Consider the following 56,838-nt stretch of genomic DNA (forward strand, 5'->3'; position numbering starts at 1 on the left):
ACAGATGGTTACGACTGCTATCAAAATGCTCTTGCAGAGCGGATAAATGGTATTCTGAAAAACGAATACTTGCTTACAAAACCTCGTAATTTAGAGGAGGCGAGAAAGATGGTTGTCGAATCCGTAGCAATATACAATGGCAGGCGGCCACATATGGCTCTAAAATACAAAACGCCCGATGAAATACATCGGGCGTTTTAACCGAAATAAGTGTCAACTTATTCCAGGACAAGTCAAAGCGCTATGAGAGGTAGCAAGGAGACTTATTTTAAGTGTTTAACTAAGCCTTGAACAACCTTAGCACTGCCGGCAACAATTTCACCTTTGTACAAGGGGTCGTTTCCGCCCTTAAAGTCGGTGACTAGGCCGCCAGCTTCGCGAACAATAAGTTCACCCGCTGCAATATCCCAGGTTTTAATACCGCGTTCCCAGTAACCGTCGTGGCGACCTGCCGCTACATAGGCGAGATCAAGCGCGGCGCTTCCAGCGCGGCGAATATCACCCACATCGTGGAATATTTTATTTAAGCTTAATGCGTATTCACCGAACTGTGCTTTATTTTTAAAAGGCATACCAGTGGCAATAATGGTTTCGCTAAGATCTCGAGGCTTTGATGCGCGGATCCTGTAACCGTTTAGCTGAGCACCTTGTCCTCGGCTGGCAGTAAACAGTTCACTACGAATGGGATCAAATACAACCGCTTGGTCTAAACGGCCTTTATGAAGAAGCGCGATAGATACCGCAAAGTGGGGAATGCCTTTTACAAAATTAGTGGTGCCATCGAGTGGATCGATAATCCACTGATAATCTGTATCTGTGCCAGCAGTTTCGCCAGATTCCTCACCCATAAAGCAATGATTAGGAAACGATTGCTGAATTTTAGCAATAATTGCTTGTTCCGCGTCTTTGTCTACTTGTGTAACGAAGTCATTTAAGCCTTTTGACTCTGTTGCTACTTCATTATGTTTTTCGAAACCGCGAACAATAACTGTTCCCGCCGCACGCGCAGCGCGCACTGCAATATTCAGCATAGGATGCATAGATTAACCACCAATTGTAAAAGATCAGGAAACTCAGCCCTATTAGATTATTATGCTGCTCATTGCCAAAAACTTAGCAACAATGCATAAACGCTAACGAGGGTTGGGTTGAAAACGCGCGAATTTTAACAGAATTGGGCATTGATGCAAATTAAATCAATGTTTCACTTTACGCCAAAAATGAAACCAGGAAGTAGACCCTATTCGCCAGATTGCATGAGCGTGCGCCTAAGGTGAACCGATAGCCCTCTATAGCGCTACTGTGCTACACTCTGCGGCATTATTACAACGCAGTTTACAGGTAACTTTGCATGCTCGACAATATTCGCATTATTTTGGTCAACACCTCTCATACAGGCAACATAGGTTCTACCGCGCGCGCCATGAAAACTATGGGCCTAAGCAGTTTGTATTTAGTTGACCCCATTAATGCGCCAGATGGTCAAGCCAGTGCATTAGCAGCAGGAGCAGGGGATGTACTTGCAAATGCACAAATTGTCGATAGTTTAGAAGAGGCAGTAAAAGACTGCGGGCTAGTGGTAGGCACTTCTGCGCGTTCTCGTACTCACTCCTGGCCTATGCTTGGGCCTCGCGACTGCGGGGAAAAGCTGGTACAAGAAGTGGCGAAATATCCCGTGGCGCTTGTGTTTGGTCGCGAAAATAGTGGCCTTAGCAATGAAGAATTACAACAGTGCCATTTTCATATGTGTATTCCGGCAAACCCTGAGTATAGCTCACTGAACCTCGCCGCTGCGGTACAAACCTTATGTTATGAAATTCGCATGGCGTATTTAAATAGAGAGTCGTACCCAGAGGTTGAAGACGAATACCCGCTTAATGAAGACCTAGAGCGGTTCTACGTTCACCTTGAATCTACCCTAGAAAAGACGAGTTTTATTCGTAAAAATCACCCTGGGGTGGTAATGACCAAGTTAAGACGTTTATTTAACCGCGCTCGCCCTGAATCTCAAGAGCTCAATATTCTTCGCGGCATATTAGCGTCTATCAATAAATCAGTGAAAGACGAGTAGGGAGCCGTTGTGTTTTCACGTATTAAAGACGATATACAAGGCGTATTTCATCGCGACCCGGCGGCGAGAAATACCTTTGAAGTGCTTACAAACTACCCGGGCCTACACGCGGTATGGTTGCATCGTGCCAGCCATGCGCTATGGAGGGCGAACTGGAAATGGTTAGCACGCACCTTGTCCACTTTTAGCCGTTGGTTAACGGGCATTGAAATACACCCAGGCGCAACACTCGGTCGACGGGTATTTATCGATCACGGCATGGGTGTGGTAATAGGTGAAACCGCAGATATTGGCGATGATGTTACCTTATACCATGGGGTTACGCTCGGAGGAACGAGTTGGAAGGCCGGGAAACGTCATCCTACGTTAAAGCAAGGTGCTGTTGTGGGCGCGGGCGCAAAGGTGTTAGGGCCAATAACTATTGGAGAAAATGCCAAGGTAGGGTCTAACTCAGTGGTCGTTAAGGACATTCCTGATGGCGCAACGGCAGTGGGTATACCAGGACGCATTATTATTAATAAGCAACAAAGCCAAGCAGAAGTTAATCCAAAGCGAGATAAAATTGCTCGAAAATATGGCTTCGATGCCTACGCTGTAGCGCCAGATAACCCAGACCCGGTAGCTAATGCTATGGGTATAATGCTTGAGCACATGCATCAAATGGATACGAAGGTGGAAGAAATGTGCAAGGTTATTCAAGCGCTTGGTGGCGATGTGTGTACCGACAACCTGCACAATCTTACCGCCGAAGATTTTGCCGATACCGGAATTGAATTGGCTGAAAAACAACAAAATGCGAAAGGCGACCATCAATCTTTTGATCCAAGCATCTAGTGTACGGACGAACGCCATTCTAACTATCCCCACGGGAGCATGAGCACCCGGCGAACACCTACTTCCATGTTTGCAAGTAGGTGTGTAATACATCATTAGAAACAAATCAGTGTCGCTTTTTACTACGCGATAGAGAAAAATACCTATAATATGAAACGCGACGGCAGTGCAAATTAACTGTATGTCTACTCTGCAGCCGATTGCCACGGGCAATGTCTGCAAAGGAATATTGTTATGCCTGAGCTAAACATAGCTCACGGCCCCCCATCATTAAAAGGAAAATAAAACGATGGATCAGAGTATTTTAAACCTCATTTTTTCATACCAAACCATGGTGCTTATATTAGTTATCGTGACATTAAAGGTATCGGTACGCTTTGTGCCTCAAAACCGTGCTTTTATTATCTCTCGGTTTGGGAAATACAATAGAACGCTAGAAGCCGGGCTAAATTTTATTCTGCCTTTTATCGATACGGTCGCGGCAGATCGCTCACTTAAAGAGCAAGCAGCAGATGTGCCAGAACAATCTGCCATTACCAAAGATAACATCACACTTAGCGTAGATGGCGTGCTGTATTTTCGCGTGGTTGACCCATATAAAGCCACGTATGGAGTGGAAGATTATGCTTTCGCGGTTAAGCAGCTAGCGCAAACCACCATGCGTTCTGAGTTGGGGAAAATGGAATTAGATAAAACCTTTGAAGAACGAGATGCCTTAAATACCAACATTGTAAGTGCGCTAAATGAAGCCGCTATGCCTTGGGGGGTTCAGGTATTACGTTATGAACTTAAAGATATCAACCCTCCAGAGTCGGTGTTAAGTGCAATGGAGCAACAGATGAAAGCTGAGCGTTTAAAGCGGGCGCAAATTCTCGAATCTGAAGGTGATAGACAGGCGGCAATAAACCGCGCAGAAGGTGAAAAGCAGGCGATTGTATTAGCTGCGCAAGCTGAGCGAGAAGAACAAATCTTAAAATCAGACGGTGAAGCTCAAGCGATTATTCGTGTGGCACAGGCAGACGCCGAAGCACTTGAAAAAGTGGGTAAGGCAGCAGCTACCGAAGAGGGCCAAAAAGCGGTTCAGTTAGACTTAGCAAAAGGTGCCATTAAAGCGAAAGAACAGATTGCGAAAGAAGGCTCAATTATTCTACTTCCTGACAGTGGTACCGATATTGGCAGTGTAGTGGCACAAGCCATGACTATCTCTAACACCATTGGCAAAAAGGTGAATTAATGGAAAGCTTACCTAATTACTTACTCGCGTTTGGTTTTGTACTCCTTATTGGGGAAGTATTGCTAGGGTTTTCCACTATTTTGTTACTGACGTTAGGCTTATCGACAATTATTGTCTCTGCAGCCATGTTTATGGGCTTGCTTGAAAGTGACCTATTTAGTGCATTTATCGCCACCGCTATTTTAGATGCGGTATTGATGGCATTGCTATGGGGGCCGATGAAAGGGCTTCAAAAAGACAAAGCTCCTACCAAGGTTAAAAGCGATCTCATTGGAAATACCTTTGACCTCGACATAGAAGTAGGCCCAGGCCAAGATGCCTCTATGAAGTATTCAGGAGTGCTGTGGAAAATAAAAAGCGCTGAACGCATACCTAAAGGCGAGCGGGTAGAAATAATCGATGCCGAAGTTGGATGTTTACATGTTAAGCAAGCGAATTAACGCCGCATTGCAAAAGTGAATACGGGCTAAGTCATTAGCCCGCCTTTCTTCGGGCAGCCAATTTAAGCCTTTCCGCTTTATGATAGAGGGGCGCATTGAAACCGTTGATAATGACTATCTACATGCCACGAGCAATTACGCCCATTTAAGCTAAACCTATCTCGCACTAATCGCTGGCTTGCCGCGCTATCGATAAAGTGTTTATCTGCATAAATTTTGAATATTGCAGTTGTTGCACAGTAAACTATTCGACCCCTGCTATATTCTTGGTATTCACTGCCAATAAGTTCCGGATATAATGGAAGAAAAATTGCGTTCTTCTCCCATTCAATATAGTGGCTATACGCGCAGTCATATAAGGACAAACTATCGGGTGACAATGCTTCTAGCGGCGTAGATTTAGCAATAACCCGTGAATTGTAAAGCCAAAAAATACCGATTTGGGGTTCTTTATTCTGCAAATTTTTATCTCCTTAGAATTAACTAGGGCCTACTAACTTTGCAGACATTTGCAACCCTTCTTTACTTGATAAAAAATACCTTTATCTCGGCGCCTCTAGAACGAAAAGAAATGCCTTTACCATTTATGCTCTGTGCATTTTTTTACGTGGTATTTATGTTCGCTTTTCGACTTTCTAGTATTTTTTGCAAATGCTGAGTTATGGAAGTAAATACTTGCTTTTTCCTTATCAGATTCAGCGCTCACTTCTTTATAAGGGCAAGTTTTTCTCGAGGATATTCCATAGTAGATGTGGTGATATTTTGTTTCTCTTTTGGGCTTGTGGAACGGCGTTTTTCCTGAAGTTTTCTTTACTTTACGACGCCCTCCGTTTTTGTAAAAACGGGGGACGTGACCACGTTCACTTTACCGAACATCTTTTCGATGCTTTTTTGGGGCTTATATTGCATCGAGCAGGTATACTCAGTCTTTTAAACTTAAAAAACGAACCGCATTGTTATAAAACATATCTCTTAAGTGATCGTCTCTAATGACGTTTTCACGCACAGCCCGCTCAAAATTTAAACTGGCAGAACAAAGGTAAGCATTTGCCCCCTCATCCTTGCTTATCATGTACCAGTCAGAGCCATAAGCGATTTTTTTCAAGATTCCCACGCCATAATCATTAATAAATGACGTCAGATCATTTTTTAGAACATCGTAGTTGTCGTAATCGTGGTAGCCGAAGTCTGCATGCACATTTTCATATTGGCTCATGAGAGATAAAAAGCCCTTACGCCACTCGCTTCCACCATTATCGCTTGGGTCGCCCATGTGGCCAAAATTTACTTTTAGGTCGGGTCGCTGACGTAAATGTGCAACCCAATATTTTGATGAAGCCAGCTTTTCCGAGCCCCTCTCAGCCGCCTTTGAATAGGTAGTGTGAGAAGTAATGTACGCCTTCCGATCATAGACAATGCTTATAAGTTTATCCATGCCTTCAGCTAGCATTTTTTCATTGATACCCTTGCCGTTACATTTTCGCTGCCTTACTCCATCGCGAATTTCACCTGACACAGAGTAGCCGATACTCGGATACAGTTTTACACCTTTATATATACCGTTTTTAAGTGTGTTGTCTACGAGAGTGGCATAATCATCATCGTGGTACATTTTCCAAGGATTGACGCCGAGCACGGGGAGTGCAAAACCTTTAGAATGATGAAAAATTTGTTCATGCACTTTAATTTGGTCTGCGATTGAAGAGCGGTACTGAGGGCAACCAAGAAAAAAGTCAAAGTCACAACTGATATTCATCACGTGTTTGACTCCATAGCCATTAACCGGGTGCAAGCTATATTTGTCATAGTAGGCTTGAACATTCGTACTTCGTCTGGCCAGCGCACGAGCTGCAAAAGCCAATATACGAAATACGGCATTGTTATCAGTGGGACAAACCGATGAGAACTCTGCCGCTCCTGTTTTCTCTTGCAATTGTGAAGGAACTGAAGCGGCTTTCGCAAGCGTGTCGGCTGTAAACACAATATCGGAAGGCGTGGTGTATTGCTCAGGATTGGTCTTATTCATTGATGTACTCAACTCTCGATCTGCTCTATTTAAAAGCGTCTCAAAGCGTAACTCTTCTAGAGAATTGTTGAGTGACATGCTTTTGGTACGTTCTCTTTCAGTGACATAGGTATAAAACTCTTGGGAAATGGTGTTGTATTCCTCAGAAACACTGCAGGCGTCGGTCGATTTTAACCAGCGGAGTTCATTTTCAGCACTGATATGCTGTTGGAATGTAGTAGCAAGCGCAATGATAGCGTTTGCAATTCTTTTCAAAAGCTCTCTGACGTGCTCAAAACGGTCTCCGAAAAAATCACTAAGTGCCGGTCCCGTTATGTACTCACCGACCATTAAATCTGTAGCGTTGAAAAAGTGGGCATGCATATCGATTACAGGTTTCGTTATATGGGCAAATTGGTAATGCTCGCAATTTGACGTTCTGCCTGAAAGAAGACAGCATGAAGGGAGAAAGGCACTGCCGACAAGCGTGGCCAAAACTTTTAACGTATGCCTACGGTTCAATTCGTCCATGGTTTTTCTTATCTGGTTTTGATTAAAAAATAACCATAGAACAAGATTGTTATTCTGCCAAACGTTTGATGAAAGAAACTATAGGTGTATTAAATAATGCTGCTATCGCTACACATGGCGGAATATTTATGGAAAATATGGAAGATTGTAATTATCGCTAATACCACCGCTTGCGGCACATAATACCTGTTCCAGTGCACGAAGTTGGCTTAGGGGGATTACGTTCAATCCCCTTCGCTTCTACTTGAAACACAGTTATTTTCCAGTCGTTTGTGTAGACACCACAGTCTTCTATTGTTGCTTCCTCTTCTAAATTTCAACAACGGATACTGACTTTGGCACTAACAGCGAGATCAATGAAAAAGATAACAATGCGTCTCTTGGGTATTGCTACTAGTGTCTTTTAAGGTTTCTTCGGCGCTTTCCTATAGTGCCTGTATGTTCAGGACTGAATATTCCACCTTCATTAGAAACTATTCCAGACTTGGAATGGAAACCACATAATACTTGACTAAAATACTAGGTTTTATACTTGACCATTTTAGTCAGGTATGTGAAAATTCTCGCATAAAAATCCAACGGCGGGGATGCTATGAAATTAACCTCAAAAGGGCGGTACGCAGTAACAGCAATGCTGGACGTGGCGTTACATTCAACGCAGGGGCCTGTCCCACTTGCTGATATTTCACAGCGCCAAGAAATCTCTCTTTCTTACCTTGAACAATTGTTTTCGCGTTTACGTAAAGAACAACTAGTGGACAGTGTACGCGGCCCCGGTGGCGGCTACTTGTTAGGGAGAGAGGCTAGCACTATCGCCATTGGTGAAGTTATTCGCGCGGTCGACGAATCGGTTGACGCCACTCGGTGCCAAGGTCAGGCCGACTGCCAAGGGGGCGATCGTTGCCTTACCCATAGCTTGTGGCAGGATTTAAGCGATCGCATTAGTACGTTTTTAAATTCTATTACGTTGGCAGAGCTGATGGCGAAGCGAGATGTGCAAGAAGTCGCTGGACGCCAAGATAAAAGCACGTCGTTACGTAATGTGGCTAACGATATTGAAGTAAGTATCCAGCTTTAACCAAGTAGCAGAGCCGGTTTTATGACACAAAGAACACCCATTTATTTAGACTACGCTGCCACCACCCCAGTGGACCCACGGGTTGCAGAAGTGATGGCAAAGTGTCTAACAATTGAAGGTAATTTCGGCAATCCCGCTTCACGTTCGTATCGCTTTGGCTGGATGGCAGAAGAGGCCGTAGATGTTGCCCGTAATCAGATAAGTGATGCGCTGAACTGCGACCCCCGTGAAATTGTATTTACTTCGGGGGCTACCGAGTCTGACAACCTTGCGATTAAAGGGGTGGCCTATGGGTATGCTGAAAAAGGCAAACATATTATTACCGCAAGTACTGAGCATAAAGCGGTACTAGATACCTGTGCTTATTTAGAAGGGCAGGGTTATGAAGTCACTTATTTAGATGTAGATGATAGTGGCTTGGTTAGTTTAAATGAGCTCAAGGCGGCTATCCGTAAAGACACCATTTTAGTATCTATCATGCACGTTAATAACGAGCTTGGTGTAATACAGGATATAGCGGAAATAGGCGCGCTTTGTCGAAGCCACGAGATACTTTTTCATGTAGACGCCGCGCAAAGTGTGGGCAAGGTAGCCATTGATTTACAAAGCTTGCCTATCGATTTGTTGTCTATTTCAGCACACAAAATCTACGGCCCTAAAGGTATAGGTGCTTTATATGTACGCCGTCGCCCTAAAATAAACTTAGTGGCGCAAATTCATGGCGGTGGGCATGAACGCGGTATGCGTTCAGGCACGTTACCTACGCATCAGATCGTGGGTATGGGGGAAGCGCTAGCCTTAGCACAGCAGCAGCTAGACCATGATAGACAGCGTATTGCCCAGTTACGCGACAAACTATGGCAAGGCATTAACCAATTAGATGAGGTGTACTTAAATGGGCACCCTAGTCAGCGTATCGCAGGTATCTTAAATGTGAGCTTTGCCAATGTAGATGGCGAAAGTTTAATGATGGCCCTAAATGATATCGCGGTTTCGTCAGGCTCCGCATGTACCTCAGCAAGTTTGGAGCCTTCTTATGTGCTTAAAGCCATAGGCAGAAGCAATGAATTGGCCCATGCAGGTATTCGTTTCAGTGTGGGACGATTTACTAATGAAAGCGATATTGAATATGTTATTAGCAAGGTTACCGATGTGGTGCAAAGGTTGAGAGACACTGTCTCATCGGCGTGTTAATAACCAAAGCAACGTGTGTCTTCAACACACTTTAGTCAGCGACGGGTGTAAATGCACCTCAGACTAACAGGAATGTAAGACAACAAGGCTGTTGAATATTTGAGTGAAATACTCGGGTATTATATAATACCCGCCCTAAATTTTAGACTGCTCGTGTATCGTGTGATTTTTGAACGATATGAGGTGAAAAACGTAAAAAGTACGTTTTTACGATTACCGGCAAGACCGTGAGGCCGGTAAATGAGGGCAGAAAACCCAGGCAAACAAGTGAGATCCCAACATGAGTGAACAGATCGAACAGGCATTAGAAAGAAAGTACGAGGCCGGTTTTTATTCGGAAATCGAATCTGAAACTTTTGAAAGTGGCCTGGACGAGTCAGTGATCCGCCGTATATCACAGATGAAAGGCGAACCAGAGTGGATGCTAGAATGGCGTCTTAAAGCGTACCGTTCGTGGCTTGAAATGGAAGAGCCAGACTGGGCTCATGTTGATTATCCAAAAGTCGATTATCAAGCCATTTCTTATTACTCTGCACCAAAGAGTATGAAAGATAAGCCACAGTCTCTTGATGAAGTTGATCCTGAGTTACTGCGTACCTATGAAAAGCTAGGTATTCCGCTGCACGAGCAAGAAATGCTTGCGGGCGTGGCGGTGGACGCTGTTTTTGACTCGGTGTCGGTAGTGACGACGTTTCGTGAGAAATTGGAAGATGCAGGGGTTATATTCTGTCCTATCTCCGAGGCGATCAAAAAATATCCAGACTTAGTGAAAAAGTATATTGGTTCGGTAGTTCCGCGTACCGATAACTACTTTGCAGCATTAAATAGCGCAGTATTCACCGATGGCTCGTTCGTCTACATTCCAAAGGGCACACGTTGCCCTATGGAACTATCAACCTATTTCCGTATTAATGAAATGAATACGGGGCAGTTTGAGCGTACCTTGATTGTTGCAGACGAAGGCAGTTATGTGAGCTACTTAGAAGGCTGTACCGCACCGCAACGTGATGAAAATCAGTTGCATGCGGCTGTAGTTGAGTTGGTGGCGCTGGATGATGCACAAATTAAATACTCTACCGTTCAGAACTGGTATCCAGGGGATGAAAACGGCAAAGGCGGTATTTATAACTTTGTGACCAAACGCGGTATTGCCCATACCAATGCGAAAATTTCTTGGACCCAAGTAGAAACGGGCTCAGCGGTAACCTGGAAGTATCCAAGTTGCGTGCTTAAAGGCGATAACAGTGTAGGCGAGTTCTATTCAGTAGCACTTACCCGCGGTCGTCAGCAGGCCGACACGGGCACCAAGATGATTCACATAGGGAAAAATACCAAGTCCACCATCATCTCTAAAGGGATATCGGCGGGCAACAGCAACAATGCCTATCGTGGTTTGGTGCAAATGGGGCCGCGAGCCGATGGCGCCCGTAACTTTACCGAATGTGATTCGCTATTAATTGGCGATAAATGTGGTGCACACACATTCCCGTATATTGAAAGTCGTAACCCTAGCGCCATTGTAGAGCACGAAGCGACTACCTCTAAGGTAAGCGATGAACAGTTGTTCCTTTGTAAGCAACGTGGGTTAGACACAGAGAAGTCCGTTTCTATGATTGTGAACGGTTTTTGTAAAGAAGTATTCAAAGAGCTGCCAATGGAATTTGCTGTCGAAGCCGGCAAGCTGCTCGAAATTAGTCTTGAAGGTTCAGTGGGGTAATCAATGCTTAGTATCAAGAATTTACATGCCAGCGTGGAAGAGAAAAATATCATTAAAGGGCTAAACCTAGAGGTTAAGCCAGGTGAAGTACACGCTATCATGGGGCCTAACGGGGCCGGTAAAAGTACCCTAGGTTACGTACTTTCAGGTCGTGACGGTTATGAAGTAAGTGAAGGCGACGTTTCCTTAAACGGTAAAGATTTACTTGAATTAGAAGTTGAAGAGCGTGCTCGCGAAGGCTTGTTCCTCGCGTTTCAGTACCCGGTAGAAATTCCTGGCGTAAGCAACATGGAATTTATGAAAGAGTCGGTAAACGCAATGCGTGAGCAACGTGGTGAAGAGCCCCTTAGCGCAGCCGAATTTTTAAAGAAAGCGAAAGCTGCGTGTAAACAAGTACAGCTTCCCCTCGACTTTTTAAAGCGTGGTGTCAACGAAGGTTTCTCCGGTGGTGAGAAGAAGCGTAACGAAATCATGCAAATGATTTTGCTAGAGCCTTCATTATGTATTCTTGATGAGTCAGATTCTGGCCTTGATGTCGATGCGCTGCAAGTAGTCGCAGATGGTGTAAATAGCCAACGTGACGGTAAGCGTAGCTTTATTGTGGTTACCCACTATCAACGCCTGCTTGACTATATAAAGCCTGACTTTGTGCATATTCTTGCCGACGGCAAAATTGTTAAAAGTGGTGATGCCTCATTAGCGCATGAAGTAGAGAAAAGCGGTTACGCCTTTCTTGGGAAGTCTTACGAGGAGGCTGAAGCATGAGTCAATGGCTAGAAAAGGTCATTGGCGAGGCGCAAATACAGGACTACCTTGCGCCGGTGCGTCAGCAGGCCTTAACGCAGCTTAAAACCGAAGGTTGGCCGGCTCGAAGAAATGAAAGTTGGCGTTTTACGCCGCTTACGTCGGTAGAAAAGCGCAACGTAAATATAGCAACACAGGGCCATGACGCACCTGTGCCCGCTATCGATAATTTAAATGCTATCGATTTAGTGTTTGTAGATGGCGTGCTTATTACTCAGGTGAATGGGTTAGATGTTCCCGCCGGAATGTCGATTACTTCGCTAAACACCGATGATAGTGACACCCAGCAGGCAGTGGCAAGTGTATTCGGGCAAGTTAAGCCTACCCGCCATTTGTTTGGGCGCGTTAACGACGCACTGTGTCAGCACGGTATTTTTATTAATGTGGAGGCGGGAGCAGACATTACTACGCCTATCCGTATTGTGAATCTGGCGACGCAAAACCTTGATGCCCATACCCGTGTAGTGGTGAAGCTAGGCGAGAAAGCGAAGGCGATTATTGTTGAGCAGGGTGTTGGTGATGTAGATAGCTTAACCACCGCCTTTGCAGAATATGATATTGCGGATGACGCTCACCTGGAACACTATCGCTTTGCCATGTTTACTGGCGCGGCGAAACAGTTAGGTGGTAGTCACTTTAAGCTACATAACCGTTCAACGCTAAACAGCACTATGGTGGGTTACGGCAGCGAACTTTCACGTTTAGACGTAGATATTCACCACGCGGGTGAGTTTGCCGATGCAAAGATGAATGCAATCTATCTTTTGGCTGAAGGTGAGTTGTTTGATTTGCACTCTACCATTGAGCACGCGATGCCAAATGGAACGACTGAAGAAAATGCCCGTGGCATCGTAGGAGATAAGGCGCGCGCCGTATTTAACGGACGTATCCATATCCACCGTGATGCGCAAAAAACCTTGGCAGAGCTAAATAACCGAAACTTATTGTTGTCTCGCCGTGGTGTCATCAATACCAAGCCTGAGCTTGAAATTTATGCCGATGACGTAAAATGTGCGCACGGCGCAACGGTCGCAGAAATTGATGAAGAAGCCTTGTATTACTTGCTAACTCGGGGTGTTCCGCGCAGCAAAGCGTTAGTAATGCTTAACTTCGGTTTTATCCGAGAGCTTGTATACGATGTGCCGAACGCGGCAATACGCGATTGGTTGTTACCTATATTAAGTGAGCGATTCACCCATATGGAGGTGAAATGAGCCTAGACGTTGCTGCGCTTCGCGCCCAATTTCCAATATTGACCCAGTCAGTAGACGGAAAACCATTGGTGTATTTAGATAATGCCGCTACCACGCAAAAGCCGCAAATAGTGATAGATGCGCTTGTCGATTTCTATACGACGACAAACGCGAATGTCCATCGCGGTGCCCATCATTTATCTGATGAGGCAACACGTCGGTATGAGGGCGCAAGAGCCAGTGTCGCTAACTTTATTAATGCCACTGCGCGCGAAGAAGTTATCTGGACGAGCGGTACCACCGAAGCTATCAATATTGTTGCTAATGGCTTAGGACAATTACTTGCTGAAGGCGATGAGGTCTTAGTGACCGAGTTAGAGCATCACGCAAATTTGGTTACTTGGCAACAGGCCTGTCGCCGGGCCGGCGCCACGCTGAATATAGTGCCCGTTTTCGATAGTGGCGAGTTAGATATTGAAGCCTTCGATAGACTGCTCACGGCGAATACTAAGATGGTCGCGTTTCCTCACGTATCTAATGCGTTAGGCACGGTAAATCCGATTAAGCAGCTAACCGCCAAAGCCAAAGCCGTAGGCGCTTGGGTGTTAGTGGATGGCGCTCAGGGCATAGCCCATGGCGGCGTGGATGTACAAGATATTGGTTGCGATTTTTATGCGTTTTCGGGGCATAAATTGTTCGGTCCTACGGGTATTGGTGTGCTGTGGGGGCGTAAGTCGGTGCTAAAAGACTGGCCAGTATGGCAGGTTGGCGGCGAAATGATTAAAGACGTAACCTACCATGAAGCGACATGGGGCGAACTGCCTAATCGTTTAGAAGCTGGCACGCCAAATATTGCTGGCGCTATTGGCATGGGGGCGGCTGTAGCATGGTTTCAAAGCCTTGACGTTGCAGCGCTTCGCCGCCATGAAAAAGCGCTACTAGACTACGCCACCAAACTTGCTAACGACTTTGAAGGCTTGCGTATTATCGGTACGGCAAAAGAAAAAGTAGGCGTTTTAAGCTTTTTGCTTGAAGGGTCTCACCCCGCTGATGTTGGGTTTATCTTAGACCGTCAGGGGGTAGCCATTCGTACCGGCGATAATTGCGCACAACCGTTAATGAAACGGTTTGGCATTCCCGGCACGGCAAGGGCGTCGTTTTCTATTTACAATACGCTTGAAGAAGTAGACAGCTTATTCGCTGCGCTTAAGAAAGCAAAAATGATGTTGGCCTAAGGAGGCTTTATGGGTGTTGAAACATTTGTACCTAGTACACAACTCATTACGCTAACCGACAGTGCTGTATCGCACTTTGAAAGCAAACTTAAAGACAAGCCTGGGCAATTAATTCGTTTAGCCACGAAAGTGAGTGGCTGTACAGGCTATGCCTATGTGTTAGATTTTGCTGATAAGGCCGAAGCTGATGATGAAATCGTTGCGATTACGCCTACGCTAAACGTGGCAGTAGCCGCCGATTCAGCAGAGCTGCTGCGTAATACAGAAATTGATTATGTGCATGAAGGTGTGAACGGCATCATCAAATATAACAACCCAAACGTGGTTGATGAATGCGGTTGTGGCGAAAGCTTTAACATTGGTTAAGCGTTTTTTCCTCTTAAATAAGGCTTTATAAGTAATAGCATGAAGCAAAAAATGGTAGTTACCGAGCGCGAATGTAAAGCACGCTTGGTACCCGCAGGTAACCCTGCCACAATTCCCGAAGGCGAGTTCGTTAATATTACCCAAGATTTAGGGGGTAACTTTACCGTTACCTGGCGGGGTAATATGTATCGTATTGATGGTACTGATGCCGATGCTATTGGTCGTAAGCCGCAGGTCATTGACTTTGCCGCCCCTGACGACGGCCAAATTAGTGAACAACAGGTGTGGGATGCGCTGGAAACGATATTCGATCCAGAGATCCCGATTAACCTCGTATCGCTAGGGCTCATTTACAAGGTAAGTATCGATCAAGCAAACGCGAGCGTTGATATTGACATGACCCTTACCGCACCTGGTTGTGGTATGGGGCCAGTGTTAGTCGGCGATGTTGAATATCGCGTTGCTATGGTGCCCCATGTTAAGACGGTGAATGTTGAGCTTGTATTCGATCCGCCCTGGTCGCGGGAAATGATGAGCGAAGAAGCGCAATTAGAAGCGGGTCTATTCTTTTAATACACAGGAAGTCTTATGCAATTACCAAGCAGTGACGAAATTATTGACGACTTGGCGTTCTTTGATGACTGGGAGCAACGCTATCAATATATCATTGATTTAGGCAAGTCTATTCCTGGGCTACCTGAAGACGCTAAAACCCCTGATCGTTTAGTGAAAGGCTGCCAAAGCAGCGTGTGGTTGATAGAGAACTATAACGGTGAGGTTATTACCTTTGACGTTGACAGTGATGCTGTGATTGTACAAGGGCTACTCGCACTTGTGCTTGCTGCTTATAATAATAAGTCTCCCAAGGCGATTTTAGCGTTTGATATCGATGGCTATTTTGAAGCCCTTGATTTAGAGCGTCATATTACGCCAACCCGGGGGAATGGCCTAAGAGCTATCGTAGGCAAAATTCAAGATTTAGCACGTAATAACGTTTAACTTATAGCAACGCTGACCGCAGATTTAATAAATTGCCTGTTAGGCAAGGTTTAAATGGTCACGCGTTTGTCATATTTAACTGGTTTATTAGTAGCTTATACCGCATTGCCTCAGCATTATGGGTATAATGCAAATCGTTGCTGGTCAAGGCGATAATAATTGCCTATAATTCGCGGCCAAAATTTATAAGTCTATTTTTGTTTGGAGAAAGAACATGGCTCTTGAGCGCACTTTTTCGATTATCAAGCCTGATGCGGTTGCTAAAAACGTAATCGGTGCAATTTACAACCGTTTCGAGTCTGCAGGTCTTCGCATTGTGGCATCTAAGATGATCCACATGAGCAAAGAGCAAGCGGAAGGTTTTTACGCAGAACACAAAGAGCGTCCTTTCTTTGGTGCTTTGGTTGACTTCATGACATCTGGTCCAGTAATGGTTCAAGTACTTGAAGGCGAAAATGCAGTACTTGCAAATCGTGAAATCATGGGTGCAACTAACCCTGCTGATGCGGCTGCCGGAACACTACGTTCTGATTACGCTGCGTCTATCGATGAAAACGCAGTACATGGTTCAGATGCTCCTGAATCAGCAGCACGTGAAATCGCTTACTTCTTCTCTGAAGAAGAAATTTGCCCACGCACGCGTTAATCGCACGCTAAAGCAAACAAAAAAACGAGGCTTTAGCCTCGTTTTTTTGTACCAGTAATATAGCGCTTGCAGAATTTAAGGGGCATAGGGATAGCACGCTTTTTCTATGACCGTATCTGTGGTAGTATTCGCGCAAATTTTGTACGAATTTGGGGCGGGGTTTTCACTCTTGCTGCCCCCTGACGTGACATTTCACGCTTAGGTAACGAATTATAGCGGGTTTCATCTTCACGTTCGTTGTTTTCAGGTCGCCAGTCCGACGTCTGCACGCACAATGAAATGCACTATCCAATTAGCAGTACAAAGCATATATGCTTTGTTTAGGTAAAAAGGGTCATCATCTTTATGGCAAAGACAAACTTATTAAATCTTAATCGCGAAGGCTTGCGTAATTTCTTCAAGGAAAAAGGCGAAAAGCCGTTTCGCGCCGACCAGCTGATGAAGTGGATTTATCAGCACGGCGAAAGCGATTTTGAAAAGATGAGTAACCTGAATAAAAATCTTCGCGCTATGTTGATTGAGCATTGTGAAATCAAAGCGCCAGAAATCGCCTATTTTCAGGAGGCCAGCGACGGTACCATTAAATTTGTATTGACCCTTGAAGGCGGGCAAGAGATTGAGTCGGTATGGATCCCCGAAACTGACCGCGCTACCTTGTGTGTTTCTTCACAAGTAGGCTGCGCGTTAGAATGTACGTTTTGTTCAACCGCGCAACAGGGCTTTAACCGTAACTTAAGCGTAAGCGAAATTATTGGGCAAGTATGGCGCGTAGCGACGTTCCTTGGGCTATCAAAAGACACCAGTAAGCGCCCCATCACGAATGTGGTTATGATGGGCATGGGCGAACCTCTGCTCAATCTTAAAAACGTGGTACCAGCCATGGATATTATGCTTGACGACTTCGGCTTTGGGTTGTCTAAACGTCGCGTTACGTTAAGTACGTCTGGCGTGGTTCCTGCGCTTGATATGTTAGGCGATAAAATTGATGTAGCGTTAGCCATTTCTCTTCACGCGCCAAACGATGAACTACGCAATGAAATTGTACCTATCAATAAAAAATACAACATCGAAACCTTTTTAGCTGCGGTTCGTCGTTATTTAGCCAAATCCCGTGCAAATCAGGGTAAGGTTACCATTGAGTATGTCATGCTATCGCACATTAACGACAGCACTGATCAAGCTCACGAATTAGCCCAGGTATTAAAAGATACGCCGTGTAAAATTAACTTAATTCCGTTCAACCCATACCCTGGCTCTCCCTATACGTGTTCGAGTAACTCGCGCATCGATAGGTTTTCAAAAGTCCTTATGGATTATGGGCTTACCACAGTTGTACGGAAAACTCGCGGCGACGATATCGATGCTGCGTGCGGTCAGTTAGTGGGCGATGTTGTTGACCGTACTAAAAGAATGTTGAAAAAACAGATGAAGGGCGAAGCAATTTCGGTAAAAATGGCCCAATAATCATTAAGATATTGGGGTATACCATGCAACGAATTAGGCTAGCGATAATAGTAGCAACACTACTTACCGTAACGGGTTGTGTGAGCAATACACAACCCGGGTTATACGGCGATAGCTTCAATCAAAAAGAAGCGGCCAAAACGCGTATGTCATTAGGCCTCACATATCTTAAGAACAACAACTATACCCAGGCGAAGAAAAACCTCGATAAAGCATTGGAGTTCGACCCTTCTTCAGCCGATGTCCATTATTCACTGGCGTACTATTATCAACTGGTAGGAGATACCACTCGTGCTGAGGAATCCTACGAGACTGCCATTGATTTAGCGCCCGGCAATGGAGATATTGCCAATAGTTATGGCGCGTTCAAGTGCCAAAACGGTAATTACCAAGCCGCTAAGGTTTACTTTTTAAAAGCCATCAATAATCGCCAGTATGCTAATTCTGCACAAACCTATGAGAATTTGGCGCTTTGCGCGCAAAGCCAAGGAAATGCCCAAGAGGCTATAGATTATCTTAAAGAGGCGCTTAATCATCAACCTGCTCGTCAAAAGAGCCTACTGATTCTTACCGAGATGTACATGAGTACTGAACAATGGGAAGAGGCCAAGGCTACGTTGCGAAAATATGAGAAAGTAGCCAATGTCTCGCCAGACTCCCTGTGGATGGCATTTGAGATTGCCCGTGGCCAAGGAGACAGAGAAACCGCAAAACAATATGGCGATATGTTAGTCTCTGTGTATCCAGAGAGTAACGCAGCAAAACGCTACGCGCAGGCCGAATTGAATGAACCTGAAGTAACTCGCACGGTGAAAGCAGACCAAGCAAATAATGGCGCAAACACGAATGCGGATAGCACACAGAATTCGCAACAACCTTCACCACAGCCAAAAACATCGAATGAAAACAGTAAAGTATCTACGAATACACCTCAGTTCCATATAGTAAAACAGGGCGAAAACCTTTATCGTATTTCGCTAATGCACAATATTAAAGTTGCCACTCTGCAAAACTGGAATAATCTAGAAGATCCTGGCGCAATTTTTGCCGGTATGAAGCTTTGGTTAGTTCCCGTTAATATGCAGGAGGAATAGGAAGTCGAATGGTGTCAGAAGAAAACGCGGCGGAAGAAAACAATTCGCCATCACAAGAAAATACGCCAAGTCCAGGCCAGATGCTGCGTGAACGACGCGAAGCATTAGGGCTGTCGCAACAGCAAGTGGCTGAAAAGCTTTTTTTGAAAGCTAATCAAATCAATGATTTGGAAGAAGACCGGCTTGATGACAATGCCTCAATAACCTTCACTAAAGGGTATGTCCGTAATTATGCTAAACAGTTAGGGCTCGACTCTGCAGCGGTTATTGCTGCGTTTGAGCAAAAACATGTAAAAGCAGATCCCCCGGCAAAGCTGCAAAGCTTTTCACGACGTGTCGCAAAACAGACACACGATGACCGTTGGATGATGGTAACTTATCTTATTTTATTGTTGATTATTGCCGGTGTTGTCGCTTGGTGGTATCAGCAACCAAGTGATGATACCCAACCAGAAGAAAGCATTGTTTCTTCCGTAAAAGAAGAGGCGAGTTCTACCCCGATACCCTCAGCTACATCAGTTGGCGGTATCTCAACGAGCGGGGCAAACGATACACTTGGTGCGCCTGATAGCGTTGATTCCTCAAGTACGCCTTTGGCCGGCGAAAGCGATCAGGCCCCTGCTAATAACAATGAGATACAAAGCGCAGGCAATGAAGATGTTGAGCAAGCGACTAATGTGCCTGATGAGAGTAACAATGTAACTGCACTTATAGCGCAAAGTGACGATAACAGGGTAGATTTGGACACGGTAACTCGTACCTCAGCGGCTGAGAGTGACTTACCGCCTATTAGTATGACCTTTACCTTTGACGATGATTGCTGGGTGAACATTAAAGATGCGAATGGTGAAGCGATAGCTTACGGTGTAAAGCAATCTGGGCGGGTTATGGAAATTCAGGGTGTACCGCCGGTTGAAGTTACGCTAGGCGCACCTGATAATGTAAGAATTTCAGTGAACGGTGAGCCGGTAGATATATCGGCCTATCAAAATGGTCGCACTTCGCGATTCTCACTTCCTATATAGGTATTTAGATGTTTGCAGAAAGCCCTATTAAGCGCAGAAAATCTACGCGTATTAATGTCGGTAACGTTCCTATTGGCGATGGCGCGCCCATTGCTGTTCAGTCAATGACAAATACCCGTACTACAGATATTGCTGCAACGGTAGATCAAATAAACCGTATTGTGGCAGTAGGCGGTGAAATTGTTCGTGTGTCGGTTCCTACTATGGAAGCCGCAGAAGCATTTAAAGTTATCAAACAACAGGTTAGCGTACCGCTTATCGCCGACATTCATTTTGATTATCGTATCGCCCTTAAAGTGGCGGAGTACGGCGTAGACTGTTTACGCATTAACCCTGGTAATATTGGTAATATGGAACGGGTAAAATCGGTGGTCGATTGCGCACGTGACAAAAATATTCCTATTCGTATTGGGGTAAACGGCGGGTCATTAGAGAAAGACTTGCAAGAAAAATATGGTGAGCCTACACCAGAGGCGTTGGTTGAATCGGCTATGCGTCATGTCGATATTTTGGATAAGTTAAATTTTGATCAGTTTAAAGTGAGTGTTAAGGCCTCAGATGTGTTTCTTGCTGTTGGCGCCTACCGTTTATTGGCACAAAAAATTGATCAACCATTGCATTTAGGGATTACGGAAGCCGGCGGACAACGAGCAGGGGCGGTAAAGAGCTCAGTCGGTTTAGGGATGCTATTAGCGGAAGGAATTGGTGATACTATCCGTATATCTCTTGCAGCCGACCCAGTTGAAGAGATAAAAGTAGGTTTTGATATTTTAAAATCGTTGCGAATTCGTTCTCGCGGTATTAATTTCATTGCGTGCCCGAGCTGCTCTCGCCAAGAGTTCGATGTTATTGGTACCGTGAATGCACTAGAGCAGCGCCTTGAAGATATACTTACACCCATGGACGTATCTATTATTGGTTGCGTGGTGAATGGACCCGGCGAAGCAGAAGTATCCGATTTAGGCTTAACGGGGGCACGCAACATGAGTGGCCTTTATGAAGATGGAAAAAGAGTAAAGGAACGTTTACCGAATAATGATTTGGTAGATAAGCTGGAAGCGAAAATTCGCGCGAAGGCAGCACGTATAAACGAACAGAATAAAATTCAAGTATCAGTAAAAGACTAAGCTTGTAGCATTGTTGTTTACCATTAAAGCCCCTATAATGCGGGGCTTTTCACTATTTTGCAGTATGAGAAATTCACGTGGCTAAGACTATTCAGGCAATTCGCGGAATGAATGATTGCCTGCCGGAAATATCCGGTACATGGCAGAAAGTAGAATCTGTTCTCCGTCAGGTGGTAGCCAGTTATGGTTACCAGGAAATCCGAACTCCTATTGTAGAGAGCACCGATTTATTCAAGCGCTCTATTGGAGAGGTAACCGACATTGTCGAAAAGGAAATGTATACCTTTGCCGACAGAAACGGTGACAGCTTAACCTTGCGTCCTGAAGGCACTGCCAGTTGTGTGCGTGCGGGGAATGAACATGGCCTGTTGTATAATCAACAACAGCGCTTATGGTACATGGGGCCTATGTTTCGTCATGAGCGTCCGCAAAAAGGTCGCTACCGTCAGTTTCATCAATTTGGTGTAGAAACCTTTGGCATTGATGGCCCAGATATCGACTTAGAAGTTATTCTACTTAGCGCACGTTTGTGGAAAGCCTTTGGTATTGAGCAGCACGTTACGCTGCAAATTAACTCCTTAGGATCTAACGAAGCCCGTCAAGCGTATCGCGAAACCCTTATCGAATATTTGAAAGCTCGTGCTGATAAGTTAGATGAAGAGTCTCTTCGTCGCCTAGAGAGCAATCCTCTTCGCGTATTAGACAGTAAAAATCCCGCGGTGCAAGAAGCGATTGCAGATGCGCCGTCGTTACTCGATCATTTAGATGATGCGTCGAAATCTCACTTCGATACTCTATGCCAACAGCTTACCCAAGCCGGTATTAATTTTGAAGTTAACCCGCGCCTTGTTCGTGGTCTTGACTATTACAACCGTACCGTATTTGAATGGGTAACGGATAGCTTAGGCGCACAAGGTACAGTATGTGCGGGCGGTCGATACGACGGTCTCGTTGAACAGCTAGGCGGTAAAGCGACACCGGCAGTTGGGTTTGCAATGGGGATAGAGCGGTTAGTACTCTTACTTACCACGCTTACCGAGGAAGGCCAAGATAATAGTGCGGCTGACGTCTATGTTACTGCCATGGGCGAAGACGCGCAGGCGTACGCGGTTGAAGTATCAGAGCACCTTCGCAATACACTGCCTTCTGTACGTATTATGATGCATTGTGGTGGCGGAAACTTTAAGAAACAACTAAAACGCGCAGATAAAACAGGCGCAAAATTAGCCCTATTGCTAGGGTCTCAGGAAATGCAAGCGCGGGAAGTTGGCGTTAAGCCACTTCGTGACGGACAAGAACAGCAAACAGTTGCGTTTACTGATCTATCAGCCACTCTTGCCAGCCTGCTAGCAGAATAAGAAGAGGAAAACATGGAACAATTCGCAACAGAAGAACAGCAAGTAGAAGCGATTAAACGGTTTTGGAAAGAGCATGGAGTAGCCATCATTGTTGGCGCTGCATTAGGATTAGGCGGCTTATTTGGCTGGCGTTATTATTCTGATAGCCAAATTGAAAGCCGTGAAATGGCCTCAGTAGCTTACCAAGACGCAGTTGAAACATTTGGCACCGACACAAGCGCGGATAAAGTGGCTGCCTTCATTGAACAAAATGAAGATTCTGGCTATGCCAGTATTGCTAGCCTATTGGCCGCAAAACAAGCAGTGGAAGCGGGTGATTTGGACGCGGCAGCGTCACATTTAAATCACGTGGTTACCTTCGCTGAAAACGACGAACTAAAAGCACTTGCGGCTATTCGTTTAACCCGTGTGCAAATTGAAATGAACCAGCTGGATGCTGCGTTGTCTACGCTAGGCACTATTTCTAATGAGGCATTTTCAGCTGAAGTATCTGAACTTAAAGGTGATGTTTACCAACAGCAAAGTAAATTTGATGATGCTCGACTAGCGTATTCAAGTGCACTTGAAAAGAATGCCAACAATCCGTTACTGCAAATGAAACTAGATAATTTAGCTGTTGCAGCGGGCCAGTAAACTGGCACATAAAAATAAAGAGGTACACAAATTGTTTCACACCACCTGTGGCCGTAAGGGTCGTTTTGCTCGCACGATATCAATAGCATTAGCCGCGTCTATAACTTTATCAGGCTGTTCCACCATTTCAGATTGGTTTGCCGATGAAGAAGAGCTAGAGATCCGTCGTTTGAAGCCTATTGATGCACAGTTCACCCCGTTGGTGAAGTGGGACAAAGACATTGGCGATGGCGTCGATCGTTATTTCTCACGCCTTCGTCCTGTGTATGCTTATGATAAAATTTATACCGCCGATCGCCACGGAAATGTGGTCGTCCTTGAGCCTGAGACGGGTGAGGTAGTGTGGGAGCGCGACTTCGCAATATTCAACGGTGAAGGTATATGGGATTCTATCTCCCGTTTATGGCGCAACGGTGAAAGTGCACGTATTGGCGGACTATCAGTAGCTGATAGACAAGTTTTCGTTGGTACTGAAAACGGTGATGTTATTGCACTTGATGCTGAAACAGGGGAAACCAAATGGGAAGCATCTATCCCAGGGGAAGTACTTGCTGCACCTTCAGCCGATGAAGGCATACTTGTGGTGAATACTGGCGCAGGTGTGCTGTTTGGTTTTGATACTCGTACCGGCGAACAAAAGTGGCGTCATGAAGGTGATACACCGCCATTAACGTTGCGTGGTATATCAGGCCCGGTAGCTGCAAACGGCGGTGCCATAGTTGGAAGCTCAACAGGTAAGCTGCAAGTTAACATATTGCAAAGCGGTGTGCTTGCGTGGGAAACCGTCATCGCTACACCTTCAGGTGCCACAGAACTTGAGCGTATTGTTGATATTGACACTACACCAGTAGTGTACGGTGGAACCATTTACACCATTTCATATAACGGCACCTTAGCGGCAGTTGAATTACGCTCTGGGCGAATTATATGGAAACGTGAGTATGGCTCGTACCGCAACCTCACTATCGACGGAAACAAGATATTTGTTGTAGATAACAACTCAAATGTATATGCGCTTGATAGACGAAATGGCGTAGAGTTGTGGTCTCAAAATGGCCTTAAGAGCCGCTCGTTAACTGCTGCAGCCCCTATTGATGAATATATAGTAGTGGGCGACAACTGGGGCTTTTTACACTGGATTGAAAAAGAGTCTGGTGAAATAGTCTCTCGCCTAGATGTAGGTGGCGATGATGAAGATGACGCCATTTATGCCGAACCCGTTATTGTCGATGATAAAATTATTGCCGTGACCAGAAATGGCGTTGTGGCAGCAATAACTACACCTTAACGGTTTACGTCTCCTGTGCAGGGTACGGGCAGCGATACATGCTGACGCGCCTTACCGAAACAGGTATAATCGACATACTCACATTGTGACCGCAAGTAAGCTTTGCTTACTTGCGGTTTGTGCATTTTACGCTTTCACGACCTTTAGGATCTGATACATGTTACCCGTAGTTGCTTTGGTTGGCCGCCCTAATGTGGGCAAGTCTACCTTGTTTAATCGATTGACCAATTCTCGCGATGCCTTGGTTGCAGACTACCCCGGCTTAACCCGCGATAGAAAATATGGCCAAGCTAAATTTGAACAGCGACAGTTTATCGTTGTAGATACCGGTGGTATTACCGGCGATGAAGCAGGGATAGATGCTGAAATGGCGCAACAATCTTTGCTGGCCATTGAAGAGGCGGACGTAGTGATGTTTTTAGTTGATGCTAGAGTAGGGCTGTTACCTGCTGATAAAGGCATTGCCGATCATCTGCGCCGAATTAATAAACACGTATTTGTGGTTGCTAATAAAGTTGATGGTATTGACGGCGATAGCGAGAGCGCGGAATTTTACGCTCTAGGCCTTGGCAATGTTAAGCAGATAGCCGCCGCCCATGGTCGCGGAGTTAGTCAGCTGCTACAAGATGCTCTTGAGCCATTAGAAGAAAGCTTCCCAGATATGCAGGTTATTGTGCAAGAAAAGGAAGAAGATTTAGGCATCGAGGCGCAACGGGAAAAGTTACAGTCACTCCCAATCAAGTTGGCGATTGTTGGTAAACCTAACGTTGGAAAATCAACCCTCACCAATCGTATTTTAGGCGAAGAGCGGGTTGTGGTTTATGACTTACCCGGGACTACCCGAGACAGTGTATATATTCCCATGGAGCGTGATGAGCGCGAATATATTCTTATTGACACCGCGGGCGTGCGAAAGCGCAGAAAAATTAACGAAGCGGTAGAAAAATTTTCTATCGTAAAAACCTTACAGGCTATCGAAGAATCAAACGTTGTATTATTGGTTATTGATGCGCGCGAAGGGGTGACAGACCAAGATTTGAGTTTGTTGGGGTTTGTACTAAATTCTGGCCGTTCTCTTGTGGTTGCAGTAAACAAGTGGGATGGGTTGAGTACCGACGTAAAAGATGACATTAAGCGTGAATTAGACCGCCGCTTAGGCTTTATCGATTTTGCCCGTTTGCACTTTATTTCTGCCTTACATGGTTCAGGTGTAGGTAATTTATTTGAATCGGTACAAGAAGCATACGCCAGTGCCACTAAGCGTATTAATACCTCTATACTCACCCAAATTATGGAAATGGCGCAGGATGATCACCAACCGCCGTTGGTTCGCGGTCGCCGCGTGAAGATGAAGTATGCCCATGCTGGGGGGTATAATCCGCCAGTTATCGTCATTCACGGTAACCAGGTCGATGACTTACCAAGTTCTTATAAACGCTTCCTTATGAACTATTTCCGCAAATCGCTGGAAATTATGGGAACGCCCATACGAATTGAATTTAGAGAGGGCAATAACCCTTTTGAGGGCAAGAAAAACCAGCTTACTCTTGCGCAACAAAGAAAGCGTAAGCGTCTTATGTCTTTTCATAAAAAGAAATAGGATAGCTTCTACAAGGTTGCTTAGTTCGCCCACTAATTAAATGAAGAAACCCAGCGTTTAGCTGGGTTTCTTCATTTAATTAGTGGGCGAACCTGCATCATCAACGAAGACTCTTCGGGGACAGCTATCTGCGCGATAAGCGCGTTTGCGATAGGGTCAGATTGAGTTGACGGGAAGGTGGTAGCAATTTTCACAATCTTATCGTGTTGCTGAAATACATAGGTGGTGGCATAAATGGTGTCTTGGGTCGCCGATTCGGCTTTTATTCCTAATCGCCAGCCAGCATGTTCGCTGTTAGCTTGGTAACGTGCTGCCGCGGGTTGCTTGTATAAGGTAAGCGCCTGATGTTCAGCCACAGCCTCGGCCTTCTCCCAATCTGCTTTTAGCTGTTTTATCAGAATTTGGTCTTTGTCATGTTCTAATGGCGCTAAAATGGGGTAAACAGTGACATCTACCAGCGCTTCCTCGAATTCCCGGTGGGTGTAGCGCGTGATAACCCCCTTAAACGGGTCAGGATATAGCTGTGTATCTAAGCGCGCAAAGTCGCCTAACGTAGAAGGGACCACTAATTCGTCTACGTAATTACTCGCACTAAGCGACGAATACAGAAACGCGGCGGTGAAAAGCGCACTGTGCTGGCTATAGTGAAACCAATCGGTTAACACGGTTACTGCTTTTTCAAGGTTATTTACATCTTGGGGAAAGGCGTTTTCGATGATCCTAGAGTCTATCTCCATACCCCGCCACAGCAAGGTTACTTCGGTAAAATGGAGAGCCTCAATAGTATCCTCAGATGAGGAGGGGCCGGATGTATGAGCAATAAGTAACTCATAATCCAGGGCATCGCTAAAAGCGGCAACACGGTTAAACCAACCGCGGCTAGATAGTGCTTTTACAAATACTTCTGGGGCAATGCTATCTTGTATACACTCTTTCGCCGCTACTGCCTGTTTACAGCGCGCAAGCACCTGGTCACTGGGATACGTTGAAAACACCGAGATATCCACATTACCTGACGGCGACGTCTGCCCTTGCGCGAATGCACAAAGGCAAACAGAGCACATAAGCGCGCAGCCCAAACCCTGTTGTAGGGCACGTAACGCACTTACACGCTTAAACATATTTAGCTTTACGCTAGTGATAGATGAAACTAAATACGCTAGCAAGCATGTGCCTTTGAATTAACGGGGAACCTTAGCTATCACTTTACTGGTTATTTGCCCATCCGTCACCCTAGATTCAATCACATCACCTTCAGCCACCCTATTTATTGAAGTGATCGCCGCATCCTTATGCATGGTAATGCTGTAGCCACGGGATAAGGTAGATAAAGGGCTAACTGAATTAAGTAAACTTGCTTTTGAGGCCAGTTTTTGACGCTGCTTCGCAAGTAAGTTGCGCATTGCACTCTTAAGCGCTTTATCTTGTTGCAGCAATTGTTGTTGAGCGCGCTTAACGGTGGTATCGGGCGACTGTTTAGCTAGCCTATTTACGTGTAACGAAATCCTGTTACAATCGCGATTTAAGGTGTTATTTACGGCGTATTTTAGCCGTAGCTGTAGTCTATCAAGCGCTTGCCACTGATTCTGAATACGCGTTTGTGGATGAACCGCTTGTAATCGTTGACGCTGTAGAGATTGACGTTGCAGGGCATGTTGCAACGCATTACGCATACTGCGCGCCAGTCGCTGACGGTATTGATAGAGATATTGCACCAGCGCCGATGTATCCTGGCTTAGCAACTCAGCGCCTGCAGACGGGGTAGGGGCGCGAAGGTCGGCAACAAAATCGGCGATAGTAAAGTCAACCTCGTGGCCTACCGCGCTAACAATAGGAAGCCGCATACGGCAAATTTGCCGGGCTAATTCCTCATTGTTAAAACACCATAAGTCTTCTAACGCGCCGCCTCCGCGGGTGAGAAGTATAACATCCACTTCGTTACGCTCATCGGCAACCTTAAGTGCATTAATAATCTGGGCGTGGGCTTGCTCCCCCTGTACCATGGTCGGATACACGATGATCTCGGTTTGTGGGCTACGACGTTTTAAGACACTTAATACATCGTGTAACGCTGCGCCCGAGGCAGAGGTGACTACGCCTATACGGCTTATTACCTCTGGCATAGGCTTTTTACGCTCGCTGGCAAACAAGCCCTCATTATTTAACTTTGCTTTTAGTGCCTCATAAGCTTGCTTGAGAGCACCTTCACCGTCACTTTCCATATGTTCGACTACTAGCTGGTAGTCGCCTCGTGCTTCATATAGCCCGACTGAGGCACGCACTAATATTTTGTCGCCCTCTTTTGGCCGCTGTTTAATAACACGGTTTGCATTTCTAAACATGGCGGCCCTGACTTGGGCTTTATTGTCTTTCAGGGTGAAATACCAATGGCCGGACGCAGCGCGCACAAAGTTACTTATTTCGGCAGATAGCCACACTAGTCCAACTTCGCCTTCTAAGACGGTTCTTGCTAGTCGGTTTAGCTTAGTAACTGTTAAAATTTGTCGAGATGTAGATGGCGAATTTGTAAACATAAAAAAAATCATCGGGTTTAATACGAATAGAGTTTACCTTAAATCTAAAAAACACTACAATTGCGCCGCAATTAACCCTCAACTGAATAGGTGTTGTTGCATGCTACGTATCATCCAAGAAGCCCTGACATTTGACGATGTGTTGCTGGTTCCCGGCCACTCAACCGTCCTTCCTCATACAGCCAGTTTACAAACACGTTTAACTCGCGACGTTACATTAAATATCCCAATGGTGTCAGCTGCCATGGATACGGTTTCTGAAGCGCGTTTAGCCATCGCACTTGCGCAAGAGGGTGGCATAGGTTTTATTCATAAAAACATGAAGCCTGAAGAGCAAGCGAAGCACGTACGTGAAGTTAAAAAATACGAAAGTGGGGTGGTTTCCGATCCGGTTACCGTGACTAAGGATGCCACCATTGGTGAAGTCAATGCGCTATCTAAACGTTTAGGTTACTCAGGTTTCCCTGTTACTGATAAAGATAACAATCTTATAGGTATTGTTACTGGCCGTGACCTGCGCTTTGAAAAACGTCTTGAATTGCCTATTAGCAACGTAATGACGGGCAAAGATGACTTGGTTACCGTTAAAGAGGGTGCAAGCTCTGATATCGTTTTAGACCTAATGCACGAAAATCGTATCGAAAAAATTCTCGTGGTAGACGATAGCTTTAAGCTTACCGGCCTTATTACAGTTAAAGATTTCCAAAAAGCCGAAAATAAACCTAATGCATGTAAAGATTCATTAGGTCGTTTGCGTGTTGGTGCTGCAGTGAGTGTTGGGCCAGGTACCGATGAACGCATAGCCTTATTGGTAGATGCGGGCGTGGATGTGCTGCTTATTGATACCTCTCATGGTCACTCGCAAGGTGTTATCGACCGCGTGAAAAAAATTCGTAGCGAATACCCTGACGTACAAATTATTGCCGGTAACGTGGCCACTGCCGATGGCGCCAGAGCGCTAGCCGATGCGGGTGTGGATGCAGTTAAAGTAGGTATTGGTCCAGGCTCAATCTGTACTACGCGTATCGTAACTGGTTGTGGTGTTCCTCAAATTACCGCGGTATCCGATGCTGTAGAGGCACTAAAAGGGACTGATATTCCAGTTATTGCTGATGGTGGTATTCGTTTTTCAGGCGACATTGCTAAGGCTCTAGCCGCGGGTGCTAGCTGCGTGATGGTAGGGAGCATGTTGGCGGGCACAGAAGAAAGCCCGGGCGAAGTAGAGCTGTTTCAAGGCCGCTACTACAAGTCGTATCGCGGCATGGGCTCATTAGGTGCAATGAACCAAAGCCACGGCTCGTCTGATCGTTACTTCCAAGAGTCGAATAATGCTGAAAAACTCGTACCAGAAGGCATAGAAGGGCGCGTGGCCTACAAAGGCCCCATTGCCAATATTATCCACCAGCAAATGGGCGGATTACGCTCAGCAATGGGATTAACAGGGTGCGCCACAATCGAAGAGCTAAATACAAAAGCTCAGTTCGTGCGGGTTACTTCAGCAGGCATGGGCGAAAGTCACGTACACGACGTGAACATTACCAAAGAAGCGCCAAACTACCGCTTAGGCTAAGGCGACTACAATTAAAGAGGCTGGTAACTTCACCAGCCTTTGTTCTTTTCTATATCGGGTAAAAAAATGACCACTAATATCCACGACCACCGTATATTAATTTTAGATTTCGGCTCTCAATATACTCAGCTTATTGCTCGTCGCGTTCGTGAAATAGGCGTTTATTGTGAATTATGGGCTTGGGATGTCAGCGAAGAGCAGATCCGCGAATTTAACCCCCAAGGTATTATTCTTTCTGGTGGCCCAGAGTCGGTACCCGAAGCAAATTCGCCCCGCGCCCCACACTATGTATTTGAAGCTGGCGTACCTGTATTTGGTATTTGTTACGGCATGCAAACAATGGCAGCGCAACTTGGTGGTGGCGTGTTGGGGTCTGACAAGCGAGAATTTGGCTATGCACAAGTAGAAGTAATTAAGTCTAGCTCGCTACTTGATAAAATTGAAGATGCTATTAGCGATAACGGCAACGCGTTACTCGACGTTTGGATGAGCCACGGGGATAAAGTGTCTGCGATTCCAGAAGGCTTTGAAACTATCGCCCAAACAGCATCGTGCCCCCATGCAGCTATTTACAACGAAGAAAAGCAATTTTATGGGGTTCAATTTCACCCTGAAGTTACTCATACTCGCCAGGGCATGCGTTTGCTAAGCCACTTTGTATTAGAAGTATGCGGGTGTGAAAAGCTATGGACGCCAGGTGCAATTATTGAGGACGCTATTGAGCGAATAAAGCAGCAAGTCGGTGATGACGAAGTGATTCTTGGCTTGTCTGGCGGGGTAGACTCGTCTGTAACAGCAATGTTGTTACACCGAGCAATTGGAGCGAACTTAACCTGCGTATTTGTTGATAATGGACTATTGCGTTTAAACGAAGCCGATCAGGTGATGGAAATGTTTGGTGACCACTTCGGCCTCAACATTATCCGCATCGATGCTGAAGCGCGTTTCTTAGACCGTTTGAAAGGCATCGAAGACCCAGAACTTAAGCGTAAGGCTATTGGTAACGAGTTCGTTCGTGTATTTGACGAAGAAGCGTCAAAACTAGCCAATGCTAAATGGTTGGCACAAGGGACGATTTATCCTGACGTTATTGAATCCGCAGGGTCTGCTACCGGTAAAGCCCATGTCATTAAATCTCACCACAATGTAGGTGGTTTGCCCGATGACATGAAAATGGGGTTAGTTGAACCATTGCGCGAATTGTTTAAAGACGAGGTGCGCAAAATAGGTCTCGAACTTGGCTTACCTTACGATATGCTGTATCGCCATCCGTTCCCAGGGCCTGGTTTAGGTGTACGGGTATTAGGCGAAATCAAAAAAGAGTATTGCGATCTGCTACGTCGCGCCGATGCTATTTTTATTGAAGAGTTGTACGCTGCCGATTTGTACCAAAAAGTAAGTCAGGCGTTTACCGTCTTTCTACCAGTACGTTCGGTGGGTGTTATGGGCGATGCGCGTAAATATGACTGGGTGGTAAGCTTACGCGCGGTTGAAACTATCGACTTTATGACTGCTCATTGGGCGCACTTGCCCTACGATTTCTTAGGTAAGGTATCGAATCGCATTATCAACGAAATTGATGGCATATCTCGGGTTGTTTACGATATTTCAGGAAAGCCCCCCGCTACTATTGAGTGGGAATAAGCGTGAAGAGTTACGTATAAACAGAGGAGCCCCTTTTATAAAGGGGCTTTTTATTTTGTAGCGACATTTACGTCGGCCAAAGCTAAAGAATGGGGGTACCTTGCTTTATCAATGCGCGCTTAATTTTTTCGCTAAAGTCGCGCGCCCGCGTAATAATGCTGTTTTCATCTACCGTAAGTACTTCGCGGTCTTCCATGAGTAATCGACCGTGTACTATGCTGTGGCGAACATCACTGGGGTACGCTGAGTAGACAAGTGCCGAATAGGGATTGTAGATAGGCGTCATATTAGCCGACTTGCTACTAATAACAATTATATCGGCGAGTTTACCTTCTTCAACTGAGCCAATCTGATGTTGTAAATTTAATACCCTTGCGCTTCCGATAGTGGCCATTTTTATAACCTCAACGGCGGGCATTAAACTGCGATCTTTGTGCCAAAGTTTATGTACCTTTGCTACTTGGTCAAACTCGTCGATTAGACTAATTGTGTTTCCCGACATGGGACCATCTGTTCCTAGCCCTACGTCTACGCCTTGGGACAACATTTCAATGACTGGCGCCACACCTTTAGCCGCTTTAATATTCGCGCTCATGTTGTGAGCTACACCCACCTGGTGTTGTTTAAGCAGCGCAATATCTTGTTTGTCCGCAAGTATCACATGTGCTCCGACCAAATTTTTATTAAGTGCGCCAATACTATCTAAGTAAGCAATAGGGGATAAGCCGTTACTGCGTTTTGCAATCACGTCTCGCTCTTTCTCAGACTCGGCCAGATGAGTAAGCACAGGTACGTCATAGTCTAGCGACAACTGCGCAATTTTCTGTAATGTTTCTGTGGTATTGGTGTAAGGGCCGTGGGGAGCGAATGCTGGCGTTATTCGCGGGTGATGTATGTATTGTTTTATAAAGTTTTCTGCATACGCAATGCCCTCTTGCGCCGTTTTCGCATCTGCTTGAGGGTATTTGATCACCGTTTGGCCTAATACTGCGCGTAACCCTATTTCATCTACCGCCCGCGCCACTTCATCTTCAAAGTAATACATATCGGCATAAGTAGTAACCCCACCTTTGAGCATTTCAAGGTTGCCTAATTCGGCGCCTAAATAAACCATCTCACGGGATACAAATTGCTTTTCTAGCGGAAAAATATAGCTATGAAGTCGTCCGGCGACATCATCGCCTAACGAGCGCAATAAACTCATCGACGCGTGCGTGTGGGTATTAATAAAGCCAGGAAGTACGATATCGCCATCCACGTCCAATACTTTTTTACTTTTAAAAGCACGTGCTTTAGTCTGGGGGCCTAGCGCCACAATTTTGTTATCTTTAATGGCAACAAACCCGCGCTCATACTCCGTGAGTTGGTTATCCATCGTAAGGATATGCCCGTTGGTAATTATGATGTCTACTGTTTGCTGCGCGTGCCCGGTAGCAGGAAAGAGCGCTACCAAAATGCTTAAGATAAAACCGATTAACCAATGCGCTATCGTCATGCAATTTCACCTAGGTTGAAAAGAAAAAAAGTGTTTGTACGTGAAACCCTTATCGGTTTTCAGTACAAACACTCGTCGTTTTAATTGCTTAAATCAAGGGACGTTAGAACTTAATTTTAACGTCGGCTCCCCATAGACGGCCTTCATTCACCACGCCAGCCAGATTGTTGATAGTTACACCACCAATTAATGCTGTTTCGTCGGTAATGTTTCGTCCATAGGCTGCAACTTCAACATCGTATTTATCCACAGCAAACAAGTAACCTAGACGCACCCCACCTTCAAGGTATGGGTCTTGGCGCATTTCAAGGGCATCAATCAACGAGAAACGTACTTCGCTTGCATACGACCAATCAGTATAGAAATACAACTCGCCGTCACCTACTTCTTTGCCATAACGCAGTGTGAAGTTACCAATCCATTCTGGGGCGCGGGGAAGGGATAATCCGTCTACGCCAATAAGGCCGTTTTCATCCACCGGATTTTTAACGGTACAAAAAGAGCAGGTGGAGATAGCGACGTTCTTATCTTGTATTTCAGTGTTGTTATAACTCACACCTAAGGTGGTGATGAGATCTGATGTGATGGCATATTCGCCTTCAGCTTCAAACCCAAAACCTACCGTTTTATCAACGTTTACCAACTCCTTCGCCGCACCTTCATCAAAAGACGATTGGGCAGTAAGTTGTTGGTCGTTCATCTCAAAATAGAACACGTCAAAATTAATTCTTGCCGCGCCATCCAATAAGTCTGATTTTGTACCGAACTCAATGGAGTGAATAATTTCAGAGTCAGCAATACTTAGCTTAGGATCATCGCCACTGACTACCCGGCCTTGAATACTTGGTGCTCTAAAGCCTTTAGATAACCGAGTGTATAAGTTTGTGTCATCTGAGTACTCGTACGTTGCACTTAAATCCCAACTGATGGCTGAATCTTCTGTATCCGCGTACATAGGGTCAAAGAAGTCGCCATCACTTGAAGTAGCCATTATTCTTTGGGCAACATACTCTTTTTTGTCTTTTGAATAGCGAAGGCCACCGGTTACTTTAAGCTTGGCGCTTACATCATAGTCACCAGAGGCGAAAACAGCCCACGCATCGGTTTTTTGATTTTGCTGCAAGTAACGTTTAAGGCTGCCATCAGTATTATAATGTAGCGTATCTATATCTAAATCTTCGGTAAAAAAGAAGAAACCAGCTTGATAGTCAAAGGCGCCTAGTTCATTTGACGCTACGCGGAACTCTTGGGTGAATTGACTGTGATCAGGGATGCCATCGGCACTTTCAACGGAAAACGAAGGTACAGTACCGAGTTCGCCTGTATAGCCAGAAGGGTCAGAAAAGGTGCTTACTTGATACCCGCCGTCTACGTCAGCACGTGAAAACATTTCTACCGCTTCATAGCCAGTTATAGAGGTAAAGCTATAATCGGTTGTAAGGTATTCGAGTTTTACGCTACCGCCGTCAACCTTCACACTTTGTGTAGCGCGGTCGGCGGCATCTTGATACACAGTTTCTCGGTCAAAACCCGCCACGAAATCGTTTGTTCCAGGGGTAATGGCGCTGGCTCGAAACACTGTAGGCGTGCCGTCTAGGTCTCTTGTGTGATAGTTGAAAAGAGCAGAAAAATTATCGTTTGGTTCGTATAGAACCTGCACTTTAGCCGCCTGATCATCATATCCGCCGAGCACGTCATTTTGTTCAAAACCGGGCGCCTTTGTATCAATATAGTCATCTCGTGTTTGCTTTAATAACGACACTCGCGCTGAAATACTATCGGTTAACCCACCACTTATAGCACCTTGCATTGACACGGTATTTAAAGACGCGTACGACGCAGAGAAGTAGCCTTCTAAATGCTGAGTAGGGCGGTTACTGGTAAACTTAACCAAACCCGCGGGGGTGTTACGTCCAAATAATGTACCTTGGGGGCCCCTAAGCACTTCAACACTTTGCACATCAAATACGGGAAACCCTTTCAGTATTGGGCTTTCTTGTACCACGTCATCGTACACAAGAGAGACTGGTTGAGAAGCATTTAGATCGTAATCTTGGTTGCCTATGCCGCGGATATAAAAGCGTGGGAATGAGCGCCCAAACGACGATTCAATTTTAAGGCTCGGAATACGGGCAGACATAAACCGGATATCTCCGCCACTGGTGCTTACGCTGTCAAGTAAATCGCCCTTCATCACAGAAACTGAAATGGGCACTTCCTGTAGATTTTGAGTACGGCGCTGGGCGGTGACGGTAATGTTTTCAACCATGCCTTTACTCGACGCTTGTTTTTTACTGGTAGGGGATGCATATGTTTGGGTATCAGATGCGCCTGCAGCGTTACTTTGCTTTTTTTCGCTAAGCTCTGCCTCATTCGTCGCTTTTTCTATAGCGATAGTGCGCTTGTTGATGTAGCGATATTGCAAGCCAGTGTTTTGTAATAGCGCATCAAGTGCTGCGCGTTCAGTGTAATCCCCGGCAAAGGGTTTTGCTGTTAGGCCTTCTGCAACATTAGAAAAAAAGACGATTTGTTTGCCAAATTGCTTCGCTACACTTTGCAACGCGCTATCAAGGGGAATGTCAGAAACCTCAATTTGTACCTGTTTCTCTTTTACGCCGGTTTCTGCCATCACGCTAAAACTACCTGCTAATGACAAAACCATCGATAGTACAATGGGGTTTTTCTTCCAATTTGGAGTACGCGACTTCATGCTTAAGTTCCTATGATTATGTTATATTGATATTTTTTTGTCGTGTATAGATATTTCAGGCAATCATGCGGATTTTTACCCGCTTAGCAATTAAGAGAGATATCGCCACCGTTTTAGGTACTACTTTTTTTATTTATTTTTTTTAGTACCCAATTTCTATCTCAAAACACTCTTATCTAGTGGGCCTATTTTCGCCCACCCAATTTACGTTAATCGAAATGAGTCTATGCCTAATAATTCAGCCCCAAAGAGTGATAGTTTTGTTAAGGGATTATATGAAAGCTCCTATAAGGAACTGTTTGCGTTTCTTCTTCGTCGCTCTAACAATCGTCAACAAGCACAAGATTTTTCGCAGGAAGCATTTCTTCGGTTAATACGGGTAGAGAGAAAAGACTTAATAGAACAACCTAGGGCTTACCTTTTTCGCATTGCTGCAAATTTAGTGCATGAAAAGCGCCTTAAAAATATTAGCCAGTGGCAAAAGGAAACAAGCGCGTTAGACAATGTTGAAGAGATCCCATGTGAGGACGACCCTCACGCACATATTGAGCGACAAAAAGCGATTCAGGATTTAGAAAAGATATTGGCCAGTTTACCTCCTATTTATCAATCAGTCTTATTGATGCGTAAAAGAGATGGCTTGAATCACGCTGAAATTGCTGAAAGACTGGGGATTTCTATTCACACTGTTAGAAAATATTTAACCCGCGCGGTAACGGAATGCCGAAAGGCTCACAGTATGGGTCAAGAGTTATGAATACACATTCGCAACCAAATACACTCATTATAGAGCAGGCAAGCTATTGGGCTGTACTTATTGATGAGGGTGAGCTAAGCCAGCGGCAACACCACGAGCTTGCACAGTGGCTTGTTGAAAGCCCAACACATGTACAAGAGTTTTTACATGCATGTACCCTGCTTGATGTACTGGATGATATCGATCCGAATAAAAATATATCAGTAGAGGGGCTGCTTAAAAAGATAAGTACGCCGGATGTTGAGCCGATCTCCATTACGTCGAAGCCGGCGCCCTATGCGTACGAAAAGCCAGCACGTATAGAGACTAAAAAGCGACCTACACGCATGTTTTGGGCATTAGCTGCGAGTCTTGTTCTTAGTGTACTTGCCTTGTATCAGTTTACACCTGCGGTGCTTCCGTTAAAGCAGCAAACTATCTCCCACAGCGTCAATTACGTTACTACCTTAGGTGAACAGCGTAGTATTACATTAAGTGATGGCTCCATTATCTATTTAAATACATTAACCAACGTAGATATTGACTATACCCCGCAGTTTAGAAATATAGTTTTGCACAATGGCGAGGCTATATTTAAAGTGGCGCATAATCCTGACAAACCTTTTAGGGTTTGGGTAAACGGCACTATGTTCCAGGCGTTGGGTACCGAGTTTAACGTTAGAAGTAATAAGGGTAACGTAGAGCTTACCGTTATCAACGGAGTTGTGGCGCTTACTAAAAATGCGCGCAAACACCAAGATGCCTCTGTTAGCGAGGAGAGCGTTCGATTAGATAGCAATGCAGAAATTGAGGTACCTTTAGGCAGGCCTTTAATTGTTTCCGTTGGGCAACAGGCTACCGTAAAAGAAGACGGCAAAATTACCACACTCGTTAACGCTGATGTCGATAAGAAAACCTCATGGAAAGCGCGGGAAATGATATTCAAAAATGATTCGCTAGAAGATGTTATCTACGAATTTAACCGCTACAATGCGTTACAAATATCTATTGCCTCTGAGCAACTTTCCAAGATGTCCATAACGGGGGTCTTTGAGACTAACGATCCTCAGTCATTGCTACGATTCCTAGAAAGCTCGGGTAAAGCGAAGATTCAAAGGCACGGGGCCAATAGCGTTACTATTTTAGCGCTGTAATAAACGCCACTATTCGGCTAGCGCTTCACCGGGGAATTCATTGTCTCAGTATGGGCGTTGAGGTATCTTGACTGCGCCGTATAGCGCGGTGTAGTGCGCTGTGTGATACAGTATCCTTTGCATAATATCTAATGCATCCTTTATCCTAGGAGCGTCCGCTCACTTAGCTTCAATTCAACAGGGGATACTCTTTTTTTGCTTAAAAAATCAGCGCTTAAGTAATCATAGTCATTCATTCTACCGAAAGTCATATTTCTGTCATCGAAATAACATCTAATGATGGCCCATATTTTTGGTTATTTTACTTACTATAGGTAGTCCGAAGTGCTTAGTTACAAAAGTATCAGTAGGTTAGTAATTACCCCCATATTAGCAAGCTTCTGTTTACTGGTTATGCTAAACGGCGCCTCTATAGTTAAATCCTTTTCTATGCTCGACGCTTTCGATGAATTAGAAAGCACCCTTGTGCAAGCTGAGCGCGACGTAAACCTTATTTTAAATTCGTTTAAAACCCAAGTACAGGAATGGAAAAACGTACTGTTGCGGGGGCATAATGAGGCCGATCGGCAGAAGTATTGGAACCGTTTTGTAGAGCGTGAGGGCGAAATTACTCAGCTGTTTGAAAGCATGCTGAAAAACCCGTCGGTAAACGAGAAGGCAAAAACGCAAATTCGTCAGTTTCAGCAGGCACATGCTGTTATGGCTAAAAAGTATCGAGAAGGCTATGCCGCTTATGTAGCCTCAGGGTTCGACCCTAAGGTAGGGGACAGTTACGTACGCGGGATAGACCGCGCACCGGCGGCGCTTCTCTCTAGTGTGGCTAATGAAATTATTGATGACTCTGCCCGGGCTACGCACTTACTTAAGGTAGACACTAAACGTAAGTTGTGGCTAATTTTAGGATTAGCGGTTGTACTGTCGCTACTGTCCATTATTTACGTAATAAGCCGATTACGTACCCAGTTAATTACCCCTATTAAGCAAATAGCACGGTGTATTGCCAACCTTTCAAGAAGTCGCTATGACGACCCGCTCACCTACCATAGTGAACATGAACTTGGTGTATTGGCCAATGCAGCAAGAGAACTGCAAAGTAAGTTGCAAGAGTCGGTTGTACAGCTGCGCCAGGCCGAGCAGGAAATGGGGAATACTTTTGGTACTCTTCAAAGGGTTAGTGAATCTATAATGACAGGGGCAGTAGAGCAACGTGATGCGTCTCGTTCCCTTGATGAAAATACAGACACCCTTCGCAAAATTGTACAAAACCTGGCGGCGGTGACAAACCAAGTTGCCGTGGCAACACACAGCTCTCAAACAAATGTGGCTGAGTGCTATGCTACCTTTGAAGAAGCTAACGCGGGTTTTAAGCAATTAGCGAAAACAGTGACATCTTCCAGTGCTATTGTCAGCGAATTGCAAAGTAGAAGTGCAACCATTTTAAGGGTAGTAAACGTAATTAACGAAATTGCTGATCAAACTAATTTATTAGCGTTAAATGCGGCTATAGAGGCGGCGCGTGCGGGCGAACATGGCAGAGGGTTTGCAGTAGTAGCAGATGAAGTACGTGCCTTAGCGGCAAAAACGCAACAATCTACCAAAGAAATCAACGATATTCTAAGTGGCTTTGAAGCCGAAGCAAGAGGTGCGGTATCGGCCATGGAAGAGGGTAAGCAACTTTCAGAAGTCAATGCGGCCGAAGCAGCAACTGCGTTAACTAAGTTAAATAGCGTAGTAACAGATATACGAGAAACGGCGAGCGTGGTGGTTGCACTTAATGAGGCTGCCGATGAACAAGAGGCAGTCCTGTGCGAGCTTGAGCGTATTATCGAAACTGTGGTGACTTCTTCAGAACGCTATCATGACTTAGCACGAGGCAATGATATTTCTGATTCCATGAAAAGTATGTCACAAAACGTTGAAAAGGTAGTAAACAGTTTGACCAACTAAACATTGGTTGTCAGTATTCGAACATAGGGCGAACGCCCGTGTTCGAATATTCAGGCAACGCGAGTTTTTATGCATCCACTGGTTTTTCATCCCATCTATAGTCAGTTACCTCTTCCTGCGCGACACCGGTTTCCTATTGAAAAGTATCAAGGGATCCGTGATGCGTTAGCTGCACACGGCGTGGAAGATAGATATTTTCATCAGCCGGAGCCGCTGGCTAAACACCTGTTATTTGACCATTACGAGCGTGATTACGTTGAAGCGCTACTAAAAGGTAGCTTAGATGCTAAGGCTATGCGGCGTATTGGTTTTGGCTGGTCACCACAGTTAATTCAGCGTACCTTAACTGCGGTGGCGGGTACATGTCTAACCGCTAAACTTGCAATTGAAAGTGGTAAAGCACTTAACCTCACAGGGGGCTATCATCATGCGTTTGCCGATTTTGGTTCCGGCTTCTGCCTCTTTAACGATCTCTATTTAGCCGCCAAAACCATGCAAAGCTATAGGCATATCGATACAGTTATGATCATCGATTTAGACGTACATCAAGGTGATGGTACCGCTAAATTAGCGGAAAATGACGCCAGCGTGTTTACGCTATCGTTACACGGAGAGAAAAACTTTCCCCACCGCAAACAAGTGTCAGATCTGGATTTTGGATTGCCTAAAGGCGCCCGTGATGACGAATATCTTACTACGTTAGAACAAGCGCTTACCCTAGCGTTTCGTCAGTTCCAACCCGATGCCATTATTTATGACGGCGGGGTCGATATTCATGAAAACGACGATTTAGGCCTGCTGGATGTTACCACAGAAGGGGTATTTACGAGGGATAAAATGGTATTTGCTACAGCCGATAAGTATGGCGTGCCGATAGCCTCGGTGATCGGTGGCGGCTATCAAAGAGACATAGCCGCGCTGGTAAATGTACATTTACAATTATACCGCGCGGCAGGAGTGGTATTAAAGGAAAAGTAACTGAAACCCTATGCCAATACGTTGTTGTGAGCGGTTATAGTCAATAAGTGAGTCGCCGTAACCATTAAAATATTGCAACAGCACTTCATACCGATCTGAGATGGGGTAAGTGAAGTCGAGCTGAATACTACCGCGGTTATCGTCTATATCAAGGTTGTTGCGTACAAGCGCCAGCATCTTAAAGGCACCAATTTTGCGTCCATAACCAAATTCTAATCGTCCATAATAATCAAGGATATCCGGGTTATCGTCACCGGTAGGGTCGTTAATGTCTTCTTTTTCATCTTCTGGAATACGATACCAGGTTTTAAAGTAGTAAATATCGTCGTCATCGCTAAATACGATAGAAGCGAACAGCCGATTCCAGCTTCGTGATTGCAGTCCACTTTGTCCGTTGGACATGTGGTTAAAGCCTACTTGAAAGGTATTGAATTTATAGCCGAGAATAGAATAGTCGGCGGTTTCTTGCCAAAACACTTCGGGTTCGTAGTTTGTCTCACGAAAAGGCTTAGACGCTTCACTGTTATACAGTTGCCAGTATGAGGTTAAGGTAAAGCCAAAATAAACGCCATCAAAGCCAGCCTCTTCTAAGTAGAGGGGAAACTTGGTACTTACTTGAAACTTAGCTTCGTTGCGATCAAGGTTTTCTTCGCTCAGTTCCACATTGCCCGCGGAGTTGGGGTCTGACACATAGGTGTAAGGCAATAGATAGTTTTGACGATGCTGGGTAATGGCAAAAGAATTGTCTAATGCTTCTTTATCGCCTTCAAGACGGTTGTCCATAACACTTTGTGTGGTGGTATCTTTTTTGATGATATCAATGACTTCAATATCACTTTCTTGTTCTGATTGGGTTTGCTCTTGGGCAAACAAAGATAAACTACACAAACACATTGTAGTAAGTACTATAACAGGCTTAAACACTGACACCTTAATTCTCCGTGGTAGGTGGAAGTTAGTTAATCAACTTAAGTCCAATGATTGGCCTTCCGCTGATGCAAACACCGTGAGCGTGGACTCTGCCACAGTAACAACACGTTGGCAGTACTTCACGACTTTATCTATATCGTCGTCGGTGCGTTCTGGATCATGACTATATAGAGCTAATTTTTTGGCATTGCTGGCTAACGCCAATTTAACCGCCTCTTCAGCAACTGAATGTCCCCAGCCTGACTTAACGGGCATATCCGTTTTCGTGTACTGCGCATCGTGGATTAGTACATCCGCATTTTGCGCAAATTCTACAAAACTTAAAAATCCCGTTTCTCTTTTATAAGGCGGATAAAGTTCATTGTCGGTGATATACGCTACCTTATGGCCATTATCTTCAATGGTATACGCGCTTCCTTTGCCCGGGTGATTCATGGGTAACCGCTTTATTGTTGCACTGCCAATACGCCATTGGTTTTGTTCTGACGAGATAACACTAAGGGTAATCTTAGAGGGAAGGGCTGAGAAAGGCACTGGAAAGGCTGAACCTTCCATTTGCGTAATGATACGATCGTACTCTGGCAGGTGGGTTAGGCCAGGATAAATATGTATTTCTCGATCTTTTTGGTAGATGGGCGCAAAGAACGGAAAGCCTTGTATATGATCCCAGTGGTTATGGCTGAGCAAAATATGAATAGGCGTAGATGCGTCTTTAAGCTGGTTTCCAAGAACACGAATTCCGGTACCAGAATCAAGAATGATATCGGTACCGTCATCGAGTTTAATATGCACGCATGCGGTGTTGCCTCCGTAACGCACGAATTCTTCGCCAGGGGTAGGAATAGACCCCCTAACGCCGAAAAAAGTTACCTGCATGCGTCCTCCAGTTAGGCTTGGAAGGAGAGCGTGCTGCGATTATAACGCAGCGACAAAGTCTCCAGCAGCAGAGAGATCAATCAACTGCTTTTCGCCAGTACGACGATTTTTATATTCAATCTGTTGATTGTCTAGGTTTCTTTCGCCAATAACAATACTATGAGGTATGCCAATTAATTCCATGTCATTAAACATAACACCTGGGCGCTCTTTACGATCATCAAATAGTACCTCGATCCCCAAGTCCGTTAATGTTTTATACACAGCTTCAGCCGCTTCTTTAATGCGGTGAGATTTATGCATATTCATTGGAATAAGGGCTACTTTAAACGGGGCGATAGGATCAGGCCACATGATGCCGAACTTATCGTGGTTCTGTTCAATTGCCGCAGCTACAATACGCGATACACCAATGCCATAGCATCCCATTGTTAGCGTTTGGTGCTTGCCGGTTTCGCTTAGTACACCACAATTCATGGCTTCTGAATATTTGCGTCCAAGCTGGAAAATATGTCCAACTTCAATGCCTCGTTTTATTTCTAGTGTGCCCTTTCCATCAGGAGACGCGTCACCGGCAACCACATTGCGTAAGTCTGCGGTATCAAGTTCACCGGTCCAGTTCACGTTTGTGCGTAGCATTTTGTCGCTGTTACTACCGCAGGTAAAATCGGCAAGGGCAGCGGCACTGTTATCTACAATAACAGGTACGGTAAGCGCACTCGGGTCGGCGAAGGTTGGATGCACACCCAATACCTGTGCGGCTTTTTCTTCACTGGCCACCACTAAAGGCGTGGCCACACTAGCGAGTTTTTCTGCTTTAATATCGTTAAGGGTATGATCGGCGCGTAGCACCAGCACTACCCAACGCTCTTGAGCGTCATCTTCATCGGTATGCCCTTTAACAACTTCAAGCTTAACTGCGTTAGATGCCGCTACGTTTAACGATGAGAGAGCCTCAGTTAAATCTGTACTTTCTACCTTTACGGTTTCTTCAGCCACGCCGCTCGCTTGCTGTTTTTCTGGCGCGACAGCGGCCGCCATTTCTACATTAGCGGCATAATCACTTTCGCTGGCAAAGGCGATTGCATCTTCCCCTGAGTCCGCTAATACGTGAAACTCGTGGGAATGATTACCACCGATAGAACCTGAATCAGCAATAACCGCCCTAAAATTTAAGCCAAGACGCGAAAAAATGTTGCTGTATGCGTCATACATAGTTTGATAGGTTTTATCTAAGCAACTGTCGTCTAAGTGAAAGCTATAGGCGTCTTTCATCGTAAACTCTCGTCCGCGCATAATGCCAAACCGAGGGCGAACTTCATCACGAAACTTGGTTTGTATTTGGTAAAGGTTTATTGGCAGTTGTTTGTAGCTGCTAATTTCATTGCTCACAAGCGCTGTTATAACTTCTTCGTGTGTAGGACCTAGAACGAAATCACGCTGGTGGCGGTCTTTAACGCGCAATAATTCAGGGCCATATTCGTCCCAGCGGCCAGACTCTTGCCATAAATCGGCAGGTTGTACTACCGGCATCAATACCTCAATAGCGCCTGCTTTATTCATTTCGTCACGAACAATATCCGCAATTTTATTCAATACGCGAAGCCCCGTAGGTAGCCACGTATATAGACCGGAAGCCAGCTTTCTTATCATACCAGCGCGAAGCATTAGCTGATGGCTTATTACTTCAGCGTCGGCCGGGGTTTCTTTCTGCGTGGCAAGCAAATATTGACTAGTGCGCATCGTGTGCAGTTTTCCTATACAAATAGTTAAATGATTAATCTGGCGTATTCTAATTAACTAAACGCAATTGTGCTACAACCGTGTTGCGTTAAAGTACTTTCATCTCGGTAACTATCACGGTGGCATCGCTAACACAAAACCCAATGTCGTAATTATACAAAGTAACCCAATATGTTTTTGGGTCATCGTTTAATTTATGTTTATAAGCAGGGCGGGCGTCTTGGCGCAATACACTAACAATTAACTCAGGTAAGTCTTGATGGCGAAGTGACGCTTGGTGTAATTGGGCCTTTACGTGTTCACTTATCTTCACTTCTCGGGCTGGAATAGGCGCGTAGTTGGCAAGATTATCGGTGGCGGTGCTAATGCAATCGGCATAAGGGAGATAGGGCTTAATATCAATAATAGGTGTACCGTCTAGCAAGTCTACCCCATTAACGTTAAGCACAATACCTTCGACTGTTTCACTTACGCCTTTATTTTCAACCACAGACATACCTATGCCGTTGGGTCTATGGGTACTTCTACTGGCAAACACGCCCATAGTAGCGTTGCCCCCTAACCGGGGGGCTTTTACGGTAGGTTTCCACCCTCGTTGGGCATTCTCGTGGAACAAAAACAGCAACCATACATGGCTAAAGCCCTCTAACCCTTTAAACACCGACATATCTGTAAAGTCCGCACTAAGTACCACCTGACCTGAAGCATTCGCTAAGTTGGGTTGGCGGGGTATCGCAAACTTTTGCTTAAAAGGGCTGGTAATATGGCCAATAGGGGCAACTGTCACGCTCTGGTCAGTCATATTTAAATGTCACTCTTGTAAGGGGCGCTCACACTGTGGTGTTTTTAATGCTTGTAGTTTAGCGGAAAAGTAAGGACAGCCTAAGGCATTGGCCTGCTCAATGTTGTGACGGTAAATTTTCTCTGCATCATCTTCGTTCTTCATATATTTGGCAATATCGCTTTCTCGTATAAGATGAAGCAGTGGGAAAGGGGAGCGATTGGTATAATTGGCAACACTGTCTTCTGCTTCCCCTTCAAATTGGTAGTCGGGGTGAAAGCTAGCAAGTTGGTAAGTCCCAGCGTATCCCCAATCACTCAGCATTTTTTCCCCGATAGCTAGCACATCAAGGTAACTGTCGAACGTTGCGGTGTCTGGGCTTACAAGAATCATTAATGTGGTGGCGATAGCCGGGTTATTGTCTAATCGCTGACATTCATCAAATAAAGCCGCCAAAATATCGCCCGTATCGCCGTGGCTTACATGGCAATAAATACCGCCGGGGTAACGAGCATGCCGAGCGAATGGGCAGAAATTGTGGTGGATAACAATCTCGTCTACCCACCTCAGTGTTGCTGCAATATAATCTGCATCTAACATGTGCGCGCTACGAGTGAAATTTAACATACGCTTCTAGCGTATTTTCAATCAAACTCGCCACCGTCATAGGCCCCACGCCGCCGGGTACGGGCGTTATCCAGCCAGCTCTATCTTTGGCTTTCTCAAAATCTACATCTCCTACCAGTGAACCATCAGCAACACGGTTTATGCCTACATCAATCACAATTGCGCCAGGTTTAATCCAGTCGCCTGGAATAAAGTTAGGTTTGCCTACCGCGACCACCAGAAGATCGGCACGGCTAACGTGCGCCTTTAAGTCTTGGGTAAATTTATGACAGGTAGTAACAGTACAACCGGCCAACAATAACTCTAAGCTCATAGGACGCCCGACAATATTTGATGCCCCAACTATAACAGCGTCTAACCCTTTAACCGGGCGTTTAGTAGCTTCAATCATCGTCATGATACCTTTAGGCGTACATGGACGTAGGGCAGGGATACGCTGTGCAAGGCGCCCTATATTGTAAGGGTGGAAACCATCCACGTCTTTGTGAGGGTGTATGCGTTCTAACACCCTTTCGGCATTTAATCCTGCGGGAAGGGGTAACTGCACTAAGATACCGTCTATCTCATTGTCATCATTTAATTCATCGACAATATCAAGTAGCTGGGTTTCGGTGGTATCGGCTGGAAGGTCAAACGAGCGCGAGACAAAACCGACTTCTTCACATGCCTTACGTTTATTAGACACGTAAACTTGCGATGCAGCATCGCTGCCGACTAGAACAACAGCTAATCCAGGCTGACGTTTTTTCGCATTAATTAAAGACTCTACATATGCGGCGACATGTTGGCGAACTTGCTTGGCAATTAACTTGCCATCTATGAGATGAGCGGTCATAAAAGGTATTTACTTAAAAGTGATCAACAAGTGCATATTATTGTTTCATAAAATAGCCAAGGTTAACCAGTAAAAAGCCGTGATTTTGTGCGAATGAAAATAGCATCGATTTAAAAAACGTTATTACGCTACTGATAAGCCGCCCGCGTTATAACGATAAAAAGCAGTTCGTAGGCCACTTATTGCTCGAAATTTCATCTTGTTGGTCAAAAAATCGCGATAATGCGCGCTTTGTGAGCGGTTGATATTTTTATTTAAAAAAGTGTTTGACGAGGTGGGGGCAAGTCAGTAATATTCGCACCCCGTAACGGCACAGAGGCAAAACGCTTCGAAAGCCGCTACATCAGTCGGTGAGTGGCGCAGCTTGGTAGCGCACTTGTTTTGGGTACAAGGGGTCGCAGGTTCAAATCCTGTCTCACCGACCATTTTTGCAAGCGAAGATTCGCCGAGCGCCCGTAGCTCAGCTGGATAGAGCAACGGCCTTCTAAGCCGTGGGTCGCAGGTTCGAATCCTGCCGGGCGCGCCATGCGGGTCAGGTAGGTCCTGACCAAAATGGTAGAATCTTTACGTTAACATGTATACAATTCGCATGTTAGCAATTGCAAGCACCTCTATGGTGGGCGTAGCTCAGTTGGTAGAGCCCCGGATTGTGATTCCGGTTGTCGTGGGTTCAAGTCCCATCGTCCACCCCACTTTTTTGCGGAAGTGGTGGAATTGGTAGACACGCTGGATTTAGGTTCCAGTGCTTCACGGCGTGAGAGTTCAAGTCTCTCCTTCCGCACCATATTTAAGCTTTTTTAAAAAGCGATTCTTTTTAAAAGATTCCAGTCGGTGAGTGGCGCAGCTTGGTAGCGCACTTGTTTTGGGTACAAGGGGTCGCAGGTTCAAATCCTGTCTCACCGACCATTATCTTTCTCGTTATTCCTCTCTTTTCGTCAATAAATTCTGTTAATTTATCCCTTATTGCTCCAATTGTGGGCTAATCCGCCAAAAGCATGTTACAAACTTGTGTTTCCCTCTCGACTCTTGCGATGTGCGGCTGTATACTACCGCGTCTTTTTTTAACCGGTGCGTTTGTCTCAAATTGGTTAAGTGTAGGTTTTTTTGCACGGTAATTTGAGGGAACAAGCGTCGAAAACGACCTCTACCCCGATGTGATCCGCCACTAAAATGTTGGCATGACGGGAGAGGGGACTGTGAACAAAGCGCCTGCAAAGGCGTATAGTTGAGGTAACATAATGCAAGTTTCTGTCGAGACGACCCAGGGTTTAGAACGCCGTCTTACTATCAGCGTTCCTGCTGACGCTGTTGATTCAGCGGTTAAATCACGCCTACAACAACTGGCGAAAACACAACGCATCAACGGCTTCCGTCCGGGCAAAGTTCCTGTAAGCGTAATTAAAAAGCGTTTCGGCCAAGCGGTTCGCCAAGAAGTAGCTGGTGATGTAATGCAGCAAAACTTCTATCAAGCCATCGTGCAAGAAAAAATCCAACCAGCTGGCATGCCTAACTTTGAACTGACCAAAGATGAAGACGGTCAGGACCTAGAGTTCGTAGCTTCATTCGAGGTTTATCCTGAAGTAGAAGTACAAGGCGTTAGCGATATTGAAATTGAGAAGCCAGCAGTAGAAATTACTGATGAAGATCTTGATAAAATGATGGAAACGTTGCAAAAGCAACATGCCACGTGGAAAGAAGTTAAGCGTAAAGCGAAGAAAGATGACAAAGTAATCATCGACTTTGTTGGTACCATTGACGGCGAAGAGTTTGAAGGTGGTAAAGCAGAAGATTTCGCGTTAGAACTAGGCCAAGATCGTATGATCCCTGGTTTTGAAAAACCACTTGTTGGTGCGAAAGCTGGTGAAGAAGTAACAATTGAAGTTACCTTCCCTGAAGATTACCACGCTGAAAACCTAAAAGGTAAAGACGCGGTTTTCCAAGCTACGGTTAAGAAAGTTGAAGGTCAGTCGCTTCCTACTGTTGACGAAGAGTTTGCTAAACTTTTCGGTGTTGAAGAAGGCGGTGTAGACGCGCTTAAAACTGAAGTTCGTAAGAACATGCAGCGTGAACTAGACCAAACCCTTAAAGCGCAAGTTAAAGAAGACGTCATTGCGAAGCTTGTTGAAGCTAACCAATTTGATATTCCTCAAGCGCTTATCGACCAAGAAGTAAATGCACTTCGTGAACAAGCTAAGCAACGTTTCAGCCAACAAGGCGGTGGTCAGAACCTTCCAGACCTACCTGCTGAGTTATTCACTGATAACGCTAAGCGCCGTGTGTCAATTGGCCTAATCCTTGGTGAAGTGATTAAGCAAAACGAACTTAAAGCAGACGAAGCGAAAGTTAACGAGATGATCGAAACTGCAGCTTCTGCGTACGAAGATCCACAAGAAGTGGTAGAATACTACAACAACAACCAAGAGCTTATGCAGCAAATGCAAAATGTTGCACTTGAAGAACAAGCTATTGAGTGGGTTCTTGAGCAAGCAAAAGTTACTGAAGTAACCAAAGCTTTTGACGAGGTTATGAACAAACAGGCGTAATTTTTTACTGTCTGATTGACTTCACCCGTCAGCAACTGCTTAAATGCTCGGAGCCTTCCGAGCATTTTTGTTTTTAACGCTAGATAATCAAGGTAGCTATGACTAATACCCCGTTCGATCCAATGAATGCACTTGTCCCAATGGTAGTAGAGCAAACTTCCAAAGGGGAACGTTCTTATGATATTTATTCTCGCCTATTAAAAGAAAACGTAATTTTCTTGGTTGGGCAGGTTGAAGACCACATGGCAAACCTGATTGTGGCTCAAATGTTGTTCTTAGAAGCAGAAAACCCAGAGAAAGATATATTCCTTTACATTAATTCTCCAGGTGGTTCAGTTACCGCCGGGATGGCCATTTACGATACCATGAACTTCATCAAGCCAGATGTAAGCACCGTGTGTATGGGCCAAGCTGCAAGCATGGGGGCATTCCTATTGTCTGCAGGAGAAAAAGGTAAACGTTTTTGTCTACCTAATTCTCGCGTAATGATTCACCAGCCACTAGGCGGTTTCCAAGGGCAGGCGTCAGATTTTGAAATCCACGCGAAAGAAATTCTGTCTATTAAAGAGAAACTAAATCGCTTAATGGCGCAACATACTGGACAAGATTACGAAGTGGTAGCGCGTGATACTGACCGTGATAACTTCTTAAGCGCAACAGAAGCGAAAGAATACGGCCTTATCGATCAGGTTTTAACAAATCGATCTGACGCCGCTACAACTAAGTAGTATAGTTATAGGAGTCCTGAGCACGTGCAACCCACGACGTTTTTTTTCGTTCAGGTAAGGTAGAGGCAAAAGTAATGAGTGATAAACAAAGCGGTGATGGTGACAACAAGTTACTTTACTGCTCGTTTTGTGGCAAAAGCCAACACGAAGTAAGAAAGTTAATTGCAGGCCCGTCGGTATTTATATGCGACGAGTGTGTGGAATTGTGTAACGACATTATTCGCGAAGAAATAAAGGAAATAGCGCCTAAGCAAAAGCAGGACGCTTTACCTAAGCCAAGTGAAATTCACGCTCATCTTGATGACTATGTGATTGGCCAAGAACATGCGAAAAAAGTATTGTCTGTTGCAGTGTACAACCACTATAAGCGGTTGCGTAACGGTGACGTTCACGAGGGCATTGAATTAGGTAAGAGTAACATCTTGCTAATTGGTCCTACCGGTAGCGGTAAAACCCTGTTAGCGGAAACCTTAGCACGCTTATTAGATGTACCCTTTACCATGGCCGACGCCACCACGTTAACCGAAGCCGGTTACGTGGGTGAAGATGTTGAAAACATCATTCAAAAACTGCTGCAAAAATGCGACTACGATGTAGAGAAAGCACAGCGCGGTATTGTTTATATTGATGAAATTGACAAAATTTCGCGTAAGTCAGACAACCCGTCTATAACCCGTGACGTATCTGGTGAAGGCGTACAACAAGCGCTACTAAAACTTATAGAGGGAACGGTTGCGTCCGTGCCGCCACAAGGTGGCCGTAAGCATCCTCAGCAAGAGTTTTTGCAAGTAGATACCTCTAAAATCTTGTTTATCTGTGGTGGTGCTTTCGCAGGGCTTGATAAGGTTATCGAACAACGCGCCCAAGTAGGTGCCGGTATCGGTTTTGGCGCAACGGTTAAATCGACAGAAAATACCCATGCGGTAAGCGAACTGTTCAAGCAGGTAGAACCTGAAGACTTGGTAAAATACGGGCTTATCCCCGAGTTTATCGGCCGTTTGCCCGTTGTAACCAGCTTAGAAGAGCTTAACGAAGATGCGCTAATTCAGATTCTCCGTGAGCCTAAAAATGCAATTACGAAGCAATATGCCGCTCTATTCGATATGGAAGAGGTTGAGCTTGAATTCCGTGACGATGCTTTGCACGCTATCGCGAAAAAAGCGATGCAGCGTAAGACGGGGGCACGTGGTTTGCGTTCTATTGTTGAAGCAGTATTGTTAGACACCATGTATGAGTTACCATCACTTGATGATGTAAGTAAGGTGGTCATAGATGAAACGGTTATCCGTGGTGAGTCTAAGCCCATATTGATTTACGACAGTAATGAAAAGAAAGCCGCCTCAGAGTAATGAGATTGCTTTTCGAAAAGGCCCGTTAGGGCCTTTTTTGTTTCTGAGTATTTGTCTTATTCTTCCTCACTAACTTACTTCGCACCATAAAGCCTTATATACAACATAGGGTTGTCATCCCACGTTTAAGCCCGACGAAGTGCTATATCCATAGTTAGCCTATCAACAGCTTCTCCAACTATAAGATAACCTTCTCATTTCACGCATTTGAACGATATTTGAACGGTTATTCGTATTCTGTCTATCCTTTCTGCCAGATTTGTTAGTTAACTATTGCCTTACGGACTAAAATCGATAATGGTAAAGACGAAAGGACGTGAAGAAAGGGTGGGAAATTAACGCACTTTAATAAGTTTTATTTGAACTTTGGCTTTACATCCCCATATAAATCGACATAGCAAACTAATAGAGAACACGTATGACAGTTGAGCGTGAAAATCGCATTGAAATTCCTGTGCTTGCCTTACGGGATGTGGTCGTTTACCCACATATGGTCATACCCTTATTTGTTGGGCGTGAGAAATCCATTCGCTGTCTTGAAGCGGCAATGGACAATGATAAACAAATATTTCTTGCTGCTCAGAAAGACGCAAGCGTAGATGAACCCGAATCAGACGATATTTATAAGGTGGGAACCATTGCCACCATTTTGCAGCTGCTTAAATTACCCGACGGAACCGTTAAGGTATTAGTTGAAGGTAGCGTGCGAGGCCAGGCAGAGGACTTCGAACAATCCGAACCTTACTTTGTCGCCCATGTTGGTAAAATTGAAGACGAAAGTATTGATGAGAGTGAGCAAGAAGTGCTTATTCGTTCGGCGGTGTCTCAATTTGAAGGCTACGTTAAGCTGAATAAAAAAATTCCACCTGAAGTATTAACCTCACTTAACGGTATCGATGACGCCGCCCGTCTTGCCGATACCATGGCGGCTCACATGCCGTTAAAACTAGCAGAAAAACAGAAAGTATTAGAGATGAAAGGCGTCAATGAGCGTCTTGAATATTTAATGGCTTTGATGGAAGGCGAAATTGATCTGTTGCAGGTAGAGAAGAAAATTCGTACCCGCGTGAAAAAACAGATGGAGAAAAGCCAGCGTGAGTATTATCTCAATGAGCAGATGAAGGCGATTCAAAAAGAATTAGGTGAACTAGATGATGCACCGGATGAATTTGAAGCCTTATCGAAAAAAATCGCTGATGCAAAAATGCCAAAAGACGCTGAAGAAAAGGCGAACTCTGAACTGCAAAAGCTTAAGATGATGTCACCAATGTCAGCGGAAGCAACGGTATTGCGTAGCTATATTGAATGGCTAACCAATGTGCCGTGGAACAAACGCTCGCCGGTTAAACGTGACTTATCACGAGCTGAAGTAGTGCTTAACGAGGACCACTACGGGCTTGAAAAAGTTAAAGAGCGTATTTTGGAATACCTTGCGGTACAACAGCGTGTGAAGAAGCTTAAAGGGCCTATTCTATGTTTAGTGGGGCCGCCAGGGGTGGGGAAAACCTCGCTAGGCCAGTCTATTGCGAAAGCCACGGGTAGAAAGTATGTACGTATGGCCCTTGGCGGCGTACGTGATGAAGCTGAAATTCGCGGGCACCGCCGTACTTACATCGGTTCGTTACCTGGTAAGCTTATCCAAAAGATGGCCAAAGTAGGGGTGAAAAACCCACTCTTCTTGCTTGATGAAATCGATAAGATGTCGGCGGATATGCGTGGTGACCCAGCCTCTGCACTGCTTGAGGTTTTAGACCCAGAGCAAAACAACAGCTTCAGCGATCACTACCTAGAAGTAGATTACGATTTATCTGACGTTATGTTTGTAGCTACGTCAAATAGCATGAACATACCGGGGCCTTTGCTTGATCGCATGGAAGTTATTCGTCTGTCGGGATACACAGAAGATGAAAAGCTAAACATTGCCACACGCCACTTGCTGAACAAGCAAATGGAGCGTAATGGCCTTAAGAGTAAAGAATTAGATATTACCGAGTCGGCAATTATCGGCATGATTCGCTATTACACCCGCGAAGCGGGGGTACGTAGTTTGGAACGTGAAATTTCAAAGGTATGCCGTAAAGCCGTTAAAGATATTTTGCTTACCAAAAACAAAGAGAAAGTGGTGGTTACACAAGATAACTTAAAAGATTATCTTGGTGTCCAGCGCTTCGACTATGGTAAAGCAGACAAAGATAACCAAATTGGTCAAGTTACTGGGTTAGCTTGGACGCAGGTGGGCGGTGATTTACTCACTATTGAAACGACAGCCGTGCCGGGCAAAGGTAAAATGACCTCTACAGGGTCGCTTGGCGACGTTATGCAAGAGTCGATTAAAGCGGCCATGACAGTGGTGCGAAGCCGCGCTGAGAAGCTTCGTATTAACGAAGATTTCTATGAAAAGCGCGATATTCACGTGCACGTACCAGAGGGGGCTACGCCGAAGGATGGCCCAAGTGCAGGTATTGCAATGTGTACAGCGCTTGTGTCCTCGCTGACTGGCAACCCAGTAAAATGTGATGTGGCAATGACCGGGGAAATTACACTGCGCGGCGAAGTACTGGCAATTGGTGGCTTGAAAGAGAAACTATTGGCGGCGCATCGCGGTGGTATTAAAACCGTTGTTATTCCGAAAGAAAATGAACGTGATTTGGAAGAAATTCCAGAAAACGTTAAAAAGGATTTATCAATTCACCCGGTTAAGTGGATTGATGATGTGCTTGATATTGCACTTCAAGAGCCCGTAGAAAGGTTTAAAGTGTCAAAAGAAGCGTAAAATACCAGGCTGCATCTGCTGATTTTAAAGGGATGCAGCCTTTTTTTTGTAATAATTGTTCAAATAGTGCGCATAACTTTTGTGTTTCGCCGTTTTTTTTTAAAATAGGGCTTTCAACTCCCAAAAGTTGTGTTACCTTTAGTTTGTATTCGCTTGAAGCCTTGCCACAAAAGGGATTGCAGCGACACAATAAAAGTTAATTATTTGTGACAGATAGCTTGATGTTAACGATCAAGCTTGCTATAACGTTCAATCAAATTGTTTTGGACAAACAGTATAATAACAATCGAAGGGGATCATAATAGTGAACAAGTCTCAACTTATCGACCAAATCGCTGCTGGTGCAGACATTTCTAAAGCAGCCGCTGGCCGCGCTCTTGATGCATTCACTGACTCAGTTACTGCAGCGCTTAAAGACGGTGACCAAGTTGCATTAGTAGGTTTTGGTACTTTCTCAGTTCGTGAGCGCTCTGCTCGCAGTGGTCGTAATCCACAAACTGGTGAGACTATTCAGATTTCAGCAGCGAAAGTTCCATCTTTCAAAGCTGGTAAAGCTCTGAAAGACGCTTGTAACTAAGCATTAGTAATATTCAAAAGGCGATGGCTAGTCCATCGCCTTTTTTATTTGTGTCGCGAATATAGCGTCTAATACCTTACCGAGTCGGTAGTTCTTTACCGCGCTATCTATCCAATGTTGTTACGCACTTAACGGTATGCAACAAGAATGATATTTAGTTCATGTTAGGCCGTTTATCTTCGCACGTATTAGGTTATAATCAGCGCTTATTTTGCCCGGGTTTTAAGTCATGAATAAGGTTCAGACGAGCCAGGCGAGTGTAGTAAGCAACGGAGTTGAAGAACAATCATGCTAGAAAGAATCAGAGAAGGTTCTCAAGGCCCTTGGGCGATGGTCATAATCGCGCTAATCGTATTGAGTTTCGTTTTTGCTGGCGTAGGGAGTTACCTGACATCATCAGGTTCCACGTCGGTAGCGACAGTAAATGGTGAAGATATTTCGGCGCAGGAACTAGAACGTGCCTATCAAAACCAACGTGGCCAAATGGAAGCTCAGTACGGCGAAAGTATCGCTCAGCTGTTTTCCAGTGAGCAATACTTAAGTGACTTTCGTCGCACTGTGTTAGATAGGCTTATTGCAGAGAAGCTTATCCAACAAGAAGCGCGCGAAATGGGCTTGCGAGTAAGCGATAGTCAAATAAAAGAAACGATAGCGCAAATGCCAGAATTTCAGTTTGGTGGGCAGTTTGATAACGAACGTTTTCAAACCATTCTGCGCCAAAATGGCTTCCAAGTGGCTGACTTCCGCGACTACATGCGCACCCAGATGACCCAGAATCAGTTAACTGCCGCCATAACTAATTCGTCGTTTTCATTAATGGGTGAAGTTGAGTTAGCCAATGCATTGCAACGCCAAACCCGCGATGCAAAGTACGTAATGCTAGATTCTGCTTCTTTCGCTGATGATATTGAGGTTACCGATGGAGATGTTGAAGCGTACTACAATGCGAACATCGCCGCGTTTGATACTGAAGAGCAAGTGAAGCTAGCCTACATTACGTTGTCTATCGATGATGTAAAAGGGCGTGTGTCGGTTGACGAAGATGAGGTGAAAACCTATTACGAAAGTAACCTTGCGGGCTATCAGACTGAAGAAGAGCGTCGAGTGTCGCACATTCTTGTAGAATTTGGCGACGACAAAGAGGCCGCGAAAGAAAAAGCGCAGTCACTTTTATCGGATATCAAAGCCGGCGCAGATTTTGCTGAAGTGGCAGAACAAAGCTCTGATGATACTTTTTCTGCAGAGGCAGGCGGCGATCTTGACTATATCACCCGTGATGCAATGGACCCTGAATTTGATCGCGCGGCCTTCGAGCTTACCGAGGTAGGCACCGTATCAGAGGTGGTTGAATCTGAATTTGGTTTCCACATTATTAAGCTTACAGATATTAAACCTTCATCAACCACGCCGTTTAGCGAAGTAGCTGAAGAAATCCGTGAAGCGCTTTTAGTCGAGAAAGCCTCAGAAGAGTATTATGAGCTACAAAATCAAATGGCAGAAATCGCCTTTGAAGTTCCTGATACATTAGAAGATGTCGCGAATGCTGTGGACATGCCTGTACAAGAAAGTGTGTTATTTAGCCGTAACACAGCGCCTGCAGAGCTTAGTTCCCCCGCGGTACTTGAAACAGCCTTTTCTGATGAACTCATTGAAGAAGGTGTGAATAGCGATATTATCGAAATTGATGATGAAACGGTTGTAGTGATACGTGTTGCAGAACATGAGCCTCAGCGCACCCAGTCTCTTGATGAAGTGCGTGAAGGTATTGTGGCGACAGTACAAGCACAAAAAGCACAGCAAGCGGCTGAGACCTGGGCATCATCAGTGGTTGATAAGCTTATTGCCGGCGAAAGTGTTGATACACAATTAGCTGAAAAATCGCTTAGCTGGCAAACGGCCGAAGCCGTGGCGCGAGCGGGAAGTTCACTAAACCGAAGTGTGGTTGAAAAGCTCTTTACGTTAGCCCCTAATGGGCAAGATAAGTTCGATTATGTTGCTACCGTTAATGGCGATGTAGCAATTGTAGAATTGGTAAGTGTTAATGACGCACCGGCGCTTGAAGAGGCCGTTGCGGATAACTTACAGCAACGTCTAGCAGCGATGCACGGACAGCGTTTGTATCAGCAATTTGTTGATGCACTACGTGCAGATGCAGATGTCACGATTTCACAAGCGTTATAAGTGTCAGCTTGGCCTTTCGTTAGATTAGGTTAGGATAGTCGCTAAGGCCAGCATAGTTGCTGGCCTTTTTTGTTTGCCCAGCGAAGCTGGCAATCCCGTCAGGTTGGAAGAAACCTGAATCACCCTGACTGAGGGGAAGACAATCCGAATGGCAAGGGCGTTGTTGGCTAACGGCAGGGTCTGAAGGAAGC

Annotated in this window: 48 protein-coding genes and 5 tRNA genes; 40 read left to right on the top strand and 13 right to left on the bottom strand. The window is 45.2% G+C overall.

What is annotated here, in order from left to right; translation table 11 throughout:
* Positions 1-201: integrase core domain-containing protein (locus tag GTH32_RS16335; protein ID WP_163087748.1), on the top strand; the 201-nt coding region annotated here is incomplete at its 5' end.
* Positions 202-263: 62 nt separating this feature from the next.
* Here the strand turns inward: GTH32_RS16335 and suhB are convergent.
* Positions 264-1,040, bottom strand: coding sequence for an inositol-1-monophosphatase (gene suhB / locus GTH32_RS16340; RefSeq protein ID WP_163087750.1), 777 nt, complete (start codon positions 1,038-1,040; stop codon positions 264-266).
* Positions 1,041-1,351: 311 nt separating this feature from the next.
* Here suhB and trmJ point away from each other — a divergent pair, with 311 nt between their 5' ends.
* The 4 genes from trmJ to GTH32_RS16360 all read left to right on the top strand — a co-directional run bounded on the left by trmJ (position 1,352) and on the right by GTH32_RS16360 (position 4,579).
* Positions 1,352-2,071, top strand: coding sequence for a tRNA (cytosine(32)/uridine(32)-2'-O)-methyltransferase TrmJ (trmJ, locus tag GTH32_RS16345; protein WP_163087752.1), 720 nt, complete (start codon positions 1,352-1,354; stop codon positions 2,069-2,071).
* Between the two features lie 9 nt (positions 2,072-2,080).
* Positions 2,081-2,905 (top strand): serine O-acetyltransferase, encoded by an 825-nt coding sequence (gene cysE, locus GTH32_RS16350; RefSeq protein ID WP_163087754.1) that lies wholly within the window; start codon positions 2,081-2,083, stop codon positions 2,903-2,905.
* Between the two features lie 289 nt (positions 2,906-3,194).
* Positions 3,195-4,139 (top strand): SPFH domain-containing protein, encoded by a 945-nt coding sequence (locus tag GTH32_RS16355; protein WP_163087756.1) that lies wholly within the window; start codon positions 3,195-3,197, stop codon positions 4,137-4,139.
* Positions 4,139-4,579, top strand: a complete 441-nt coding sequence (locus GTH32_RS16360; RefSeq protein ID WP_163087758.1) for an NfeD family protein — start codon at positions 4,139-4,141, stop codon at positions 4,577-4,579. Before GTH32_RS16355 ends, GTH32_RS16360 begins: the two co-directional genes overlap by 1 nt.
* A gap of 77 nt (positions 4,580-4,656) precedes the next feature.
* Here the strand turns inward: GTH32_RS16360 and GTH32_RS16365 are convergent, their stop codons facing one another.
* Positions 4,657-5,040, bottom strand: a complete 384-nt coding sequence (locus tag GTH32_RS16365) for a hypothetical protein (RefSeq protein ID WP_163087760.1) — start codon at positions 5,038-5,040, stop codon at positions 4,657-4,659.
* A gap of 461 nt (positions 5,041-5,501) precedes the next feature.
* Positions 5,502-7,115 carry an amidohydrolase family protein gene (locus GTH32_RS16370; RefSeq protein ID WP_163087762.1) on the bottom strand — a complete coding sequence of 538 codons (1,614 nt, stop codon included), beginning with the start codon at positions 7,113-7,115 and terminating at the stop codon, positions 5,502-5,504.
* A 592-nt stretch (positions 7,116-7,707) separates the two neighbouring features.
* Between GTH32_RS16370 and iscR the strand changes: the two genes are divergently transcribed.
* The 18 genes from iscR to der all read left to right on the top strand — a co-directional run bounded on the left by iscR (position 7,708) and on the right by der (position 25,936).
* Positions 7,708-8,193 (top strand): Fe-S cluster assembly transcriptional regulator IscR, encoded by a 486-nt coding sequence (iscR, locus tag GTH32_RS16375; RefSeq protein ID WP_163087764.1) that lies wholly within the window; start codon positions 7,708-7,710, stop codon positions 8,191-8,193.
* Positions 8,194-8,214: 21 nt separating this feature from the next.
* Entirely contained in the window at positions 8,215-9,387 is a 1,173-nt protein-coding gene (locus GTH32_RS16380) for an IscS subfamily cysteine desulfurase (protein ID WP_163087766.1), read from the top strand.
* 280 nt (positions 9,388-9,667) lie between these two features.
* Positions 9,668-11,104 carry a Fe-S cluster assembly protein SufB gene (gene sufB / locus GTH32_RS16385; RefSeq protein WP_163087767.1) on the top strand — a complete coding sequence of 479 codons (1,437 nt, stop codon included), beginning with the start codon at positions 9,668-9,670 and terminating at the stop codon, positions 11,102-11,104.
* A gap of 3 nt (positions 11,105-11,107) precedes the next feature.
* Positions 11,108-11,869 (top strand): Fe-S cluster assembly ATPase SufC, encoded by a 762-nt coding sequence (gene sufC / locus GTH32_RS16390; protein WP_163087769.1) that lies wholly within the window; start codon positions 11,108-11,110, stop codon positions 11,867-11,869.
* Complete coding sequence (sufD, locus tag GTH32_RS16395; RefSeq protein ID WP_163087771.1) at positions 11,866-13,122, top strand: Fe-S cluster assembly protein SufD; 1,257 nt, start codon at positions 11,866-11,868, stop codon at positions 13,120-13,122. Before sufC ends, sufD begins: the two co-directional genes overlap by 4 nt.
* Positions 13,119-14,336 (top strand): aminotransferase class V-fold PLP-dependent enzyme, encoded by a 1,218-nt coding sequence (locus tag GTH32_RS16400; protein ID WP_163087773.1) that lies wholly within the window; start codon positions 13,119-13,121, stop codon positions 14,334-14,336. Before sufD ends, GTH32_RS16400 begins: the two co-directional genes overlap by 4 nt.
* 9 nt (positions 14,337-14,345) lie before the next feature.
* Positions 14,346-14,702 carry a HesB/IscA family protein gene (locus tag GTH32_RS16405; protein ID WP_163087775.1) on the top strand — a complete coding sequence of 119 codons (357 nt, stop codon included), beginning with the start codon at positions 14,346-14,348 and terminating at the stop codon, positions 14,700-14,702.
* Positions 14,703-14,741: 39 nt separating this feature from the next.
* The gene (gene sufT, locus GTH32_RS16410; RefSeq protein ID WP_163087777.1) at positions 14,742-15,275 is read left to right on the top strand and encodes a putative Fe-S cluster assembly protein SufT; all 534 of its coding nucleotides are present in this window, start codon (positions 14,742-14,744) and stop codon (positions 15,273-15,275) included.
* A 15-nt stretch (positions 15,276-15,290) separates the two neighbouring features.
* Complete coding sequence (locus tag GTH32_RS16415) at positions 15,291-15,701, top strand: SufE family protein (RefSeq protein ID WP_163087779.1); 411 nt, start codon at positions 15,291-15,293, stop codon at positions 15,699-15,701.
* Positions 15,702-15,915: 214 nt separating this feature from the next.
* Positions 15,916-16,347 (top strand): nucleoside-diphosphate kinase, encoded by a 432-nt coding sequence (ndk, locus tag GTH32_RS16420; RefSeq protein ID WP_012519000.1) that lies wholly within the window; start codon positions 15,916-15,918, stop codon positions 16,345-16,347.
* Between the two features lie 345 nt (positions 16,348-16,692).
* Entirely contained in the window at positions 16,693-17,811 is a 1,119-nt protein-coding gene (gene rlmN, locus GTH32_RS16425) for a dual-specificity RNA methyltransferase RlmN (RefSeq protein WP_163087781.1), read from the top strand.
* Between the two features lie 23 nt (positions 17,812-17,834).
* Complete coding sequence (gene pilW, locus GTH32_RS16430; protein ID WP_163087783.1) at positions 17,835-18,905, top strand: type IV pilus biogenesis/stability protein PilW; 1,071 nt, start codon at positions 17,835-17,837, stop codon at positions 18,903-18,905.
* An 8-nt stretch (positions 18,906-18,913) separates the two neighbouring features.
* Positions 18,914-19,930: a RodZ domain-containing protein gene (locus GTH32_RS16435; protein WP_163087785.1), complete on the top strand. Its 1,017-nt coding sequence runs from the start codon at positions 18,914-18,916 to the stop codon at positions 19,928-19,930.
* 8 nt (positions 19,931-19,938) lie between these two features.
* Positions 19,939-21,057 carry a flavodoxin-dependent (E)-4-hydroxy-3-methylbut-2-enyl-diphosphate synthase gene (gene ispG / locus GTH32_RS16440; RefSeq protein ID WP_163087787.1) on the top strand — a complete coding sequence of 373 codons (1,119 nt, stop codon included), beginning with the start codon at positions 19,939-19,941 and terminating at the stop codon, positions 21,055-21,057.
* Positions 21,058-21,134: 77 nt separating this feature from the next.
* Complete coding sequence (gene hisS, locus GTH32_RS16445) at positions 21,135-22,415, top strand: histidine--tRNA ligase (RefSeq protein WP_163087789.1); 1,281 nt, start codon at positions 21,135-21,137, stop codon at positions 22,413-22,415.
* A 12-nt stretch (positions 22,416-22,427) separates the two neighbouring features.
* A complete protein-coding gene (locus GTH32_RS16450) occupies positions 22,428-23,048 on the top strand; it encodes a YfgM family protein (RefSeq protein WP_163087791.1) in 621 nt (206 codons plus the stop codon).
* A 31-nt stretch (positions 23,049-23,079) separates the two neighbouring features.
* Positions 23,080-24,336 carry an outer membrane protein assembly factor BamB gene (gene bamB, locus GTH32_RS16455; protein WP_163087793.1) on the top strand — a complete coding sequence of 419 codons (1,257 nt, stop codon included), beginning with the start codon at positions 23,080-23,082 and terminating at the stop codon, positions 24,334-24,336.
* 157 nt (positions 24,337-24,493) lie between these two features.
* The gene (gene der, locus GTH32_RS16460) at positions 24,494-25,936 is read left to right on the top strand and encodes a ribosome biogenesis GTPase Der (RefSeq protein WP_163087795.1); all 1,443 of its coding nucleotides are present in this window, start codon (positions 24,494-24,496) and stop codon (positions 25,934-25,936) included.
* 71 nt (positions 25,937-26,007) lie between these two features.
* Here the strand turns inward: der and GTH32_RS16465 are convergent, their stop codons facing one another.
* Positions 26,008-27,057 carry a hypothetical protein gene (locus GTH32_RS16465; RefSeq protein WP_163087797.1) on the bottom strand — a complete coding sequence of 350 codons (1,050 nt, stop codon included), beginning with the start codon at positions 27,055-27,057 and terminating at the stop codon, positions 26,008-26,010.
* Positions 27,058-27,117: 60 nt separating this feature from the next.
* Positions 27,118-28,470: an exodeoxyribonuclease VII large subunit gene (gene xseA, locus GTH32_RS16470; protein WP_163087799.1), complete on the bottom strand. Its 1,353-nt coding sequence runs from the start codon at positions 28,468-28,470 to the stop codon at positions 27,118-27,120.
* Between the two features lie 100 nt (positions 28,471-28,570).
* On the opposite strand from xseA, the gene guaB reads away from it, so the two are divergent.
* Together guaB and guaA are read left to right on the top strand one after the other, a co-directional pair.
* Positions 28,571-30,040, top strand: coding sequence for an IMP dehydrogenase (gene guaB, locus GTH32_RS16475; protein ID WP_163087801.1), 1,470 nt, complete (start codon positions 28,571-28,573; stop codon positions 30,038-30,040).
* A 66-nt stretch (positions 30,041-30,106) separates the two neighbouring features.
* Positions 30,107-31,684 carry a glutamine-hydrolyzing GMP synthase gene (gene guaA, locus GTH32_RS16480; RefSeq protein WP_163087803.1) on the top strand — a complete coding sequence of 526 codons (1,578 nt, stop codon included), beginning with the start codon at positions 30,107-30,109 and terminating at the stop codon, positions 31,682-31,684.
* A gap of 82 nt (positions 31,685-31,766) precedes the next feature.
* Here the strand turns inward: guaA and GTH32_RS16485 are convergent, their stop codons facing one another.
* Together GTH32_RS16485 and GTH32_RS16490 are read right to left on the bottom strand one after the other, a co-directional pair.
* Positions 31,767-33,179 (bottom strand): amidohydrolase, encoded by a 1,413-nt coding sequence (locus GTH32_RS16485; protein WP_163087805.1) that lies wholly within the window; start codon positions 33,177-33,179, stop codon positions 31,767-31,769.
* A gap of 103 nt (positions 33,180-33,282) precedes the next feature.
* Positions 33,283-35,889, bottom strand: a complete 2,607-nt coding sequence (locus tag GTH32_RS16490) for a TonB-dependent receptor (RefSeq protein ID WP_163087808.1) — start codon at positions 35,887-35,889, stop codon at positions 33,283-33,285.
* A 226-nt stretch (positions 35,890-36,115) separates the two neighbouring features.
* On the opposite strand from GTH32_RS16490, the gene GTH32_RS16495 reads away from it, so the two are divergent.
* From GTH32_RS16495 to GTH32_RS16510, 4 genes are all read left to right on the top strand, one after another.
* Complete coding sequence (locus GTH32_RS16495; RefSeq protein WP_163087810.1) at positions 36,116-36,646, top strand: RNA polymerase sigma factor; 531 nt, start codon at positions 36,116-36,118, stop codon at positions 36,644-36,646.
* A complete protein-coding gene (locus tag GTH32_RS16500) occupies positions 36,643-37,779 on the top strand; it encodes a FecR family protein (protein WP_163087812.1) in 1,137 nt (378 codons plus the stop codon). Before GTH32_RS16495 ends, GTH32_RS16500 begins: the two co-directional genes overlap by 4 nt.
* 324 nt (positions 37,780-38,103) lie before the next feature.
* On the top strand, positions 38,104-39,726 hold the full coding sequence (locus tag GTH32_RS16505) for a methyl-accepting chemotaxis protein (RefSeq protein WP_163087814.1): 1,623 nt from the start codon (positions 38,104-38,106) through the stop codon (positions 39,724-39,726).
* Positions 39,727-39,795: 69 nt separating this feature from the next.
* A complete protein-coding gene (locus GTH32_RS16510) occupies positions 39,796-40,704 on the top strand; it encodes a histone deacetylase family protein (protein WP_163087816.1) in 909 nt (302 codons plus the stop codon).
* On the opposite strand, the gene GTH32_RS16515 is transcribed toward GTH32_RS16510, so the two are convergent.
* The 6 genes from GTH32_RS16515 to folD all read right to left on the bottom strand — a co-directional run bounded on the left by GTH32_RS16515 (position 40,690) and on the right by folD (position 46,496).
* Positions 40,690-41,598, bottom strand: a complete 909-nt coding sequence (locus GTH32_RS16515) for a phospholipase A (RefSeq protein ID WP_163087838.1) — start codon at positions 41,596-41,598, stop codon at positions 40,690-40,692. The two genes, GTH32_RS16510 and GTH32_RS16515, sit on opposite strands and share 15 nt — an antisense overlap.
* A gap of 69 nt (positions 41,599-41,667) precedes the next feature.
* On the bottom strand, positions 41,668-42,510 hold the full coding sequence (locus GTH32_RS16520) for an MBL fold metallo-hydrolase (protein ID WP_163087818.1): 843 nt from the start codon (positions 42,508-42,510) through the stop codon (positions 41,668-41,670).
* A gap of 39 nt (positions 42,511-42,549) precedes the next feature.
* The gene (locus GTH32_RS16525) at positions 42,550-44,253 is read right to left on the bottom strand and encodes a proline--tRNA ligase (RefSeq protein WP_163087820.1); all 1,704 of its coding nucleotides are present in this window, start codon (positions 44,251-44,253) and stop codon (positions 42,550-42,552) included.
* Positions 44,254-44,341: 88 nt separating this feature from the next.
* Complete coding sequence (tsaA, locus tag GTH32_RS16530; RefSeq protein WP_163087822.1) at positions 44,342-45,055, bottom strand: tRNA (N6-threonylcarbamoyladenosine(37)-N6)-methyltransferase TrmO; 714 nt, start codon at positions 45,053-45,055, stop codon at positions 44,342-44,344.
* 9 nt (positions 45,056-45,064) lie between these two features.
* Entirely contained in the window at positions 45,065-45,634 is a 570-nt protein-coding gene (locus GTH32_RS16535) for a DUF1415 domain-containing protein (RefSeq protein WP_163087824.1), read from the bottom strand.
* Positions 45,635-45,641: 7 nt separating this feature from the next.
* Complete coding sequence (folD, locus tag GTH32_RS16540) at positions 45,642-46,496, bottom strand: bifunctional methylenetetrahydrofolate dehydrogenase/methenyltetrahydrofolate cyclohydrolase FolD (RefSeq protein ID WP_163087826.1); 855 nt, start codon at positions 46,494-46,496, stop codon at positions 45,642-45,644.
* A gap of 348 nt (positions 46,497-46,844) precedes the next feature.
* On the opposite strand from folD, the gene GTH32_RS16545 reads away from it, so the two are divergent.
* The 11 genes from GTH32_RS16545 (at position 46,845) to GTH32_RS16595 (ending at position 56,647) form a co-directional block, all read left to right on the top strand.
* Positions 46,845-46,921 (top strand) — tRNA-Pro (locus GTH32_RS16545).
* 24 nt (positions 46,922-46,945) lie between these two features.
* Positions 46,946-47,022, top strand: a tRNA-Arg gene (locus GTH32_RS16550).
* A gap of 90 nt (positions 47,023-47,112) precedes the next feature.
* Positions 47,113-47,188 (top strand) — tRNA-His (locus tag GTH32_RS16555).
* 7 nt (positions 47,189-47,195) lie between these two features.
* A tRNA-Leu gene (locus GTH32_RS16560) sits at positions 47,196-47,280 on the top strand.
* Positions 47,281-47,325: 45 nt separating this feature from the next.
* Positions 47,326-47,402: transfer RNA gene (locus tag GTH32_RS16565), tRNA-Pro, on the top strand.
* A 332-nt stretch (positions 47,403-47,734) separates the two neighbouring features.
* Positions 47,735-49,039 carry a trigger factor gene (tig, locus tag GTH32_RS16570; protein WP_163087828.1) on the top strand — a complete coding sequence of 435 codons (1,305 nt, stop codon included), beginning with the start codon at positions 47,735-47,737 and terminating at the stop codon, positions 49,037-49,039.
* 98 nt (positions 49,040-49,137) lie between these two features.
* The gene (gene clpP, locus GTH32_RS16575) at positions 49,138-49,767 is read left to right on the top strand and encodes an ATP-dependent Clp endopeptidase proteolytic subunit ClpP (RefSeq protein ID WP_163087830.1); all 630 of its coding nucleotides are present in this window, start codon (positions 49,138-49,140) and stop codon (positions 49,765-49,767) included.
* 74 nt (positions 49,768-49,841) lie between these two features.
* Positions 49,842-51,116: an ATP-dependent protease ATP-binding subunit ClpX gene (gene clpX, locus GTH32_RS16580; protein WP_163087832.1), complete on the top strand. Its 1,275-nt coding sequence runs from the start codon at positions 49,842-49,844 to the stop codon at positions 51,114-51,116.
* A 418-nt stretch (positions 51,117-51,534) separates the two neighbouring features.
* Positions 51,535-53,889 (top strand): endopeptidase La, encoded by a 2,355-nt coding sequence (gene lon, locus GTH32_RS16585; protein ID WP_163087834.1) that lies wholly within the window; start codon positions 51,535-51,537, stop codon positions 53,887-53,889.
* A 304-nt stretch (positions 53,890-54,193) separates the two neighbouring features.
* Entirely contained in the window at positions 54,194-54,466 is a 273-nt protein-coding gene (gene hupB / locus GTH32_RS16590; RefSeq protein ID WP_012518978.1) for a nucleoid-associated protein HU-beta, read from the top strand.
* Positions 54,467-54,754: 288 nt separating this feature from the next.
* Positions 54,755-56,647, top strand: coding sequence for a SurA N-terminal domain-containing protein (locus GTH32_RS16595; protein ID WP_163087836.1), 1,893 nt, complete (start codon positions 54,755-54,757; stop codon positions 56,645-56,647).
* Positions 56,648-56,838 lie beyond the last annotated feature (191 nt).

Origin of the sequence: Alteromonas profundi (assembly GCF_010500865.1) — a bacterium.
GTDB lineage: Bacteria > Pseudomonadota > Gammaproteobacteria > Enterobacterales > Alteromonadaceae > Alteromonas > Alteromonas profundi.

Excerpts from the sequence above, each read along its gene's own strand:
- suhB (WP_163087750.1), bottom strand. The coding sequence starts at position 1,040 with ATGCATCCTATGCTGAATATTGCAGTGCGCGCTGCGCGTGCGGCGGGA.
- trmJ (WP_163087752.1), top strand. The coding sequence starts at position 1,352 with ATGCTCGACAATATTCGCATTATTTTGGTCAACACCTCTCATACAGGC.
- GTH32_RS16355 (WP_163087756.1), top strand. The coding sequence starts at position 3,195 with ATGGATCAGAGTATTTTAAACCTCATTTTTTCATACCAAACCATGGTG.
- GTH32_RS16360 (WP_163087758.1), top strand. The coding sequence starts at position 4,139 with ATGGAAAGCTTACCTAATTACTTACTCGCGTTTGGTTTTGTACTCCTT.
- GTH32_RS16370 (WP_163087762.1), bottom strand. The coding sequence starts at position 7,115 with ATGGACGAATTGAACCGTAGGCATACGTTAAAAGTTTTGGCCACGCTT.
- iscR (WP_163087764.1), top strand. The coding sequence starts at position 7,708 with ATGAAATTAACCTCAAAAGGGCGGTACGCAGTAACAGCAATGCTGGAC.
- GTH32_RS16380 (WP_163087766.1), top strand. The coding sequence starts at position 8,215 with ATGACACAAAGAACACCCATTTATTTAGACTACGCTGCCACCACCCCA.
- sufB (WP_163087767.1), top strand. The coding sequence starts at position 9,668 with ATGAGTGAACAGATCGAACAGGCATTAGAAAGAAAGTACGAGGCCGGT.
- sufC (WP_163087769.1), top strand. The coding sequence starts at position 11,108 with ATGCTTAGTATCAAGAATTTACATGCCAGCGTGGAAGAGAAAAATATC.
- sufD (WP_163087771.1), top strand. The coding sequence starts at position 11,866 with ATGAGTCAATGGCTAGAAAAGGTCATTGGCGAGGCGCAAATACAGGAC.
- GTH32_RS16400 (WP_163087773.1), top strand. The coding sequence starts at position 13,119 with ATGAGCCTAGACGTTGCTGCGCTTCGCGCCCAATTTCCAATATTGACC.
- GTH32_RS16405 (WP_163087775.1), top strand. The coding sequence starts at position 14,346 with ATGGGTGTTGAAACATTTGTACCTAGTACACAACTCATTACGCTAACC.
- sufT (WP_163087777.1), top strand. The coding sequence starts at position 14,742 with ATGAAGCAAAAAATGGTAGTTACCGAGCGCGAATGTAAAGCACGCTTG.
- GTH32_RS16415 (WP_163087779.1), top strand. The coding sequence starts at position 15,291 with ATGCAATTACCAAGCAGTGACGAAATTATTGACGACTTGGCGTTCTTT.
- ndk (WP_012519000.1), top strand. The coding sequence starts at position 15,916 with ATGGCTCTTGAGCGCACTTTTTCGATTATCAAGCCTGATGCGGTTGCT.
- rlmN (WP_163087781.1), top strand. The coding sequence starts at position 16,693 with ATGGCAAAGACAAACTTATTAAATCTTAATCGCGAAGGCTTGCGTAAT.
- pilW (WP_163087783.1), top strand. The coding sequence starts at position 17,835 with ATGCAACGAATTAGGCTAGCGATAATAGTAGCAACACTACTTACCGTA.
- GTH32_RS16435 (WP_163087785.1), top strand. The coding sequence starts at position 18,914 with ATGGTGTCAGAAGAAAACGCGGCGGAAGAAAACAATTCGCCATCACAA.
- ispG (WP_163087787.1), top strand. The coding sequence starts at position 19,939 with ATGTTTGCAGAAAGCCCTATTAAGCGCAGAAAATCTACGCGTATTAAT.
- GTH32_RS16450 (WP_163087791.1), top strand. The coding sequence starts at position 22,428 with ATGGAACAATTCGCAACAGAAGAACAGCAAGTAGAAGCGATTAAACGG.
- der (WP_163087795.1), top strand. The coding sequence starts at position 24,494 with ATGTTACCCGTAGTTGCTTTGGTTGGCCGCCCTAATGTGGGCAAGTCT.
- GTH32_RS16465 (WP_163087797.1), bottom strand. The coding sequence starts at position 27,057 with ATGTTTAAGCGTGTAAGTGCGTTACGTGCCCTACAACAGGGTTTGGGC.
- xseA (WP_163087799.1), bottom strand. The coding sequence starts at position 28,470 with ATGTTTACAAATTCGCCATCTACATCTCGACAAATTTTAACAGTTACT.
- guaB (WP_163087801.1), top strand. The coding sequence starts at position 28,571 with ATGCTACGTATCATCCAAGAAGCCCTGACATTTGACGATGTGTTGCTG.
- guaA (WP_163087803.1), top strand. The coding sequence starts at position 30,107 with ATGACCACTAATATCCACGACCACCGTATATTAATTTTAGATTTCGGC.
- GTH32_RS16485 (WP_163087805.1), bottom strand. The coding sequence starts at position 33,179 with ATGACGATAGCGCATTGGTTAATCGGTTTTATCTTAAGCATTTTGGTA.
- GTH32_RS16490 (WP_163087808.1), bottom strand. The coding sequence starts at position 35,889 with ATGAAGTCGCGTACTCCAAATTGGAAGAAAAACCCCATTGTACTATCG.
- GTH32_RS16495 (WP_163087810.1), top strand. The coding sequence starts at position 36,116 with ATGCCTAATAATTCAGCCCCAAAGAGTGATAGTTTTGTTAAGGGATTA.
- GTH32_RS16500 (WP_163087812.1), top strand. The coding sequence starts at position 36,643 with ATGAATACACATTCGCAACCAAATACACTCATTATAGAGCAGGCAAGC.
- GTH32_RS16510 (WP_163087816.1), top strand. The coding sequence starts at position 39,796 with ATGCATCCACTGGTTTTTCATCCCATCTATAGTCAGTTACCTCTTCCT.
- GTH32_RS16515 (WP_163087838.1), bottom strand. The coding sequence starts at position 41,598 with ATGTGTTTGTGTAGTTTATCTTTGTTTGCCCAAGAGCAAACCCAATCA.
- GTH32_RS16520 (WP_163087818.1), bottom strand. The coding sequence starts at position 42,510 with ATGCAGGTAACTTTTTTCGGCGTTAGGGGGTCTATTCCTACCCCTGGC.
- GTH32_RS16525 (WP_163087820.1), bottom strand. The coding sequence starts at position 44,253 with ATGCGCACTAGTCAATATTTGCTTGCCACGCAGAAAGAAACCCCGGCC.
- tsaA (WP_163087822.1), bottom strand. The coding sequence starts at position 45,055 with ATGACTGACCAGAGCGTGACAGTTGCCCCTATTGGCCATATTACCAGC.
- GTH32_RS16535 (WP_163087824.1), bottom strand. The coding sequence starts at position 45,634 with ATGTTAGATGCAGATTATATTGCAGCAACACTGAGGTGGGTAGACGAG.
- folD (WP_163087826.1), bottom strand. The coding sequence starts at position 46,496 with ATGACCGCTCATCTCATAGATGGCAAGTTAATTGCCAAGCAAGTTCGC.
- tig (WP_163087828.1), top strand. The coding sequence starts at position 47,735 with ATGCAAGTTTCTGTCGAGACGACCCAGGGTTTAGAACGCCGTCTTACT.
- clpP (WP_163087830.1), top strand. The coding sequence starts at position 49,138 with ATGACTAATACCCCGTTCGATCCAATGAATGCACTTGTCCCAATGGTA.
- clpX (WP_163087832.1), top strand. The coding sequence starts at position 49,842 with ATGAGTGATAAACAAAGCGGTGATGGTGACAACAAGTTACTTTACTGC.
- lon (WP_163087834.1), top strand. The coding sequence starts at position 51,535 with ATGACAGTTGAGCGTGAAAATCGCATTGAAATTCCTGTGCTTGCCTTA.
- GTH32_RS16595 (WP_163087836.1), top strand. The coding sequence starts at position 54,755 with ATGCTAGAAAGAATCAGAGAAGGTTCTCAAGGCCCTTGGGCGATGGTC.